Annotated in this window: 36 protein-coding genes (1 of these 36 cut by a window edge); 31 read left to right on the top strand and 5 right to left on the bottom strand. The window is 67.9% G+C overall.

From position 1 onward, the window contains the following. From lysA to rho, 5 genes are all read left to right on the top strand, one after another. Positions 1–1,200, top strand: the 3' portion of a protein-coding gene (gene lysA / locus GOAMR_RS13745) for a diaminopimelate decarboxylase (protein WP_005188751.1). 225 nt of this gene lie to the left of the window's left edge; only the last 1,200 of its 1,425 coding nucleotides appear in the window; its start codon lies off the left edge, out of view; it ends in the stop codon at positions 1,198–1,200. Next, positions 1,197–2,510, top strand: a complete 1,314-nt coding sequence (locus tag GOAMR_RS13750) for a homoserine dehydrogenase (protein ID WP_005188753.1) — start codon at positions 1,197–1,199, stop codon at positions 2,508–2,510. The genes lysA and GOAMR_RS13750 overlap by 4 nt, the downstream gene beginning before the upstream one ends. Further along, positions 2,503–3,588 (top strand): threonine synthase, encoded by a 1,086-nt coding sequence (gene thrC / locus GOAMR_RS13755; protein WP_005188754.1) that lies wholly within the window; start codon positions 2,503–2,505, stop codon positions 3,586–3,588. Before GOAMR_RS13750 ends, thrC begins: the two co-directional genes overlap by 8 nt. Next, complete coding sequence (gene thrB / locus GOAMR_RS13760) at positions 3,569–4,594, top strand: homoserine kinase (protein WP_040515261.1); 1,026 nt, start codon at positions 3,569–3,571, stop codon at positions 4,592–4,594. Before thrC ends, thrB begins: the two co-directional genes overlap by 20 nt. A gap of 362 nt (positions 4,595–4,956) precedes the next feature. After that, entirely contained in the window at positions 4,957–6,864 is a 1,908-nt protein-coding gene (rho, locus tag GOAMR_RS13765) for a transcription termination factor Rho (protein WP_005188757.1), read from the top strand. 90 nt (positions 6,865–6,954) lie between these two features. On the opposite strand, the gene GOAMR_RS13770 is transcribed toward rho, so the two are convergent. Genes GOAMR_RS13770 through GOAMR_RS13780 form a run of 3 tightly spaced genes read right to left on the bottom strand, consistent with a single transcriptional unit; the run spans position 6,955 to position 15,323 of the window. Further along, the gene (locus GOAMR_RS13770) at positions 6,955–8,016 is read right to left on the bottom strand and encodes a ChuX/HutX family heme-like substrate-binding protein (protein ID WP_005188759.1); all 1,062 of its coding nucleotides are present in this window, start codon (positions 8,014–8,016) and stop codon (positions 6,955–6,957) included. A gap of 37 nt (positions 8,017–8,053) precedes the next feature. Beyond that, positions 8,054–9,994: a sulfite reductase subunit alpha gene (locus GOAMR_RS13775; protein WP_005188761.1), complete on the bottom strand. Its 1,941-nt coding sequence runs from the start codon at positions 9,992–9,994 to the stop codon at positions 8,054–8,056. A 1-nt stretch (position 9,995) separates the two neighbouring features. After that, on the bottom strand, positions 9,996–15,323 hold the full coding sequence (locus tag GOAMR_RS13780; protein WP_005188762.1) for a glutamate synthase-related protein: 5,328 nt from the start codon (positions 15,321–15,323) through the stop codon (positions 9,996–9,998). A gap of 323 nt (positions 15,324–15,646) precedes the next feature. Between GOAMR_RS13780 and rpmE the strand changes: the two genes are divergently transcribed. From rpmE to GOAMR_RS13855, 15 genes are all read left to right on the top strand, one after another. After that, positions 15,647–15,874, top strand: a complete 228-nt coding sequence (gene rpmE / locus GOAMR_RS13785; protein WP_005188763.1) for a 50S ribosomal protein L31 — start codon at positions 15,647–15,649, stop codon at positions 15,872–15,874. Between the two features lie 94 nt (positions 15,875–15,968). Further along, positions 15,969–17,045: a peptide chain release factor 1 gene (prfA, locus tag GOAMR_RS13790; RefSeq protein WP_005188764.1), complete on the top strand. Its 1,077-nt coding sequence runs from the start codon at positions 15,969–15,971 to the stop codon at positions 17,043–17,045. Continuing rightward, the gene (gene prmC / locus GOAMR_RS13795) at positions 17,042–17,953 is read left to right on the top strand and encodes a peptide chain release factor N(5)-glutamine methyltransferase (RefSeq protein WP_005188765.1); all 912 of its coding nucleotides are present in this window, start codon (positions 17,042–17,044) and stop codon (positions 17,951–17,953) included. Before prfA ends, prmC begins: the two co-directional genes overlap by 4 nt. 58 nt (positions 17,954–18,011) lie before the next feature. Beyond that, positions 18,012–18,671, top strand: a complete 660-nt coding sequence (locus GOAMR_RS13800; RefSeq protein ID WP_005188766.1) for an L-threonylcarbamoyladenylate synthase — start codon at positions 18,012–18,014, stop codon at positions 18,669–18,671. A gap of 42 nt (positions 18,672–18,713) precedes the next feature. Continuing rightward, positions 18,714–19,904: a glycosyltransferase family 4 protein gene (locus GOAMR_RS13805; RefSeq protein ID WP_040515308.1), complete on the top strand. Its 1,191-nt coding sequence runs from the start codon at positions 18,714–18,716 to the stop codon at positions 19,902–19,904. Positions 19,905–20,206: 302 nt separating this feature from the next. Further along, a complete protein-coding gene (locus tag GOAMR_RS13810) occupies positions 20,207–20,620 on the top strand; it encodes a hypothetical protein (protein WP_005188768.1) in 414 nt (137 codons plus the stop codon). Beyond that, positions 20,617–21,375 (top strand): F0F1 ATP synthase subunit A, encoded by a 759-nt coding sequence (atpB, locus tag GOAMR_RS13815; RefSeq protein WP_005188771.1) that lies wholly within the window; start codon positions 20,617–20,619, stop codon positions 21,373–21,375. Before GOAMR_RS13810 ends, atpB begins: the two co-directional genes overlap by 4 nt. An 84-nt stretch (positions 21,376–21,459) precedes the next feature. Then, on the top strand, positions 21,460–21,711 hold the full coding sequence (locus GOAMR_RS13820; RefSeq protein WP_005188774.1) for a F0F1 ATP synthase subunit C: 252 nt from the start codon (positions 21,460–21,462) through the stop codon (positions 21,709–21,711). 30 nt (positions 21,712–21,741) lie between these two features. After that, entirely contained in the window at positions 21,742–22,242 is a 501-nt protein-coding gene (locus tag GOAMR_RS13825; protein WP_005188777.1) for a F0F1 ATP synthase subunit B, read from the top strand. Between the two features lie 2 nt (positions 22,243–22,244). Further along, on the top strand, positions 22,245–23,588 hold the full coding sequence (locus GOAMR_RS13830; protein ID WP_005188779.1) for a F0F1 ATP synthase subunit B/delta: 1,344 nt from the start codon (positions 22,245–22,247) through the stop codon (positions 23,586–23,588). Positions 23,589–23,651: 63 nt separating this feature from the next. Beyond that, entirely contained in the window at positions 23,652–25,280 is a 1,629-nt protein-coding gene (gene atpA, locus GOAMR_RS13835; protein WP_005188782.1) for a F0F1 ATP synthase subunit alpha, read from the top strand. A 43-nt stretch (positions 25,281–25,323) separates the two neighbouring features. Next, a complete protein-coding gene (locus GOAMR_RS13840) occupies positions 25,324–26,241 on the top strand; it encodes a F0F1 ATP synthase subunit gamma (protein ID WP_005188784.1) in 918 nt (305 codons plus the stop codon). Positions 26,242–26,302: 61 nt separating this feature from the next. After that, positions 26,303–27,751, top strand: a complete 1,449-nt coding sequence (gene atpD, locus GOAMR_RS13845; protein ID WP_005188786.1) for a F0F1 ATP synthase subunit beta — start codon at positions 26,303–26,305, stop codon at positions 27,749–27,751. A gap of 9 nt (positions 27,752–27,760) precedes the next feature. After that, the gene (locus GOAMR_RS13850; RefSeq protein ID WP_005188788.1) at positions 27,761–28,141 is read left to right on the top strand and encodes a F0F1 ATP synthase subunit epsilon; all 381 of its coding nucleotides are present in this window, start codon (positions 27,761–27,763) and stop codon (positions 28,139–28,141) included. A gap of 221 nt (positions 28,142–28,362) precedes the next feature. Beyond that, positions 28,363–28,803 (top strand): DUF2550 domain-containing protein, encoded by a 441-nt coding sequence (locus GOAMR_RS13855; protein WP_005188790.1) that lies wholly within the window; start codon positions 28,363–28,365, stop codon positions 28,801–28,803. A 12-nt stretch (positions 28,804–28,815) separates the two neighbouring features. On the opposite strand, the gene GOAMR_RS13860 is transcribed toward GOAMR_RS13855, so the two are convergent. Continuing rightward, the gene (locus tag GOAMR_RS13860; RefSeq protein ID WP_005188791.1) at positions 28,816–29,424 is read right to left on the bottom strand and encodes a cob(I)yrinic acid a,c-diamide adenosyltransferase; all 609 of its coding nucleotides are present in this window, start codon (positions 29,422–29,424) and stop codon (positions 28,816–28,818) included. 58 nt (positions 29,425–29,482) lie between these two features. Between GOAMR_RS13860 and murA the strand changes: the two genes are divergently transcribed. From murA to GOAMR_RS13915, 11 genes are all read left to right on the top strand, one after another. Beyond that, the gene (gene murA / locus GOAMR_RS13865; protein WP_040515310.1) at positions 29,483–30,739 is read left to right on the top strand and encodes a UDP-N-acetylglucosamine 1-carboxyvinyltransferase; all 1,257 of its coding nucleotides are present in this window, start codon (positions 29,483–29,485) and stop codon (positions 30,737–30,739) included. 135 nt (positions 30,740–30,874) lie between these two features. Next, positions 30,875–31,621, top strand: coding sequence for an energy-coupling factor ABC transporter permease (locus GOAMR_RS13870; RefSeq protein WP_005188796.1), 747 nt, complete (start codon positions 30,875–30,877; stop codon positions 31,619–31,621). After that, positions 31,618–32,046: a PDGLE domain-containing protein gene (locus GOAMR_RS13875; RefSeq protein WP_005188798.1), complete on the top strand. Its 429-nt coding sequence runs from the start codon at positions 31,618–31,620 to the stop codon at positions 32,044–32,046. Before GOAMR_RS13870 ends, GOAMR_RS13875 begins: the two co-directional genes overlap by 4 nt. 16 nt (positions 32,047–32,062) lie before the next feature. Next, positions 32,063–32,839, top strand: coding sequence for a cobalt ECF transporter T component CbiQ (gene cbiQ / locus GOAMR_RS13880; protein ID WP_005188801.1), 777 nt, complete (start codon positions 32,063–32,065; stop codon positions 32,837–32,839). 9 nt (positions 32,840–32,848) lie between these two features. Further along, a complete protein-coding gene (locus GOAMR_RS13885) occupies positions 32,849–33,679 on the top strand; it encodes an energy-coupling factor ABC transporter ATP-binding protein (protein ID WP_005188805.1) in 831 nt (276 codons plus the stop codon). Positions 33,680–33,847: 168 nt separating this feature from the next. Continuing rightward, on the top strand, positions 33,848–35,140 hold the full coding sequence (mdo, locus tag GOAMR_RS13890; RefSeq protein WP_005188808.1) for an NDMA-dependent methanol dehydrogenase: 1,293 nt from the start codon (positions 33,848–33,850) through the stop codon (positions 35,138–35,140). Positions 35,141–35,288: 148 nt separating this feature from the next. After that, complete coding sequence (locus tag GOAMR_RS13895) at positions 35,289–36,530, top strand: AAA family ATPase (RefSeq protein WP_005188810.1); 1,242 nt, start codon at positions 35,289–35,291, stop codon at positions 36,528–36,530. A 9-nt stretch (positions 36,531–36,539) separates the two neighbouring features. Further along, positions 36,540–38,063 carry a VWA domain-containing protein gene (locus GOAMR_RS13900; RefSeq protein ID WP_005188812.1) on the top strand — a complete coding sequence of 508 codons (1,524 nt, stop codon included), beginning with the start codon at positions 36,540–36,542 and terminating at the stop codon, positions 38,061–38,063. Between the two features lie 72 nt (positions 38,064–38,135). Beyond that, positions 38,136–39,359 carry an iron-containing alcohol dehydrogenase gene (locus GOAMR_RS13905; RefSeq protein ID WP_005188815.1) on the top strand — a complete coding sequence of 408 codons (1,224 nt, stop codon included), beginning with the start codon at positions 38,136–38,138 and terminating at the stop codon, positions 39,357–39,359. Positions 39,360–39,415: 56 nt separating this feature from the next. Then, positions 39,416–40,792, top strand: coding sequence for a MadS family sensor histidine kinase (locus tag GOAMR_RS13910; RefSeq protein WP_005188817.1), 1,377 nt, complete (start codon positions 39,416–39,418; stop codon positions 40,790–40,792). Between the two features lie 107 nt (positions 40,793–40,899). After that, a complete protein-coding gene (locus GOAMR_RS13915) occupies positions 40,900–41,520 on the top strand; it encodes a MadR family response regulator transcription factor (RefSeq protein WP_050942731.1) in 621 nt (206 codons plus the stop codon). Between the two features lie 35 nt (positions 41,521–41,555). Here the strand turns inward: GOAMR_RS13915 and mftM are convergent, their stop codons facing one another. Then, positions 41,556–42,392, bottom strand: coding sequence for a mycofactocin oligosaccharide methyltransferase MftM (gene mftM / locus GOAMR_RS13920; protein ID WP_005188822.1), 837 nt, complete (start codon positions 42,390–42,392; stop codon positions 41,556–41,558). Positions 42,393–42,924 lie beyond the last annotated feature (532 nt).

The raw sequence follows: 42,924 nt of genomic DNA on the forward strand, positions 1-42,924 counted from the left end.
TTCCGATCCCGCTGCGCCGACATGATCGGCGCGTTCGGGCAGTACGGCCGCGTGCACTACGCGTCGAAGGCGTTCCTGAGCACCGAGATCGCGCGCTGGGTGAACGAGGAGGGCCTGTGCCTGGACGTGTGCTCGGGCGGCGAACTGGCCGTCGCGCTGCACGCCGGGTTCCCTGCCGAACGAATCGCGTTGCACGGCAACAACAAGAGCTCCGCCGAACTCGCCGCTGCGCTCGACGCCGGTGTCGGCCACATCGTGCTCGACTCACTGACCGAGATCGACCGGCTCGACGCACTCGCGGGTGAGCGCGGCGCCGTCGCCGACGTTCTCGTGCGGATCACCGTCGGCGTGGAGGCGCACACCCACGAATTCATCGCCACCGCCCACGAGGACCAGAAGTTCGGGTTCGCGCTGTCCGGTGGCGTGGCGATGGACGCGGTGCGCCGGGTGTTCGCCACCGACAACCTGCGGCTGGTGGGTCTGCACAGCCACATCGGTTCGCAGATCTTCGACATGGACGGTTTCGAGCTGGCCGCGCACCGTGTGCTCGGGCTGCTCAAGGAGATCGTCTCCGAGTTCGGCGTCGACAAGACCGCCCAGCTGGAGATCATCGATCTCGGTGGGGGCCTGGGGATCTCGTACCTCGAAGAGGATGATCCGCTGCCGGTCAAGGACGTCGCCGACACCCTGGCCGACATCGTCCGGCGCGAGTCGGCCGCCGTGGGACTGCCGATGCCCACCCTGGCCGTCGAGCCGGGCCGGGCTATCGCCGGGCCCGGCACCGTCACCGTGTACGAGGTCGGGACCATCAAGGATGTCGAACTCGAGCGGGGCGCGATCCGGCGTTACGTCTCCGTCGACGGTGGGATGAGTGACAATATCCGCACCGTGCTGTACCAGGCCGAGTACGACGTACGATTGGTCTCGCGTGTATCGTCGGCGCCCGCGGTGGTGAGCCGCGTGGTGGGCAAACACTGCGAGAGCGGCGACGTCGTCATCAAGGACTGCTGGCTGCCGGGTGACCTGCGGCCGGGCGACCTGCTGGCCGTGGCGGCGACGGGGGCATACTGCTACTCGATGTCGAGCCGGTACAACATGGTGATGCGCCCGCCGGTGGTTGCCGTCGCCGACGGCGCATCGCGACTGCTGATCCGTCGGGAGACGATCGAAGACTTCTTGCGACTGGAGGTGTCCAAGTGACCGAAGCCGTTCAGAACCGGCCGGCCATCGGTGTGGCCGTGCTCGGCATGGGCAATGTCGGTGCCGAGGTCGTGCGCATCCTGGAGGAGAACGCCGACGACCTGCGTGCCCGCGTCGGTGCGCCGCTGGAGATCCGTGGCGTCGCGGTGCGTGACCTGTCCAAGCCCCGCAAGATCGATTCGGCGCTGCTCACCACCGACGCCGCCGCCCTGGTCGCCCGCGACGACGTCGACATCGTCGTCGAGCTCGTCGGCGGTATCGATCCGGCACGCGAACTGATCCGTACCGCGCTGACCGGCGGAAAGTCCGTGGTCTCGGCCAATAAGGCGCTGCTGGCCGACTACACGGGCGAACTGGCCGGCGCCGCCGCCGACGCCAAGGTCGACCTGTACTTCGAGGCAGCGGTGGCCGGTGCGATCCCGGTGATCCGGCCGCTGATGCAGTCGCTGGCCGGTGACAAGGTGGAGCGGGTCGCCGGAATCGTCAACGGCACCACCAACTTCATCCTCTCGGCGATGGACGAGACCGGTGCCGGCTACGACGAGACCCTCGCGGAGGCCGGACGCCTCGGTTACGCGGAGGCCGATCCCACCGCCGATGTCGGCGGCTACGATGCGGCGGCCAAGGCCGCGATCCTGGCCTCGATCGCGTTCCACACCCGGGTCACGGCCGCCGACGTGTACCGCGAAGGCATCACGGAGGTCACCGCCGACGATCTGGCCGCGGCCAAGAAGTTCGACTGCACGGTGAAGCTCCTCGCCATCTGCGAGCGTGTCGTCGGCGACGGCGGCGAGCGGGTCTCCGCCCGCGTCTACCCGGCGCTGGTCCCGCTGTCCCATCCGCTGGCCTCGGTCAACGGCGCGTTCAATGCCGTCGTGGTGGAGGCCGAGAACGCGGGCCGGCTGATGTTCTACGGCCAGGGTGCCGGTGGCGCACCCACCGCCTCGGCCGTGATGGGCGATCTGGTGATGGCGGCACGTAACAAGGTGCACGGCGGTCGCGGGCCGCTGGAATCCACCTATGCCGAACTTCCGGTCGCCTCCATCGACGACGTGCCGACCCGGTACTACGTGTCGATGCGGGTCGCCGACCGGCCAGGGGTCCTCGCCCAGGTGGCGGGAGAATTCTCCAAGCGTGCGGTGAGCATCGCCGCCGTGCGGCAGGAAGGCGCGGGCGACGACGCCCGGCTGATCGTCGTGACCCATCGCGCACCCGACCGCGCACAGTCGGAAACCGTTGCGGCACTGGAAGACATGGATGCGGTGATCAAGGTATCCAGCGTCCTCCGAATGGAAGGAACCGATGACTGACGTGAGCCCTACCCCCGTTCACCGCGCCTGGCCCGGCCTCGTTGAGGCCTACCGCTCGCGGATGCCCGTCGAAGCCGACTGGAAGATCGTGACGTTGCTGGAGGGCGGCACCCCACTGGTATCCGCGCCGCACCTGTCCGAGCTCACCGGCTGCGAGGTGTACCTCAAGGTGGAGGGCCTGAACCCGACCGGCTCCTTCAAGGACCGTGGGATGACGATGGCCGTCACCACCGCCGTCAACAACGGCAAGCGTGCGGTGCTGTGCGCATCCACGGGCAACACGTCGGCGTCGGCGGCCGCCTACGCGACCCGTGCGGGCATCACCTGCGCCGTGCTGATCCCCGAGGGCAAGATCGCCATGGGCAAACTCGCTCAGGCTGTTATGCACGGCGCCAAGATCATTCAGGTGCAGGGCAACTTCGACGACTGCCTCGAACTGGCCCGTAAGGTCACCGCGGACTTCCCGGAGATCGAACTGGTGAACTCGGTCAACCCGGCCCGGATCGAGGGCCAGAAGACCGCCGCGTTCGAGATCGTCGACGTGCTGGGCCGCGCGCCCGATGTGCACGCGCTGCCCGTGGGCAACGCCGGCAACATCACCGCGTACTGGAAGGGCTACCGCGAGTACCACGCCGACGGCATCAGCGACAGCCTGCCGCGGATGCTGGGCGTGCAGGCCGCGGGCGCCGCTCCGCTGGTCAACGGCGCCCCGGTGAAGAACCCGGAAACCATCGCCACCGCGATCCGCATCGGCTCGCCGGCGAGCTGGAATCAGGCTGTGGCCGCCAAGGACGAGTCGAACGGACAGTTCCGGGCCGCGACCGACGAGAAATTGCTGGAGGCCTACCGGCTGGTCGCGGGCAACGAGGGCGTCTTCGTGGAGCCCGCGTCGGCGGCCAGTGTCGCCGGGCTGCTCGCCGCCCACGCCGACGGCTGGATTGAGCCGGGCAGCACCGTCGTGTGCACGGTGACCGGAAACGGTCTCAAGGACCCGGATACGGCGCTGTCCGGAATGCCAGAGGTGAACGCCATCCCGGTCGATCCGGTCGCGGTTGCGGATGCCCTCGGTGTCGGCTGATCTGGAGATGGCCGGCGACGTCATGCCGGAGGCGCCCTCGTCCGTCGGGGGTGCCGATACCGTTCTGCCCGAGGGGCTTTCGGTGCGCGTGCGGGTCCCTGCGTCCAGTGCCAACCTGGGGCCGGGCTTCGACTGCCTCGGGATCGCGCTGGGTGTGTATGACGAGCTGACCGTCGAGACGACGGCGTCGGGCATCCAGATCGACGCCGTCGGTGAGGGTGCGGCCGACATTCCGCGCGACGAGCGGCATCTGGTGGCGCGGGCGGTGCGCCGCGGCCTGGAATACGGCGGCGCGAGCGCGCGCGGCCTCGCCCTGCGGTGCGTCAACGCGATCCCGCATTCGCGGGGTCTGGGATCGTCTGCGGCAGCGGCCGTGTCCGGTTTCGCCGCCGCGTCCGGCCTGCTCGCCGCCGCCGGGGTGCGCGCACCGTTCACAGACGCCGAACTCGTGCAGCTCGCCGGCGAGTTCGAGGGTCACCCCGACAACGCGGCCGCGAGCGTGCTCGGCGGAGCGGTCGTGACCTGGACCGACAGCCCGCTGGAGGCGAATCCCGACGGCGTGGTGGCCACCGGCGACGTCTACCTCGCCCGTCGGCTCGAGGTCCACCCCGACATCCGGGCCACGGTGTTCGTGCCCGAGACGGAGTCATCGACCTCGCACACCCGGGGATTGTTGCCCGATTCCGTCCCGCGTACCGACGCGGTCTTCAACTTGTCGCGTTCGGCACTCACGGTGGTGGCGCTGACCACAGCCCCGGAATGCCTGGTCGACGCGACCGTCGACCGGCTGCACCAGCCGTACCGGGCCCCGTCGATGCCGCAGACCGCCGAACTCGTCGCGGCCCTGCGGAAACGGGGCTACGCCGCGATGGTGTCGGGAGCCGGCCCGTCGGTGCTGATTCTCGGTGCGCTCCCGGTGACCGACGATGTGGTGGCGCTGGCACACGGTATCGGATTCGCCACCTGGCCCGTCGATGTTGCGCAGGGCGTCGAGATCTCCTGGTGAGAAGCACCTCCGAACTGGTGTGATGTCCGTCGGTTGTGTTTTCGCGCGTGTTGCCCGTAGTATCCGGAAACGGCCAGCGTATTATGGGCTTCGGCCGCGCAGAGTTTTCTGCCACGCTTCTCTTCCGCAATCCGGCACATCTCTTCCCGGACACCTCACCGGGGTGCGGCCGATGTGAACAGCCGCCCGGGCACGAGCCGAGTGTCACCCGCTGCGGAGCATGAAGAAGCGGGATTCTCGTGGCGCATGCCCCAAAATAGCTTCCCTGCCGACGTCCACCCGGACGTACACCTCCCGCTGAGCGAGGGGGCAGCCTAGACCCCGATCTCACGAATCGAGATCAGGGGAACGAAAGGACATCCGTGACCGATACGGACGTGATCACCGCACCGAAGAGCAGGGCACGTGCCGGACTTTCCGGTATGGTCCTCACCGAATTGCGTGCTCTGGCCGGTGAGCTGGGCATCAAAGGCACCTCGGGCATGCGTAAAGGCGATCTCATCGCCGCGATCAAGGAACGCCAGGGCGGCGAACGTCCAAGCGGCACCGACCAGCTCACCCTGACCCCCGACGAGCCCAAGAGCGCGGACGCGGCCAAGGCCGTGAAGACCAAGGCGCCCCGGACCACCCGGGCGACCCGCGCCGCCAAGGCCCCGGCGGAGCCGCAGGACGCGCCGAGCGCGCCCGAGATGGAGCCTGCCGCACAGCCCGCCGACAGCGGTGCCGCGCAGGCACGCAGTGCCGAACCGGCCCAGAAGGAATCAGGCAAGAACGAGTCCGGCAAGAACGAGTCCGGTAGGGGCGAGTCGCCCCGGGCCGAGGGCGGCGACCAGCAGGACAGCCCCCAGGGCGAGGGCCGCGGCCGCAACCGGAACCGCAATCAACAGGGCCAGAACACCAACCAGCGCGGCGAGAACCAGCGCGGGGAGAACCAGCGCGGGGAGAACCAGCGCGGGGAGAACCAGCAGGGCAAGAACCAGCAGGGCGGTGGCCAGAACGGCCCGCGCGACGACGACGAGGACGGCGGTGGCCGCGGCCGGCGTGGCCGCCGGTTCCGTGAGCGCCGCCGCGGACGCGACCGCGACTCATCCACCGCGGGTGAGCCGCAGATCTCCGAGGACGACGTCCTGCAGCCCGTCGCGGGCATTCTCGATGTCCTCGACAACTACGCCTTCGTACGCACCTCCGGCTATCTGGCCGGGCAGAACGACGTCTACGTGTCGATGAATCTGGTGCGCCGCTACGGATTGCGCCGCGGCGACGCGGTGACCGGCGCGGTGAAGGTACTCAAGGACGGCGAACAGCCCAACCAGCGGCAGAAGTTCAATCCGCTGGCCCGACTGGACACCGTCAACGGCGGCGATCCCGAAGCCGCCCGCAAGCGCCCCGAGTTCAACAAGCTCACCCCGCTGTACCCGAATCAGCGGCTGCGCCTGGAAACCACGCCCGAGCGTCTCGACACCCGCGTCATCGACCTGATCATGCCCATCGGCAAGGGTCAGCGTGCGCTGATCGTGTCGCCGCCCAAGGCTGGTAAGACCACGATCCTGCAGGACATCGCCAACGCGATCACCACCAACAACCCCGAATGCCACCTGATGGTGGTGCTGGTGGACGAGCGTCCCGAAGAGGTCACAGACATGCAGCGTTCGGTGAAGGGTGAGGTCATCGCCTCCACCTTCGACCGGCCGCCGTCAGACCACACCTCGGTGGCCGAACTGGCCATCGAGCGGGCCAAGCGCCTCGTGGAGCAGGGCAAGGACGTCGTCGTGCTGCTTGACTCGATCACCCGTCTCGGCCGCGCCTACAACAACGCCTCGCCGGCGTCCGGACGCATCCTGTCCGGTGGTGTCGACTCGACGGCCCTGTACCCGCCCAAGCGGTTCCTCGGTGCGGCCCGCAACATCGAGAACGGCGGTTCGCTCACGATCATCGCGTCGGCGCTGGTGGAGACCGGATCGACCGGTGACACGGTCATCTTCGAGGAGTTCAAGGGCACTGGCAACGCCGAGCTCAAGCTCGACCGTAAGATCTCCGAACGCCGGGTGTTCCCCGCGGTCGACGTGAACCTGTCGAGCACCCGCAAGGATGAGCTGCTGCTCTCGCCCGAGGAGTTCTCGATCGTGCACAAGCTGCGCCGCGTGCTCAGTGGTCTCGACTCGCAGCAGGCTATCGACCTGCTGATCTCGCAGCTCAAGAAGACCAAGACCAACATCGAGTTCCTGATGCAGGTCCAGACGAACGCCCCCGGCGCCATGAAGGACGACTGAGCGACACACGACTGGGCGAGCACGACGGTCTGAACGACGACAACACCCCCGGCCATTCGGTCGGGGGTGTGTCGTACGGGTGGCAGGTGCTCAGGCGGCGAGGTCGCTGATGAGCTGGTCCCATGCCTCTGAGGCGATGGTGGCGACCGGTCCGGTCTGGGTGGCCACAAGGCTGCAGCGGCCGTGCCGGTCGTACAGTTCGATGGCCCCGGTGCGCCCGCACGCGCCCTGCGTCCAGGTGATCCAGCAGTGCTCGACCAGGTTGAAATTGATCATCACGCGGGCGGTGCCCGACGCGATCACCATGGTGCCGTTGTGTTCCCGGCATCCGTCCAGGGCGGCGTGGCGCATCTGCAGACAGCCCGCGGCGACCGCGCACAGGGTCACCGGCATGCCCAGCAGGGCGGCGTGTTCGAGCGCCGGGATCACCCGCTCGACGTCGACGCGGACCGCCGAACCCAGGGAGGGGGAGGACACGGCGGCGTCCGGCCCGGCCAGGCGCGTGAGTCGCCCGGCACCACCGTCATCGAGCAGCGCGTCGAACAGCGCGATCTGGTCGTCGTCGGGTGCCGAGGACGGCGCCGAGCCGGTGGCCCGGACCTCAGGCGGTCCGGCATCGGAGGGGGCGGCGTCGGTGCCGGCCTGCGGCGCGACGAGCGAGAGCGCCTCGAACGCGAGCCGGTCCGAATGCTCGGTCAGATACGTCGCGTGCGCGGTGTTCCCGTCGGCGTCGAAGATCCGCAGCGTCGGCGGAACGTGTGCCGCGGGCTCGGTGACCAGCGCTTTACCGAGGCGTGCGGGGTTGATGCGGAGCGAGATGTGCGCGTCGTCGGACCGCAGCGGCCCACCCATCTCACCCGGCGTGCTGTGCACACCGACGTCGTTCATGATGACCGGGCCGGCCACGGTCACGCCGACCACGCGATCGAGCAGCGACAGGTTCGCGGCCAGCTCGCAGACCGGGGTGTCGAGCACGGATCCGGCGAAACCGGGCGTGGCCAGCAGCGCATCCAGATCACTCGTGGCCTGCCGCGCCCGGCCCGGACAGTAACAGCCCGATGCGTTCGCGCATCCGTGCCCGGTGGCACCGCCGACCGTATGGTCGGCGTCGGCACCTGAATCATCGGGGGTCCTGTCCGGGGAATCTGGCATCGTTGCCGGTTCCTTCCCGCTCGCGCCGGGCGAGCCGCTAGTACACGTCGCGCAGGTAGCGCTTGTCGGATTTGAGCTTGCTGATGTAAGCCTCGGCGCCGTTGGCCGAGAGCCCGCCGTGCTGCGCGACGATCTCGTGCAGCGCCTCGTCGACGTCGTGTGCCATCCGGGTGGCGTCGCCGCACACGTAGATGTGCGCGCCGGACTCGAGCCAGGAGAAGAACTCGGCGCCCTTCTCGAGCATCCGGTTCTGGACGTACACCTTGTGCTCCTGATCCCGGGAGAACGCCAGGTCGAGGTGGGTGAGCACGCCGTCGGTGACGAACTGCCCGAACTCGTCGGCGTAGATGAAGTCGGAGGCGCGGTGCTGATCGCCGAAGAACAGCCAGTTGTCGCCGGTCGCGCCACGGTGGACCCGTTCGTGCAGGAACGCGCGGAACGGTGCGACCCCGGTGCCGGGGCCGATCATGATGACCTTGGCGTCGTCGGCGGGCAGCCGGAACGACTTGTTGGGGGTGATGTATACGCCCACCTGCTCACCCACGGGACGACGGTCGGCGAGGTAGGTGGAGCAGACGCCGCCACGGTCACGGTCCCCCGTGCGGTAGCGGACGGCGGCCATCGTGATGTGCACCGAACCCTCGTGGACCCGGGGGCTCGAGGAGATCGAGTAGACGCGGGCCGCGAGCGGCTTCAGCTCGGCGATCAGCTCCTCGGGGGTGATCGTCAGATCCGGGTCGACGTTGAGGACGTCGAGCACGTCGCGGCCGTACAGCCAGGCGTCGAGGGCCTCGTGATCGCCGGTGTCGACGAGATGGCCGATCTCCGGGTCGTGAGTGCGTTTGGCGATGTAGTCGACGAGGTACTTGGTGGGCACCCCGATCTCATAGTGGTAGGTGAGCGCGTCCCGCAGTGAGTGTTCGGTCTTGCGGTCCTTGATCACCTCGTCGCCGGTGGCGCCGATGCGCTTGAGGATCAGGTCCACCACCGACGGGTCGTTGACGGCGGCGATGCTGATGCCGTCGCCCGGCTCGTACGCGATGCCGCTGTCACCGAGGGAGATCTCGATGTGGCGCACCTCCTTGGCGGAGGTAGCCCCCGACAGCACCGAGTTGGTGACGATGGTGGCCGGATACGGGTTCTTGCGGCCCCAGTCGGACTTGCTCGTGGACTTGGCCGGGGCCGCCTCGGGTGCCGGCGGTTCCGCGACGGGTGTGTCGGCTATTGCGGGGGCGGGTTCTTCCGCGACCGGCTCAGCGGCGACCTGTTCCGCGACAACCGCAGCTGTGGCAACCGCGGGTTCTGCCCCGGCGGCGGCGAGTGCGGGGAGCGCGTCGACGATCCATTCGTCGGCGGGTCCCTGATAGTCCACGTCGCAGTCGACGCGGTCGATGACGCGGGTGGCGCCCAGTTCGGCGAGGCGGGCGTCGAAGTTCTTGCCCGCCTGGCAGAAGCCGTCGTAAATGGAGTCGCCCAGTGCAACGACACCGAAGAACGCACCGTCGAGGCGGGGTGCGTCGGGGCCTGCGACCTCCTGCCAGAAGTCCTCGGCATCGTCGGGCATCTCACCCTCGCCGTAGGTGGAGCACACGATGACCAGGTGTTTCGCCGCGGCCAGGGTGTCCAGGTCCATGTCGCCCATGTCCTTGGTCTCGGCGGCGAAGCCATGCTCGGCGGCGGCCGTCTCGACCTGCTCGGCGACGTACTCGGCGTTGCCGGTCTGCGTGCCGTAGACGATCAGCAGCGGGCGCGGACCCGCGTCGGCCGCCGCGGGCCCGGCGGCGGCCTCCGGCTGCGGGGCGGCGCCGCCACCAACAGCAGGGGCGGCGACGGCGGCGGTGGCAGCGGCCGCGACAGCCGCCGGTGCGGGCTCCGAAGGCAGCCCGATCCGGGTGTTCAATCCGGCGAGAAACCCTGCCAGCCAGGCCTTTTGTTCGCCCGTGAAGGGTACGTCCGAGGGAATGTGGGGCAGTTGCATGTCATCCGACCTTTGATTTGGCAGTGCGATTTGCGTCACTGTGATATATACCGGCCGCAATGGTAGCCGTGACATCCGGTACTGCTCTTGAGGCGAACAGCTCATCGAATCCGGGCAGTCCGCCAAGCTTCTCGCGGTTCACCGCGTCCTGGTGCAGCACCCAGCCGTAGGTCGCCGGCGCGTCGATCGACCGGACGTTGCGCAGCCACAAGGCGTTCTTGTAATCGGTGACCCGTTTGTTGCCGATCAGGGCGGCGAGCTGCTCGTCGGTATAGCCGGTGAGGATGTCGCGGGCGTACTTCTTGACCCGGCCGGTGAGTTCGAAGTCCTCGGTCAGCACCAGATTGCGTGCGGCCTTGGCGATCGCGGCCTCGCCGGCGTCGGTCTTGCGTAGTCGGCGGGTGGCCACCTCGCGGGCGAGTTCGAACACGATGAACGCACCGAGAACCCGGAACATCTGTTCGTCGTCGGTGTGCCCGAACTCGGGGGTCAGTCCGTCGGCGACGGGCGCCTTGTGCCGGATCGAGATCTTCAGCTTGCGGACCTGGTCGCCGGCGATCGCGGTGGACAGTTCGTCGAGCAACTCACGCTGCGACAGCGTGGCCATGATGGTCGTGCTGTCCTGGTGCTGCAGCAGCGCCCTGGGCATGGCGTAGCTGACGTAGTGGCGTTCGGTCTCCCAATTCTGGATCAGCCGGGTGGCCAGCGCCGATCCGGTCGCCTCCGCGTGCATGTGCAGCAGGGTGCGGGCGGCGTGCTGGTGAAACGGGGCGTACCGATCGCCCACACCGGTGATGGCGCCCACGATCACCGAATCGGAACTGATCCGCGATTCCAGAGCACACGCCGGGTCGTATTGATAGAGGAACCCGCCGCTCATCCCGTTGGCCAGGCCCTTGCCGTACCCGCCGAGGTTGAACACCGCGCCATTGGTCATGTACTCGCAGCCGTACTCGCCGAGACCCTCGACGACGGCCGTGGCACCGGAGTTGCGCACCGCGAACCGGTCGCCCGCCTCACCCTCGACGAACAACCGGCCGCCGGTGGCGCCGAACAACGCGAAATTGCCGACCAGGACGTTGCCGCCGGCCGCGGGCGAGCCGCCGCCGGGGGAGCGCACGATCACCGTGCCGCCCGACATCGACTTGCCGACGCCGTCGTTGCAGGTGCCCGTGTGGACCATCCGCATGCCGTCGGTGCAGAACGCCGCGTACGAGAGCCCAGCCGATCCGGTGGTGGGCACCGTGACGGCGTCGGCGTCGAGGTACCGGCGTCCGCGATCGTCGGTGTACACCGGGCGCAGCGTCGCGGCGGCCGCGTCGTCGATCTCATAGTTGAGGACCCGTTCGAGGTCGATGGCCAACTGCGCGCCGACGCTCTTGTTGCGATTGCCCAGGTGCACAGGCTGGGTGGTCACCGCCGTCGCCCCGCCCTCGAGGAGGGTGTCCCGCACCTGCTCGAGGAGCCGGTCGTCGACGGCGTAGTCGCGTTCGAGGTACACCGGATCGTCGATGTGCGGGTGATCGACGACCGCCAGCAGCGCGTCGGAGCGCAGGGTGCCGACCAGTGCCGGATGGTCGAGCACCGACAGCAGATCGGCACGGCCACGTACGGCCCGCAGATCCGGCAGGCCGAGCGAGGCCAGGATCTCCCGCACCTCATGCGCCACGTTGAGCAGGTACTGCGCCATCGCCCGCGGGTCGCCCTCGAACACCTCGGGGTTGGTGGTCAGGCCGGCCGGGCATTGGACATTGCAGGCCTTGGCGATGACGCAGCCCACCATCATCAGCGCCGCGGTCCCGAACTCGAAACTGTCGGCGCCGAGCAGCGCGGAGGTCACCACGTCGTGACCGGTCTGATGGGCACCAGAGGTGCGTAGGACGACCTTGTCTCGCAATCCGTTGGCGCACAGCGCCTGATGCACCTCGGCGAGCCCGATCTCGGCGGCCCGGCCCGCGTAGCGCAGGCTCGTCACCGACGCCGCGCCGGTGCCGCCGGTGTTGCCGGCCACGTTGATCACGTCGGCGCCCGCCTTGGCTACGCCGACGGCGATAGTGCCGATGCCCTCGGACGAGACCAGTTTGACGATGACCCGCACCCGTGCGGCCTTGCAGTCGTGGATCAGCTGCGCGAGATCCTCGATCGAATAGGTGTCGTGATGCGGCGGCGGCGAGACAAGTTCGACGCCGGGTGTGCCGCCGCGGGCCGCGGCGATCTCCACGGTCACCTTCGCCGCGGGTAACTGCCCGCCCTCGCCGGGCTTGGCGCCCTGGCCGATCTTGATCTCGAGCTCCTCGAGCATCGGGTCGGCCAGATATCCCGACCAGATCCCGAACCGGCCCGAGGCGAACTGTTTGATCCGCGAGGCACGGATGGTGCCGTACCGGGACAGGTGTTCGCCGCCCTCACCGCTGTTCGACAGGCCGCCCACCATGTTGGTGCCGTGCGCGACGGCCTCGTGCGCTGGTGCCACCAGCGCGCCGTGGCTCATCGCCCCCGAGGCGAACGTGGCGGTGATCTCGTGTGCGGGGGACACCTCGGACAAGGCGATCGCGGGGCCGGCAGGGCGGGCGGACAGGATGTCACGCAGCGCGCTGGGCCGTTCCTGGCGGGCCTGCGCGATATCCGCGGCGAACTCCCGGTAGGCCGGGGTGATCGCGAAACCGTCGATGGTCTCGTCGGAGAGCCGGTCGAAGCCGCTGCCGTCGTACACCGAGGCGTCGAGGCCGAACGCGGAATCGAGCGCGGTCAGGGTGAGCAGGGGCAGCGACCCCGAGGCGTCTTTGGCCGCTGCCGCCGCCGAGACCTTCTCCGCCGCCGCGTAGCTCAGCTTCTCGGAGGTGAGGCCCTCGTAGCGTTTCACCGCTCTGGTGCCGAATGAGTGCCCCGCTCCGCCTGCTCGCTCCTTGAACAGACCCAGCAGCGGCAGATCCTTGTCCGAGGCAGGCACCTCGGCCGGGTCGGTGGCCCGGCGATGCGCGTCGAGCAGAACCTCCGCGACGGCGTTGAGGCCCACACCGCCGACCGGTGACGGCGAGCCGGGGAACCAGCGGCGCAGGTCCGCGTCGGCGGTGTCGAGGAAGTTCGGTTCGAAGAATTCGCCGCCGATGTAGCTCTCGACGGTGCACAGGCCGACCCTGCCCATCGTCTTCATCAGGGACTTCTCGGCTGCCTTGGCCCAGTTCTTGAACGCACCCTCGGGGTCGGGGCGTGTCGCCGCGCGTCGGGCCACCGAATGCGGGTGCACGGCAGAGGCGCCGAATCCGAGCAGGGTGGCCAGGTGATGCGACGACTCGACCTGACCGCTGTCGACGACCAGGGAGATCCGCAGGCGCAGACCCTCCTCGATGAGCCGCTGGTTGATGGCCGAGACGACGAAGGTCATCGGCAGCGCGGCGTGGTCCGCGTCGATACCGCGGTCGGTGATGATCGCGATACCGCCGCGACGCTTGGCGAAGGCCACGATCTCCTCACCGAGATGGTCGATGGCGGTGACGATGCGCCCCCCGCCGACGTTCGCGCTGCCGGGACCGACCGGGTAGAGCGCGGGGAACGTGCTCACCGGTGTTTCGGTCTGCGCACCCAGTACCGCGAGGTGGGTGGCCGTCACGACGGGTGAGCGCAGGATGATCTGTCGCGTGCGGATGAGCGAGTCGTGGCGGTGGTCGCGACCGGACACCTCGGGCCGGATACCGAGCGCCACCCGCAGCGTCATGCCGTCCGCCTCCCGGATGCTGTCCAGCGGCGGGTTGGTGACCTGCGCGAATCGCTGCGAGAAGAACCGGGTGATGCTGGGTTCGATGTTGCTCAGCGCGTTGATCGCGTTGCCGAATCCCATCGCGGACACCAGTTCGGCACCCTTGTCGAGCATCGGATCCATGAAGTAGCGGAAGCTCTCCTGGTCCAGGTAGTACGCGCGATAGTGCTGATGGTCGGTGAGCGCCGGGGCGTCCCCGGTGCCCGCACCGGGACGGGCCACGACCTGCTGATCGGACTCGAACCCGATCGGCCCGAACGCCTGCAGATCGTCGAGGTCGACCTTGGCCGCGGCCAGCAGCGCCGGATAGTCGGCCGCGGCGGCGAGCTTCTCGTAGGCGTCCTCGGTGGTGTAGGTGCGATGTTCGCGGTGGTCGTAGAAGATCATCCCGCCGGCGGACACCCGGCCGCGGGAGATCACCGAGTCCGGATGCACGTCGATCTGGCCGGCCTCGGAGAACGCGCACAGGTATTTGTTGGTCTCCAGCGTCCGCAGGGGGCGCAGGCCGAGCCGGTCGAGCCGGGCCCCGATGATCGATCCGTTGCCGAAGACGACGGCGGCCGGGCCGTCGTTCTTCTCCTCGTACAGTGAGAAGTACTCGAACATCGCGCGCACCCGCAGCGAGAGCGAGGCGTCGTTCTCCCAGGCCGGCGGCATCATCGACACGATGGCGGTGACCAGGTCGAGTCCGTCCTCGGTGACCCGGGTGGCCACGGTCTGGTCGAGCCGCGAACTGTCGGACTGCCCGGGCGGGCGCACGATGGTGCGGCGCTGGGCCGCCGCGGCCGTCACCTGCGCGATGCGGTTCTTCTTGTCGGTGTTGAGCTCGCCGTTGTGGGCGAGGAACCGGAATGGCTGGGCCATCGTCGGATGCGGATCGGTGTTGGTGGAGAACCGGGTGTGGAAGAACAGCGTGTGCACCGCGTGATCGGGGTCGGTCAGGTCGGCGAAGTAGCCGACCACCTCGGGAGAGGAGAGCCGGCCTTTGAGCACCTGGGTGCGCGCCGACAGCGACAGCGGATACAGGCCGGCCAGCGCGGGCTCCGTGTAGCCGACCGCCTCGATGTGCAGCAGCGCCTGCTGTACCAGCAGGTCGAGCCGGGCCGGACTCGGCGTGGGCTCGGGCGCCCCGAACACCCACTGCCGGATGGGCAGCTGATGGGCGACGGCCGCCGGCCGCAGCACCGAGTTGTTCACCGGCACATCGCGAACGGCGAGTACGGAGAACCCGCGCTCGGCCATCGTGGACTCGATCAGGTGCTCGGCGCGAGTTTCCTCCCCGGCGGGGAGGAAGAAGTTGCCGACGCAGAACCGGCCGAGGGACAGGTCCTCGACCCCGGTGATCTTGCGGAAGAACGCCTGTGACAGGTCCATCGACACGCCGCCGCCGTCGCCCACGCCCTCGGCCGACATGCCGCCGCGGTGGGGGACCGAGCACAGCGCCTCGGATGCCTTGACGATGACCTCGTGGCTTTGCACGCCGTCCTTGCGGGTGATGAACCCGACGCCGCAACTACTCTTGTCGTCGCTGGGGTCCCACAGCAGGGCCTGCGTGCGCGGTTCGCGCTTCATACGTCTCCTGTATCGAGCCGGCTGGATGCTTGATACGCCCCTGCGACGTTGAAGTGGCGTCCGATCACTATAGCTAAGCCAATCCTAATTTAACTAAGCCATACCTTATTAGTGCTGGAGTGACTGGTAGTCGGGCCGGGGAATAGTGACGCCCCGGGGTTGCGTTACCGGTGCTGTGCCGACTGTGCCCGGCGGACCCGGTTGTCACCGATTTCATTCGGGATGGCCTGTCGTGGCATAGTGGCAAGGTTGAGTCCGGTACCGGTTCACACCGTCGAACATCGGCGGTGACCCGGCGACCACCATCGAAGGGACACCAGGAAATGAAGAAGGGTATTCACCCGGATTACGTCGCCACCACCGTCGTGTGTGGCTGCGGCAACACGTTCGAGACCCGGAGCACCGCCTCGAGCGGCCGGATCACCGTCGAAGTCTGCTCGCAGTGCCACCCGTTCTACACGGGCAAGCAGAAGATCCTCGACACCGGCGGTCGCGTCGCGCGCTTCGAGAAGCGCTACGGCAAGCGGAACAAGAGCGCAGCCTCCAGCTAGCTTCAGCGACGGCGCCCGCCTGGGAGTTTCCCGGGCCGGGCGCCGTTCTGCTTTGTTCAAACCGAGTGATCCACCGATTTCCAGTGAGGCGAATGTGAGCAGCACCAGCCCGTCCGCGATCGATGATGTCGTCGCCGAGCACGAGGGTCTGGAGCGCCAGCTGGCCGACCCCGCGCTGCACAACGACCCGGCCGCCGCGCGCCGCGTCGGCAAACGGTTCGCCGAGCTGGCGCCCGTGATGGCCACCTACCGCAAACTGCAGGCCGCCCGCGACGATCTGGAAGCCGCCCGCGAGCTCGCGGCCGACGACGCCGCCTTCGCCGAGGAGATCCCGGGCCTGGAAACGACGGTCGCCGAACTCGACGCGACGCTGACCGATCTGCTCGCCCCGCGCGACCCGCACGACGCCGACGACGTGGTCATGGAGATCAAATCCGGTGCGGGAGGGGAGGAGTCGGCGCTGTTCGCCTCCGACCTGGCGCGCATGTACCTCAAGTACTGCGAGAAGCGCGGCTGGAAGGCGCAGGTCCTCGGCGTCACCGAATCGGATCTCGGCGGCTACAAAGAGGCCACGATCTCGATCAAGGCGCGCGAATCGGTGCGCGACGGCGTGTGGTCGTGGCTGAAGTTCGAGGGCGGCGTGCACCGGGTGCAGCGGGTGCCGGTGACCGAGTCGCAGGGCCGGATCCACACCTCCGCCGCCGGTGTGCTCATCTACCCCGAGCCCGACGAGGTCGAGGAGGTCGCGATCGACGAGTCGGACCTGCGCATCGACGTCTACCGGTCCTCGGGCAAGGGCGGTCAGGGCGTCAACACCACCGACTCGGCCGTGCGCATCACCCACCTGCCCACCGGAATCGTCGTCACCTGCCAGAACGAGCGCTCGCAGCTGCAGAACAAGGCCCGCGCCATGCAGGTGCTCGCCGCGCGCCTGCAGGCCGCGGCCGAGGAGGAGGCCGAGGCGGCGGCGGCGCAGGGACGCGCCGCGCAGATCCGCACCGTCGACCGTTCCGAGCGGATCCGCACCTACAACTTCCCCGAGAACCGCATCACCGACCATCGCATCGGCTACAAGGCCAACAACCTCGACACGGTGCTGGCCGGCGACATGGACGCGCTGCTCGACGCGCTCGTCGCCGCCGACCGGCAGGCCCGGCTCGCCGCCGAATGACGGCTTTTCGCGTCACCGACGAGATCGCAGGCGCGACAAGGCGACTCGCCGATGCCGGAATCGAGGCGCCGCGGGCCGACGCGGAATGGCTGCTGTGCCACGTGCTCGGCATCGACCGCGGCAGACTCCTCGTCGCCGACGACCTGACCGTCGACGCCGCGGCCCGGTACCGGGACCTGGTGGACCGGCGCGCACAGCGGATCCCGCTGCAACATCTGACCGGTTCGGCGGCGTTCGGCCCGCTGGAGTTGTCCGTCGGCCCGGGCGTCTTCGTGCCCCGGCCGGAGACCGAATGGCTGCTCGAATGGGCGGTGTCCGAACTGCCGGGGGTGTGCGCGCCCGTCGTCGTCGATCTGTGCAGCGGCAGCGGCGCGCTCGCCATCGGCATCGCCGCACTTGTGCCGACGGCCCGTGTCTTCGCTGTCGAGAAGTCGCCTGAGGCGGGGGAGTGGTTGCGCCGCAATATCATCCACTGCGCGGTCGCCGACCGCTGTGTGGCCGTGCGCGCCGACGTGACCGATCGTCATGGCGCTCTCGACGCGCTGACGGAGGCGGGGTGGGAGGGTCCGGCGGATCTGGTCGTGAGTAACCCGCCGTACGTCCCCGAAGGTACCGACACGTCCGTGGAGGTCGGGTGGGATCCGCACGCGGCGGTGTTCGGCGGCGACGACGGTATGTCGGTGATCACACCGATGCTTCCCCTGATCGGGGCGCTGCTCCGGCCCGGGGGCGTGGCCGGGATCGAACACGACGAGACCACGGCGCCGGCGGTGCTCGCCGCAGCCCAGATGTCAGGTCTGTTCACCGAGGTCACCGGGCACGACGACCTGACCGGCAGGCCGCGCTTCGTGACGATGCGCCGCGCCGACGCGGGAGCGGGCGAACCTCGTGCAAGGATGGCAGAGTGAGTTTTTCGGCGCCCACCTCCGGCGGTGGGCCACACCCGGAAGTGAGTGAGGATCGTCAGTGAGCACCGTGTATGACTGCAACGAAGCCGACTCCCGGGGAGCCGGTATCCGTGCGGCGGTCGGTGCCGCGAAGGCGGGGCGGCTCGTGGTGCTGCCCACCGACACGCTCTACGGGATCGGCTGCGACGCATTCGACTCCGAGGCAGTGGCGTCTCTGCTGGCCGCAAAGGGACGTGGCCGCGATATGCCGGTGCCGGTGCTCGTCGGCTCCTGGCACACCATCGACGGGCTCGTCCTGTCGGTGTCGGCCGACATGCGGGCTCTCGTCGAGTCGTTCTGGCCTGGCGGCCTGAGCATCGTCGTCGAGCAGGCGCCGTCGTTGTCGTGGGATCTCGGCGACGCCGACGGCACCGTGATGGTGCGAATGCCCCTGCATCCGGTGGCGATCGAGTTGCTGCGCGAGGTGGGTCCGATGGCGGTCTCGAGCGCCAACGCGTCGGGACAGCCGCCGGCGACCACCGTCGCGGAGGCGCGCGCGCAACTCGGCGACGAGGTGTCGGTCTATCTCGACGGGGGCCCGGCGGCGCTGGCGCAGCCGTCGACCATCATCGACCTGACCGGTATGACGCCCCGGATCCTGCGCGAGGGCGCGGTGTCCACCGCCGACATCGCCGCGGTGCTCGACATCGATCCGGCAGTGCTGACCGGAGAGCGGTGAGCGGCCGGCGCCGCACGAGTTGTCGCGATGCACCCTGACCTGATGCAGCCGGATCTCCTGCTCGCCGCCGACTCGGGCGGGGGAGCGGGCGTCCCGTTCAGGGAGCTGCTGCTGATCGGTCTGACCGCGGCCGCCGTCACCTATCTTGTCACCTCGCTGGTCCGAACCGGGGCGATCAGGGCCGGCGCCGTCGCGGTGCCCCGGACCCGTGACGTCCACGTCATCCCGACGCCCCGGCTCGGCGGTGTCGGGATGTTCGCCGGTGTCCTGGCCGCCATCATGCTGGCCGCCAATCTGCCCGCCCTGACCCGCGGTTTCGCCTACACCAACGACATGAGCGCGGTGCTGGCCGCCGGCACGGTCATCGTCCTGGTCGGGGTCATCGACGACCGGTGGGGCCTGGACGCTCTCACCAAGTTCCTCGGCCAGGTCACCGCGGCGGGGGTGCTGGTGGTGATGGGGGTGAGCTGGTACCTGGTGCCGGTGCCGTTCGGCGATATCGACACCATCGTCCTCGATCCGTTCCAGGCCGGGCTGCTGACCGTGTTCATCACGGTCGCCACGATCAACGCGGTCAACTTCGTCGACGGCCTCGACGGCCTGGCCGCGGGTCTGGGGGCGATCTCGGCGCTGGCGATCTGCCTGTTCTCCCTGGGCCTGCTCCGCGACCAGGGCGGCGACGTCAGCTACTACCCGCCGGCCCTGATCGCGGCGGCGCTGGCCGGCGCGTGTCTGGGTTTCCTGCCGCACAACTTCTCACCCGCGCGGATCTTCATGGGTGACTCGGGCGCGATGCTCATCGGGCTGCTGCTGGCAGCCGCCGCGACCAGCGCGTCGGGGCGCATCGCGATCTACTCCTACGGCCCGGCCGACGTGTTCACCCTGCTCAGCCCGTTGATCCTGGTGGCGGCGGTGGTGTTCATCCCGATGCTGGACATGCTGATGGCGGTCGTCCGCCGTACCCGCGCGGGCGTCGGCTTTTACACGCCCGACAAGATGCACCTGCACCACCGGCTGCTCGAACTCGGGCACTCGCAGCGCAGGGTCGCCCTGATCATCTACCTCTGGGTGGGTGTGCTGGCATTTTCGGTCGCCGCCAGCACCATCTTCCCGGTCAGATATGTCGCCCCGGGGTTCGCGGCGGGGCTCATCCTGGCCGTCACTGCGACGATGGCGCCCGGACTGCAGCGCCGCTACGCGGAATGGCGTACGGGCGCCCGACACCGGGTGTGAGGTCGCAGGTCTGAGGTCGCGCGTCTGACGTCATCGGGGCTCCCGCCGGGGGCCAGGGTAAGGTAAGAGTAAAGCAGCGTGTACTATCTACCGTAGTAGAGCAGTTCTGCTCACGACGACTCGCCGGGAATCGGATACATACCCCCCGGTGACGTCGGTTTCCCTGTGTTGATAAGGTCACAGAGCACCCGCGGGTCACCCGGCTTCACACCGGCTGTCCGGAACCCCGCGCGGTACCCTGTGCCCGCTTTGGATGGGCTGAGTCCACCCGGAACGGGCTCAAAGGAGTTGAGGAGAGGCGCATGACGACATCTGCACCCGAATCAGCCCCCGTCTATCCGCAGGCACCCACGGGCCTGCGCCGCCCGGGAATCATCGCGGTCGTCGTCACGGCGATCGTGATCGGCGTGACGATCTGGCTCGGACACCCCTTGGTCGGGGTGTTCTTTCTTGTGGGCGTGGTGGGCATCTTCATCAACGCGGTCGCCGTGCGCAACGTCGTCGGCGCGATCGCGGCAGAGGCCAACCCGCACAAGAAGTCTTTGGCCCTCAATTCCGCGGCCCGGCTCGGCGCCATCACGGTGCTGGCGCTGGCGGCGGCCTTCCTGGTCCGGCCCGATGGGCTGGGCGTTATGTTCGGACTCGCGGTTGGACAGGTGATCCTGGTACTCAACTCGGTGATCCCGGTGATGAAAGGACTGCGTAAGCAGCTATGAGCGAAACCTCCACTTTGGCGGCTTCCATCGAAGTTGGTCACCACCGCGAGGCCGAGTGGCTCGGGATGACCTTCAACGTCGACACCATCATCGCCTCGGCGCTCGCCGCGGTGATCGTGATCGGCCTGGCCTTCTTCGTCAAGGCCAAGATGACCTCGGGCAAACCGAACACCGTGCAGATCTACTTCGAGACGATCACGGTGCAGATGCGTCAGCAGATCGAGCAGGGCATCGGCATGAAGATCGCCGGCTTCGTCCTGCCGCTGGCGGTCACGCTGTTCACCTACATCCTCATCGCCAACTGGATCGGCGTCATCCCGTGGCAGTACGGCGAGAAGGTCGACGGCGAGAACGTCGCCAAGGAAGTGCTGATGACGCCGTCCGGCGACGTCAACTTCGTCTACGCGATGGCCCTGTTCGTGTTCGTCTGGTACCACGCCGCCGGTGTCAAGCGCCGCGGCATCATCGGCCACCCGGTGAAGCTGATCAAGGGACACGCGATCGGCCTGGCCCCGATCAACATCATCGAAGAGATCGCCAAGCCCGTCTCGCTCTCCCTCCGTCTTTTCGGCAACATGTTCGCCGGCGGCACGATGCTCGCGGTCATCGCCATGTTCCCCGCCTACATCCTGTGGGCCCCCAACGCGCTGTGGAAGTCGTTCGACCTCTTCGTCGGCCTCATCCAGGCGTTCATCTTCTCGCTGCTGACTGTTCTCTACTTCAGTCAGGCGATGGAGACCGAAGACCATCACTGACGAAACCCCTGACCGGCGCCGCCGGGCAGGCCTATAGACCTGGCGAGTGATATCGCCAGTTTCCACCCGAAAGGAAAGTTCAGAATGGATCCAACAATTGGTATGGGCGCCCTGATCGGCGGCGGTCTCATCATGGCCGGCGGTGCGATCGGTGCCGGTATCGGTGACGGTCTGGCCGGTGCTCAGCTGATCGCGGGTATCGCTCGTCAGCCCGAGGCTCAGGGTCGTCTGTTCACCCCGTTCTTCATCACCGTCGGTCTGGTCGAGGCTGCGTACTTCATCAACCTCGCGTTCATGGCGCTGTTCGTCTTCGCCACCCCGATCTCCGCCGAGTGACATCAGGTTCAATAGAAAGAATCAATCACCATGTATCTCGCCTCAGGATCCGAGGGTGAGGGAACCAGCAACTTCCTGATCCCCAACGGCACGTTTTTCGTGTGCCTGTTGATCTTCGTAGTCGTGTTTCTGGTCATCAAGTTCTACGTGGTACCGCCGATCGTCCAGGTCCTCGACGAACGCGATGCCCGGGTTGCGAAGACTGCCGAGGACAACAAGGCAGCTGCGGCGAGCTACGAGGCTGCCACCACCGAGTACGAGGCCGCGCTCAAAGACGCTCGTGGTGTGGCAACCGGTATCCGGGACGAGGCACGGGCACAAGGTAACGACGAACTGGCAGAGGCGAAGCGGCGCGCGACCGAGAAGGCCGACGCCGCTCTCGCCAAAACCACGGCGTCTCTGCGCACCGAGGCCGACGCGGCCGCGGCCACCGCGCAGCAGGACGTCGAGCGTCTGTCCGAGACACTCGCCGGGCGCGTGCTCGGCGTCGACGTCCGGACTGGCAAGGCAATTCAGGAGACGGTGAGCTAACAGTGGGAATCTTCATCGGACAGCTCGTCGGCTTCGCCGTCGTCGCTTTCCTTATCTGGAAGTTCGTCGTGCCGCTCCTCGGCAAGATGGTGAAGAACACGCAGGACACCATCGGCCAGCAGATCGTCGACAGCGAGGCGGCCGAGGCCAAGGCCAAGGAAGCGGCAATCGCCCACGACAAGGCGGTCGAGAACGCCAAGGTCGAGGGTGAGAAGCTGCGGAAGAACGCCGTCTCCGACGCCGAGGACATCGTCACCGACCTGCGGGGCCACGCCGACCGTGAGGTCCGCCGGATCTCGGAGGGCAGCGCCAACCAGGGCGAACTCGTCCGGTCCACCATGGTGCGCAAGCTGCGCACCGACCTTGGCCTGAGTGCTGTCGGCCAGGCGGGCGAACTGGTCCGCGGGCACCTCGCCGACCCGGCCGCCAAGGAGCAGAGCGTCGATCGCGTCATCAGTGAGCTCGAGGCGATGTCTGCGGCCACGCCGGCCTCGCACACGCGTGCCGAGCTGATCGGTCTGCACTCGCTGCGGGCCACCAGCCGCGACGGCGCACAGGCCGTGGCCGAGACCTTCGAGGCCGACGCCGCGGGCAAGGACTCCGCAGATCTCATCGCGGCCTCCGAGGATCTCACCCAGATCATCGCGCTTCTCGACAAGAACCCGGTTCTGCGCAAGAAGCTCACCGAGGATGACGAGTTCCCGCAGGGCAAGACCGCCCTGGTCAACTCGCTGTTCGCGGGCAAGGCATCGCCGGTGGCAGTCGACATCGTCGCCGCCGCCGCCCGGCAGCGCTGGTCGACCACCGCCGACTTCGGCACCGCGCTGCGGCGCCAGAACTCGCTCGTCGTGCTCGCCGCGGCCGAGCGCGACGGCTCCATCGAAAGCGTCGAGGACGAACTCTTCCGGGTCTCGCGACTCCTCGACGGCAATCCGCAGCTCGCTTCGCTGCTGTCGGATCACACCCACGGCGCCGATAACCGGATCGGGCTGCTGGACAAGCTGATCGGTGGCAAGGTCGGCGCACATACGCAGACCCTGCTCTCCCACACGGTGCGGTTGCTGCACGGTCAGCCCGTGGAGCTGGCCGTCGGACATCTCGCCGAACTGGCCGCCGCGCGTCGCGGTGAGTCGGTCGCCCACGTCGTGTCGGCAGCGCCGCTGACCGACGCGCAGATTCAGCGCCTCGCCGGCGTTCTGGGCAACATCTACGGCCGCTCCATCTCGGTGCAGACGGAGGTCGACCCGGAGATCCTCGGCGGCCTGCGTATCGCCGTCGGCGACGAGGTCATCGAGGCCGACATCGCCACACGGCTGGCCAAAGCGGCCCAGACCCTGCCGCGCTGACGCGCGAGCTCACCACATCACCAGCACAGACCTGAACCGATTCAAGGAAAGACGAGAACACCCATGGCGGAGTTGACGATCTCACCAGAGGAGATCAAGGGAGCGATCGAGCAGTACGTCTCGTCGTTCGAGGCAGAGGCGTCCCGCGACGAAGTGGGCATCATCACCCACACCGCTGACGGTATCGCCCAGGTCAGTGGCCTGCCCGGTGCGATGGCCAACGAACTGCTCAAGTTCGAGGGCGGCATCCTCGGCGTCGCCCTCAACCTCGACGAGGACGAGATCGGCGCCGTCATCCTCGGTGACTTCCAGTCGCTCGAAGAGGGCCAGCAGGTCAGCCGCACCGGTGAGGTTCTGTCGGTTCCGGTCGGTGACAAGTTCCTCGGCCGCGTCATCGACCCGCTCGGCGCCCCGATCGACGGCCTCGGCGACATCGAGTCCGAGGGCGAGCGCGTCCTCGAACTCCAGGCCGCCACCGTGCTGCAGCGCCAGCCCGTCGAGGAGTCGCTGGCCACCGGCATCAAGGCCATCGACGCCATGACCGCCATCGGACGGGGCCAGCGTCAGCTGGTCATCGGCGACCGCAAGACCGGCAAGACCGCGGTCTGCATCGACGCGATCCTCAACCAGAAGGCGAACTGGGACAGCGGCGACCCGAACAAGCAGGTCCGCTGCATCTACGTCGCGATCGGCCAGAAGGGTTCGACCATCGCCGGCGTCAAGACCGCCCTCGAAGAGGCCGGCGCGATGGAGTACACCACCATCGTCGCCGCTCCCGCCTCCGACTCGGCCGGCTTCAAGTGGCTCGCACCGTACACCGGTTCTGCCATCGGCCAGCACTGGATGTACGAGGGCAAGCACGTCCTGATCGTGTTCGACGACCTCACCAAGCAGGCCGAGGCCTACCGCGCGATCTCGCTGCTGCTGCGCCGCCCGCCGGGCCGCGAGGCATACCCCGGTGACGTCTTCTACCTGCACTCGCGTCTGCTGGAACGTGCCGCCAAGCTGTCCGACGACATGGGCGGCGGCTCGATGACCGCTCTGCCGATCATCGAGACCAAGGCCAACGACGTGTCGGCGTTCATCCCGACCAACGTCATCTCGATCACCGACGGTCAGGTCTTCCTCGAATCGGACCTGTTCAACAAGGGCGTCCGCCCCGCCATCAACGTCGGTACCTCGGTGTCGCGCGTCGGTGGTGCCGCTCAGACCAAGGGCCTGAAGAAGGTCTCCGGTTCGCTGCGTCTGGAACTGGCCCAGTTCCGTGAGCTCGAGGCGTTCTCCGCCTTCGCCTCCGACCTCGACGACGCCTCCAAGGCTCAGCTCGAGCGCGGTGCCCGCTGGGTCGAGATGCTCAAGCAGGACCAGTACAGCCCGTTCTCGGTGGAGGACCAGATCGTGTCGATCTACCTCTGCGGTGAGGGCCACTACGACTCGGTGCCGGTCAACGACGTGCGCAACTTCGAGTCGCAGCTGCTCTCGCACCTGCACCACAACGCCAAGGGCGTCTACGCCTCCATCGAGGGTGGCCAGGTGCTCAGCGCCGATCAGGCCGAGGCCCTCGTCTCCGAGGTCGACGCGTTCAAGAAGGGCTACCTGACCCACGACGGCAAGCGTGTTGTCAACGACACCGCCGTCGGTGCGATGGACGCCGAGGACGTGGAGCGCGAAGCCATCAAGGTGAAGAAGTAGTCCGTGGACAACCGATTCTTTCGTCAGAAAGGGGTGAGGGTTCATGGCCAGCATCCGTGAGCTGCGCTCACGCATCCGGTCGGTGCAGTCGACCAAGAAGATCACCAAGGCGCAGGAGCTGATCGCGACCTCGCAGATCACCAAGGCACAGGCCCGGGTGGCGGCGGCCAAGCCGTACTCGGCCGAGATGACCGCGGTGCTCGCGGAGCTGGCCGGCAGTGCCGGTTCGCTCGATCACCCGCTGCTGGTGGAACGGGAAGCCCCCAAGCGTGCCGCAGTGCTGGTGGTCACCAGCGACCGCGGTATGTGCGGCGGCTACAACTCCAACGCGCTGCGTTCGGCGCGTGAGCTCATCGCCCTCCTCCAGGAGGAGGGCAAGGAGCCCGTGCTGTTCGTCACCGGGCAAAAAGGTATCGGTTACTTCACGTTCCGCGGCCAGTCACTCGCCGGGTCGTGGAGCGGCTTCTCGCAGAAGCCGACGTTCAGCGATGCCGCCGAGGCGGCCGATCTGCTCGTCGACCTGTTCATGGCCGGTTCGGGTGAGACCGTCGAGCTTCCGGAAGGCGGTTCGCTGGAGGGTGTCGACGAGATCCACATGGTCTACACCCGGTTCGTCACGATGCTGACGCAGACGCCTGAGGTCCGCCGGGTCGCTCCGCTCGTGGTCGCCGAGGCCGAGGAGTCCGATCCGTCGACGCCGGATCGCAACTACAGCTTCGAGCCCGGCGCAGACGCTCTGCTCGATTCGCTGCTGCCCAAGTACGTGGCGACGCGGATCCACGCGGCGTTGCTCGACTCGTCCGCATCGGAGTCGGCGGCGCGCCGCACCGCCATGAAGGCGGCAACCGACAACGCGGAGGAACTGTCGAAGTCGTTGTCCCGTGAGGCCAACCAGCTGCGTCAGGCCCAGATCACCCAGGAACTCAGCGAGATCGTCGGCGGCACCGCCGCACTGACCTGAGTGCGCCGGCGCGAGCGCGCCCAACCGAAACGTTTACCCAAGAGGAAGTGACCCAACCACAATGACCGCAGCTGTTTCGACACCAACGGAAGGGAAGGCGGGCTCGACCCAGGGCCGCGTCGTCCGCATCATCGGCCCCGTGGTCGACGTCGAGTTCCCCCGGGGCTCGATCCCTGAACTGTTCAACGCTCTCAACGCAGAGGTCACGCTGGCGGCCGTCGCCAAGACGCTGACCCTTGAGGTAGCCCAGCACCTCGGCGACAACCTGGTGCGTACCATCTCGATGCAGCCCACCGATGGCCTGGTCCGTGGCGCTGCGGTCTCCGACACCGGCTTCCCGATCCGGGTGCCCGTCGGTGACGTGGTCAAGGGTCACGTGTTCAACGCGCTCGGCGACTGCCTCGACAGCCCGGGCCTGGGTCGCGACGGCGAGCAGTGGGGCATCCACCGCAAGCCCCCGGCCTTCTCCGAGCTCGAGGGTAAGACCGAGATCCTGGAGACCGGCATCAAGGTCATCGACCTGCTGACCCCGTACGTGAAGGGCGGCAAGATCGGTCTGTTCGGTGGTGCCGGCGTCGGCAAGACCGTTCTGATCCAGGAGATGATCACCCGTATCGCTCGCGAGTTCTCGGGCACCTCGGTGTTCGCGGGCGTCGGTGAGCGTACCCGTGAGGGCACCGACCTCCACCTCGAAATGGAGGAGATGGGCGTTCTCGGTGATACCGCCCTCGTCTTCGGCCAGATGGACGAGCCGCCGGGCACCCGTATGCGCGTCGCCCTGTCGGCGCTGACCATGGCGGAGTACTTCCGCGATGTGAAGCACCAGGACGTGCTGCTGTTCATCGACAACATCTTCCGCTTCACGCAGGCGGGCTCGGAGGTCTCGACCCTCCTCGGCCGTATGCCTTCCGCGGTGGGTTACCAGCCGACGCTGGCCGACGAGATGGGTGAGCTCCAGGAGCGCATCACCTCGACCAAGGGCCGGTCGATCACCTCGCTGCAGGCCATCTACGTGCCCGCCGACGACTACACCGACCCGGCGCCGGCCACCACGTTCGCCCACCTCGACGCGACCACCGAGCTCTCGCGCCCGATCTCGCAGCTGGGTATCTACCCCGCCGTGGATCCGCTGACCTCGACCTCGCGAATCCTGGAGGCCTCGATCGTCGGTGACGAGCACTTCCGCGTCGCCAACGAGGTCAAGCGCATCCTGCAGAAGTACAAGGAGCTGCAGGACATCATCGCCATCCTCGGTATGGACGAACTGTCCGAAGAGGACAAGGTGACGGTGCAGCGTGCCCGTCGTCTGCAGAAGTTCCTCGGCCAGAACTTCCTGGTCGCCGAGAAGTTCACCGGCCAGGTCGGTTCGGTCGTGCCGCTCGCCGACACCATCGAGGCGTTCGATCGTGTCTGCAAGGGCGAGTTCGATCACCTGCCGGAGCAGGCGTTCAACAGCTGTGGTGGCCTCGACGACGTGGAAGCCGCCGCTGCCAAGATCGCCGGAAAGTAGCACATCACCATGGCAGACAAGTCCTTCCACGTGGAGGTCGTCTCCCCGGACCAGGAGCTGTACTCGGGTCAGGCGACCTTCGTGATCGCCCAGACCACGGTGGGTGAGCTCGGTGTCCTGGCGGGACACGAGCCTCTTCTCGGTGAGCTTGTGCCTGGCGGTTTCGTCGTCATCGTCGAGGAGAACGGCGACCGCAAGGCCGCTGCCGTCGAGGGTGGGTTCCTCTCGGTGACCGGTGAGCGGGTGACCATTCTCGCCGATACCGCGGAGTGGGCCGACGACGTCGACGTGGCCGCTCAGCGGTCGGCGCTCGAGTCGGCGGAGCCGGGCAGCGCGGAGTTCAACCACGCGCACGCCCTGCTGACGGCCGCGGAGAGCCTGCACAAGTAGACACGGCAGTAACGAAGCGATCGGCCATCCGAGATATCCCTCTCGGGTGGCCGATTTCTTATTTCCGGTGACGTGATCCGCCGGGACCGGGAAAGCACGCCCCTCGTTTTGTCACACCAGGTCCGGGGTGGCATTCTGTACAGCAAGCAAGGCCGGTCAGCGCCGATGACAGCCCATCATCGGTACCCGATCCCGGCCGCACACCTGGAGGTGCCGTCCCGGTGGATTTCGCCATCGTCGTGCTGATCGTGATGCTGCTCCTCGCAGCCGGAATGGCGATGGTCCTTGCGTACCGGATCACCAAACTGCGCAGCGTCGGAACCCCGTGCCTGCTACGCCCGATTCCGGCGGCCGCCGACGAGGGCTGGCGCCACGGAGTGCTGCAGTACAACGAGAACAGTGTCTCGTTCTATCGTTTGAGCACCCTGCGCCTGGGCGCCACTTTGACGCTGCTGCGGCAGACCACCGAGATCTGTGGCCGCAGGCGCCCGATCGGCACGGAGGCCGACATCCTCGAAGGGCTTGTCGTGCTCGAACTCGAACCCGGCGCCGACGGCCACGGGGGCGCCTTCGAACTGGCCATGAGTCAGGGGGCGGTCACCGCGTTCCAGTCGTGGATCGAAGCGAGGCAATCGGCTCGTTCGGAGCGCCGGCGCGCCTGAGTCGCGGCCGCATTACGCGCCCGGCCGGGGCCGTTCCCTGTCACCACCGGGAACCCATTTCACATCACCGTTGCCGTGTGGGGGAACAGCCGCCACGCGGGCGAGGATGAACAGCAGATCCGAGAGCCGGTTGAGGTACTTGGCCGGCAGCACACTGGTGGCCTCGGGGTCCGCGTCGACGGCCGCCCACGCGGAGCGTTCGGCCCTGCGCACGACTGTCCTGGCCTGATGCAGCAGCGCCGCCAGCGGTGAGCCGCCCGGCAGGATGAACGAATCCAGGTTGGGCAGGGGTTCGCCATAGGAATCGCACCACTGTTCCAGGGCGTCGATGTAGGACTGTTCGATGCGCAGCGGCGGGTACTCGGGGGCTTCGACCACCGGGGTGGCCAGGTCGGCGCCGGCGTCGAAGAGGTCGTTCTGGACGGTCCGCAGCACGGTGACGATGTCGGCGGGGATGTCGCCGGCCAGAGCGAGCGCCACGCCGAGCGTCGCGTTGGCCTCGTCGCAGTCCGCGTAGGCCACCACCCGGGGATCGGTCTTGGCGACCCGCGAGAAGTCGCTGAGACCGGTGGTCCCGTCGTCGCCGGTGCGGGTGTAGATGCGGGTCAGATGTACGGCCATGACTGCCAATCTATCCTGGCGTTCGGTCCGGTCCGGTGCTGACGGTTAAGGTGTGAGCGTGGCAGATCGGTTCTTGGTGAGCGGCGGTGCGCGGCTGGCGGGTGACGTGGTTGTGGGCGGCGCGAAGAACAGCGTCCTCAAATTGATGGCGGCGGCCCTTCTGGCCGAGGGCACCACCACGTTGACGAACAGTCCGGACATCGCGGACGTGCCCCTGATGGCCGACGTGCTGCGCGGCCTGGGCGCCGCGGTCTCGATCGACGGCGACACGGTGGTCATCGATTCGCCCGCCGAACCCAAGTATCACGCCGACTTCGACGCGGTGAAGCAGTTCCGGGCCTCGGTGTGTGTCCTGGGGCCGCTGATGGCGCGCTGCCGTCGTGCGGTGGTCGCGTTGCCCGGCGGTGATGCGATCGGTTCGCGGCCGCTGGACATGCATCAGGCCGGTCTGCGGGCGCTGGGCGCGCACAGTTCCATCGAGCACGGCTGCGTGGTGGCCTCGGCCGACACCTTGGTCGGGGCGGGCGTGGCGCTGGAGTTCCCGTCGGTGGGGGCCACCGAGAACATCCTGATGGCCGCGGTCCTGGCCGAGGGCATCACCACCATCGACAACGCCGCACGGGAACCCGAGATCATCGACCTGTGCGAGATGCTCGTGCAGATGGGCGCGAAGATCGAGGGCGCGGGTGCGTCGACGCTGACCGTCGAAGGGGTCGGCCGGCTGCATCCCACGACCCATCGGGTGGTGGGCGACCGGATCGTCGGTGCCACCTGGGGTATCGCCGCAGCGATGACCCGTGGTGATGTGACCGTGCACGGCGTCGCACCGGCGCATCTGCAGCTCGTCCTCAACAAACTTCGCGACACCGGCGCCGTGGTGGAGACCTTCGACGAGGGTTTCCGGGTGCGGGCCGACGCCCGGCCCAAGGCCGTGAACGTGTCGACCTTGCCGTTCCCGGGCTTTCCCACCGACCTGCAGCCGATGGCGATCGGGTTGGCGGCGGTGGCCGACGGGATGTCGCTGATCACCGAGAACGTGTTCGAGGCCCGGTTCCGGTTCGTCGAGGAGATGGTCCGGCTCGGTGCCGATGCGCGCACCGACGGTCACCACGCGGTGATCCGCGGCGTCGAGCAGCTCTCCAGCGCCCCGGTGTGGTGCTCGGACATCCGGGCCGGAGCCGGTCTCGTGCTGGGAGGCCTCGTGGCCGACGGCGTCACCGACGTCCATGACGTCGAACACATCGACCGCGGCTATCCCAGGTTCGAGGAGATCCTGCGCAGCCTCGGCGGTGAGATCGAGCGCGTTTCCGGCTAGCGGACAGCCCGGCGTGATGCCGGGCAGGTACCGGCGGCATTCGGGTGGGATGCCACCTGTCCTGATGGATAGTCTGTGCGCACAGACATATGAATGTGTGGACAGGTATCCGCGTGGAGATTAGCGTTCTCCTCTATGACGTCCACCACAACCACCACGGTCGCGATGCATATGAGTGACGGCATCGTGAACGCACCGGTGTCCTTCGCCTTCGCCGTCGTCGCGGTCGTGGCACTCGCGGCCTGCTGCTGGCGGGCCCGTGCCGATCTCGACGAGCGGGCCGTGCCGATGGCCGGACTGGTCGCTGCCTTCATCTTCGCGGTCCAGATGATCAACTTCCCGATCCTGCCCGGCGTCAGCGGGCACCTGCTCGGCGGTGCGCTGGCCGCGATCCTGGTAGGTCCCTACGTCGGGGCGTTGTGCATCGCGATCGTGCTGGTGGTGCAGTCGCTGCTGTTCGCCGACGGCGGGGTGTCGGCGCTGGGCACCAACATCACCAACATGGCGATCATCGCCACGTTCGTTGGCTACACGATTGCGATCGCCGGCCGGAGATTCCTGTCCGGGCGGTCGGGTGGACGTGGCCTGACGGTGGTCGCCTTCGTCTCGGCGCTCGTCGGGACGGTGTGCGCGGCAACCGGGTTCGTCATCGAGTACGCGATCGGTGGTGTGGGCGACTCGTCGCTGGCGACTGTCGCCGGCTACATGTGGGGCACCCACGCACTGATCGGGATCGGCGAGGGCCTCATCACCGCTGTGACGGTGACGGCGGTCGCAAACGCCCGGCCGGACCTGGTCTACCTGCTGCGTCCTACCCGTACCGCAGCCGCTTCTGCGAGCACGCGGGAGCCGGCGGCCGGAACCGAAGGAGTGCGGGCATGAGTATCACCGACAACACAGCGCACCGGAGCACCGCCACCGCGGCGGCACCGGGGAATCCCGCGACGGGCGGCTCGTGGGTCCGGCGTCACCGTTTCCTGCTGGCGTTCGGACTGGTCGCCCTGGTGATCGCGGGTGTCCTGTCCTACGCGGCCAGTTCCTCGCCGGACGGTCTGGACTCGGCAACACAGCGCGGCTGCGAGACCGTCGAGGTCAACGGTGCCGAGCAATTGCGCGGCAACTGCATCGCCCAGCACGCCGGCGACCACGCGATGGCCTCCTCACCGCTGGCCGACTACAGCGTGTCCGGGCTGGGTGACAATTCGGGCGGTGTCGCCGGCGTCATCGGGGTCGTCGTCACGGTGCTGGTGGCGGGCGGCTTGTTCTGGCTGCTGGCCCGCGGCCGGCGCAGCGGCGCGGGCAACTGACCGGGCGGGATCGCTGATGGGCGCCGGGCATGCACATCCGTTGTATCGGCAGGGCGACTCGCGTGTGCACCGCGCGCCGGCCGAGGCCAAGCTGGTGTGCCTGGTGGGCTTCGTCTTCGCCGTGGTGGCCACGCCGCGGGAGCTGTTCTGGCCCTACCTGGTGTTCGCGGCCATCCTCGTCACCGTCTGGGTGATCGCGCGGATTCCGCTGCGCTGGATCGCGCCGCGGATGCTCATCGAGGCGCCGTTCGTGGTGCTGGCCGTGCTGCTGCCGTTCGCCGAGGGCGGCGAGCGCACCGACGTGCTGGGCCTGTCACTGTCGGTGTCGGGGCTGTATGCCGCCTGGGGCATCCTCATCAAGGGCACGCTCGGTGTCGCCGCCTCCTTGACGTTCGCTGCCACCACCCGTGCCGACGAACTGCCGATCGCGCTGTCGCGGTTGGGACTTCCGGGGATGATCACCCAGATCCTGGTGATGATGCTGCGGTACATCGATCTGCTGTCGGTGCAGGTGGGCCGCCAGCGCATCGCCCGGATGGCACGTGGTGACGATCCGCGTTTCGCCCATCAGGCGGCGGCCATCGCCAAGGGAGTCGGGTCGTTGTTCATGCGGTCGTACGAGCGGGGCGAACGCGTCCACCTGGCGATGGCGTCGCGGGGGTTCACCGGCAGGGTCCCCGAGATTCCCGCGCTCATCACCAGCGCGAAGGCGACCGGCACGCAATGGCTGATCGTGACGGCCCCGGCGCTCACCGCCGCGGCCGTGTCGTTGATCGCGTGGGAACTGTGGTGAGGAGAGTCGATGATCTGGACTAAGCGGACGCGCACCGGTGCGACGGAGAAACAGGCGGCGCCGGCCGGGGTGCCGGGCGCACCGGCCATCGCGGTGCAAGAGCTGGGATTCGTCTATCCGGACGGACACGTCGCACTCGACGGCATCGACCTGACGGTGCGGGATGGGGAGCGGGTGGCCCTCCTCGGGCCGAACGGGGCGGGCAAGACCACCCTGATGCTGCACCTGAACGGGGTGCTCCGCGCGGGCTGCGGTGAGGTCGCGATCTCCGGGATCCCCATGGCCGACGACTCCGTACGGGATATCCGGCGGCGCGTCGGTCTGGTGTTCCAGGACCCCGACGACCAGTTGTTCATGCCGACCCTCGCCGAGGACGTCGCGTTCGGGCCCGCCAACTTCGGCGTCGAGGGCGACGAGCTGACGGCCAGGGTGACGCGGGCGCTCGAGGCGGTGTCGATGACGGCCCACGCCCACCGCAGCGCCACCCACCTGTCCGGAGGTCAGCGCCGACGCGGTGCGCTCGCGACCGTATTGGCCTGCCGCCCCGACATTCTGGTGCTCGACGAACCGTCGGCCAATCTCGATCCGCTGGCCCGCCGGGAGCTGGCCGAGACCCTGCTCGGACTGAGCACGACGATGCTCGTGGTCACCCACGACCTGCCGTACGCGGCCCAGTTGTGCGAGCGCGCCGTGGTGATCGACGCCGGGCGGATCGTCGCCGACGGTCCGATCCTGGACATTCTTTCCGATGAGGCGCTGCTGGCCCGGCACCGGCTGGAGTTGCCCTGGGGTATCGACGCCGAGAGTCTGCGTCGCGCACGCGCCGCGGGCGTGGGTTAGCCGCGAGCTAACTGACCATGCGGGCAGGTGTGTACCTGGCCGGTGAAGGCGCATGCAGATGTGAAGGGACGGTTTGTGTTTGAGTCTCTGGGAGTGCGGGTGTGATCCGCGTAACGTCGCTGGTGTCACCCCGTAGTCCCCTACTGCGCACTGCGCGAGGAGGTAGTCATGCAGGTAGATGAACTGCTGAAGCCGTTCCCCATCAAAGAGTTCCACCCCTTCCCGCGGGCCATGATGGGCCCGGGCGCCCACGAGATGATCGGCCCCGAGGCACTGAAGCTGGGCTTCAAGAAGACCCTCATCATGACCACCGGCCTGCGCGGCACGGACATCGTTCACAAGATCGCCGAGTCGTGCAAGTACCACGGCCTTGAGGTCGTGGTGTTCGACCAGGTCGAGTCCAACCCCAAGGACTACAACGTCATGGACGCTGTCGCCCTGTACAACTCGGAGAAGTGCGACTCGTTCATCTCCATCGGCGGCGGCTCGGCCCACGACGCCTGCAAGGGCGCCCGCATCTCCGTCGCCCACGACGGCCGCAGCATCAACGAGTTCGAGGGTTTCAACAAGAGCGAGAACCCGAAGAACCCGCCGCACATCGCCGTATCCACCACCGCCGGAACGGGTTCGGAGACCTCGTGGGCGTACGTCATCACCGACACCACCACCGACCCCGACAAGCCGCACAAGTACGTCGCCTTCGACGATGCCTCGGTGACCTCCCTCGCGATCGACGACCCGGTGCTGTACTACGAATGCCCGGTCGCCTTCACCGCGCAGTGCGGTTTCGACGTGCTGGCCCACGCCTCGGAGCCGTACGTGTCGCGGCTGAACTTCCAGCCGTCGCTGGGCAACGCGCTGCACGCCATCCGGCTCACCAACCGGCATCTGCGTGAGGCCACCTGGAACCCCACCGAGTTGGCCGGCCGCGAGGGCATGATGTACGCGCAGTACATCGCCGCGCAGGCGTTCAACTCGGGCGGCCTGGGCATCATCCACTCGATCAGCCACGCAGTGTCGGCGTTCTACGACACCCACCACGGCCTGAACAACGCGATCGCGCTGCCGCGGGTGTGGGCGTTCAACATGCCGGTCATGTATGAGCGCTTCGCCGACATCGCCGAGGTGATGGGCATCGACACCCATGGTCTGACCAAGGTGCAGGCCGCCGACCAGGCGCTCAACGCCGCGATCCGGCTGCTGCGCGATGTGGGCATCACCGAGAAGTTCACCGACATCACCCAGGACACCCACATCAAGAACCGCCTGGGCACCGGCCCGACCGCGTTCTACGCCAATCGCAAGGAGATCGACGGCGGCCCGGCCACCATCGACGCCATCACCAACCACGTGCTCGGCGACGCCTGCACGCCGGGCAACCCGAAGGAATGCACCTTCGAGACCGTCCGCCCGGTCGTCGATCACTGCTTCAACGGCGACCTGGACGAGCTGCTCACCTAAGACACCTCATCCCCTTCAGGTCCACGGGGTCCTCTCGTCACATTCGCCCGTGACGAGGTGAGCGGGTGGCGGACAATCGGTACACGTCCGCCGCCCGCCTTCCCCATATCCAGCACCGACACCGAGAGTCACAGAACCGGAGCACCACATGTCCGAGACGACCACAGCCGCGCCCGCGGCGACCACCGACGAGACCAGCGCCGCACCGGAACAGTTCGCCGACGTCGCCGACGTCATCGCGCAGTTCGCACAGGCGGGCTACCTGGCCGATCAGCGACTCGGCACGACCGTGTTCCTGCAGGGCAGGTTGGGTAAGCCGCTGCTGCTGGAGGGGCCGGCGGGGGTCGGTAAGACGGAGCTGGCCAAGACGCTGGCGGCCGTCACCGGACGCGAGTTGCTCCGCCTGCAGTGCTATGAGGGCCAGGACGAAACCACTGCCCTGTACGAGTGGGACTACGGCAAACAGTTGCTGTACACCCAGGTGCTGCGTGAGAAAATTTCGCAGGTGGTCGCCGACGTCGACACGCTGTCGGAGGCGGTGGACCGCATCGGCGCGGAGGAGAGCGTGTTCTTCTCCGAACGCTTCCTCGCACCCCGGCCGCTGCTGGAGGCGGTGCGCTCGGAGAAGCCGGTGGTGCTGCTCATCGACGAGGTCGACCGCGCCGATGAGGCTCTGGAGGCGGTGCTGCTGGAGTTGCTCGCCGAGTTCCAGGTGTCGGTTCCTGAGATCGGCACCTTCGTGGCCAAGCACGCGCCGCTGGTGATCCTCACCTCCAATAACACCCGTGATCTCTCGGCCGCCCTCAAACGCCGGTGCCTGCACCTGTCGCTGGACTACCCGGCCGCCGACCGTGAGCTGGAGATCATCAAGTCCAAGAACACCGGACTCTCGGATGCGCTGGCCGCCAAACTCGTTCAGATCGTGCGTGGTCTGCGCGACCTTGATCTGCGTAAGGCCCCGAGCATTTCGGAGGCCATCGACTGGGCACGCACCCTGGCTGTGCTCGGCGCGGACGAACTCGACGCCGAGATCCTCTCGCAGACAGCGAATGTGGTGGTCAAGTACGACCGAGACCTGGCGCGCGCGGTGGACGCGTTGCCGCGGCTGGTCGACCCGAACGCCGAGGTGCCGACCCACCTGCACTCCCACGACCACGGGCACTCCCACGATCACGGACATTCGCACGATCACGGACATTCGCACGACCACGACCACAACGATTCCGGCCGGGAGAAGCGGGCGTCGAAGGACGAGCCCGGCCGTCATGGCGACGACTACTACGGCGCGCCCGGCAACAGCAGCGACATCGGCAAGCGCACCGTCAGCGCGGGGCAGGGCAGCCGCTCCTTCGCCTCCCGTGGCGGCGGCGCCCGCAAGCGGCCGTTCTAGGAGCGGGGGATGGAAGGCGCGATTCACCGCTTCGTCCGGCTGCTGCGGCTGCACGGAATCCGGATCGGCGTGTCCGAGGCCATGGACGCGATGGCCGCCACGGCCGCCCCGGAGATCCTCGGCGACCGGGAGCTGCTCCGCTCCGCGCTCGAGGTGTGCCTGGTCAAGGACCGGCGCGACGAGGAGACATTCCACGACGTGTTCGACCGCTTCTTCCGGTTACGGCCGGTACTGGAAAGCGATGACGGACATGGTCATTCGCACACCCATGACGACCTGTCCGACACCGGCGACCTCAACGAGTACAGCCTTTCGGACGAGATCTCCCAGACACCGCAGCAGGGCCACAGCCACGGCCCGCCGTCGAACCTGAAGGACTACTTCGACCCGGAGGACCTGGCCGAGCAGTACAACCTGCACCAGGAGGCCAACAGGCTCGACATGGCCTCACTCACCGACGAGATCGTGCTGTCGGCCGACGAGGTCCCCAACTCCGAGGCCGCCGCCCGTGTCCAGCTCACCGTGTCCCGGCTGGCCAACCCGGGCAAGCCCGGCGAACTGGTGGCCGACGACCGGACCCGGCTCGACGTCGAGCTGTCGGTGGCGCAGGAGATGGCGCTGCTGAACTGGCTCGACGACGAGTCCGAGGACGTCTCCCAGCCCGATGTCGAGGAGATCGCCGCGCTGCGGCGCATCCTCGCCGGCCTGCTCGACGGCCTGCCGGAGAAGCTGCGCGATCACCTCGAGCAGCTCATGGCCAGCGACCACGAGATCGAGGAACGCGAGGTCAAGGCCGAGGTCCGTGACTTCATCCACGAACATGAACGCGCGAGCCTGGAGGATTCGATCCGCCGGCTGATCCGCAGCCTGCACGGGGCGCCGCGGTCACGGCGCAAGGTGGCCGCCCGCGGCTCGGTCGACGCCGCCCGCACGATGCGCGCCAACCTGCGCTACGACGGGGTGCCGTTCCGGCCGATCACCGTCGCCAAGGTCGAGGACCGGCCGAGTCTGCTGATCCTGGCGGACGTGTCGCTGTCGGTGCGGGCGGCGGCCCGGTTCACCCTGCAACTGGTGCACGGTCTGCAGTCGATGGTCTCGCACGTGCGCTCGTTCGCCTTCGTATCGGACCTCGTGGAGATCACCGACCTGTTCGCCGAACATCCGATCGAGGACGCGCTGTCGCTGGTGGTCAGCGGCCTGTCCAACGGCGGTGTGCTCGACACCTCGGCCGACTCCGACTACGGCTCGGCGCTGGGCGCATTCCTGGAGGAGTACGGCGGCGCGGTCAACCGGCGCACCACCGTGATCGTCCTCGGCGACGGCCGCGGCAATGGCGCAGACCCGAATTTCTCTGCGATGGAGGAGATTTCGCGCCGCGCCCGGGAGGTCATCTGGATCACGCCGGAGCCGTCCTATTCGTGGAAGCTCGGCTCGTGCGACCTGCCCGGCTACGCCGCGTACTGCGACCGGGTGCACATCATCCACGACCTGGCGGCGCTGGAGCAGGTGTCGGTGGATGCGATCAAGGTGTGATGGCGCAAGTCCACCTGCGCCTTTCCGCTTTGCAACGTCGCTGCATGACCCGTCGACGTAGTCTGGCTCACAGTGTCAGTGGATGAGGTTATCGAGCGGGTACCGCAGTCGCGGGCCGGGTTCACGGGTGGACCGGCGGCCCGCGATGTGGTGCGCGTGGCAAAGTTTCACACCCCCGAGGTGATCATCGGGCGTGGCTCCCTCGCCGAGATCCCGCGGGCGGCCGAGGGCCTCGGACTGAGTCGGCTCCTGATCGTGTCCGATCGCGGAATTATCGGTACCCCATGGTTTTCCGAACTGAGCGACCGGCTCAACTCGGCGGGCATCCACACGTCGTCGTTCACCGGGATCAGCCCCAACCCCCGCGCCGGTGAGGTGGTGGCCGGGCTCGAACGCTACGGCATGGCCCGCTGCGACGGCATCGTCGCGCTCGGCGGCGGATCGGTGATCGACGCGGCCAAGGGCGTCGCGATCCTGGCCGCCAACGGCGGGCACATCCTCGAGTACGAGGGCATCGACAAGGCGCGCAATCCGCTGCCGCCGCTGCTGGCCGCTCCCACCACCGCCGGCAGCGGCTCGGACGTGTCGCAGTTCTGCATCATCAACGACTCCGACCGCATGACCAAGGTGACGATCATCGGGCGTGGCCTGGTGCCCGACGTCTCGGTGATCGACCCGAGGGTGTTCGGCACCATGCCGCCGGAGGTGGCCGCGCAGTCCGGGATGGATGCGGTCTCGCACTGCGTCGAGGCATACGCTTCGCTGGCGCACACCCGGCTCACCGACGGCGCCGCGCTGGCCGCCATCGGCACGGCCTGGCGCAGCCTCGAACGGCTGGTCAACTCGCCGGGCGATCCCGACGCCGGGATGGATATGGCATACGCGGCGCTGCAGGCCGGAATGGCGTTCACCAACGCGATACTCGGGGCGACGCACGCGCTCAGCCACCCGGTCGGCGGCATGTGCGACGCCCCGCACGGGGCGATCAACGCGATCATCCTGCCGCACGTGATCCGCTTCAACGCGCAGACCGACCCGTCGCCCTACGTCGACCTGGCCCGGGCGATAGGTCTGCCCGAGTCCCCGACACCGCACGTGGCGGCGGAACGCTTCGCCGACGAGATGTCGCGGCTGACCCGTCGCGTCGGCCTTCCGGCCTCGCTGTCGGCGTTCGGGGTGCGGGCCGACGACATCGGGTCGCTGGTGGGCAACGCACTTGCCGACGCCTGCATGCGGACCAACCCGCGTACACCCACCGCGGCCGACGTCGCCGCCATGTATCGCGAGGCGCTGTAGCGATGGCCACCGTGACCAGGAGACAACCGCCCGAACCCTCGGGGTCTGACGGTCGGGTGCCAGACGATACCGAATGGCTGAACTCGCTGATCGGACTGCATTCGGTCAAGGGCGGCCACTACGCCCAATACCGGGGCGTCGAGCAGCGGCTGACCAGGGTCGTGGGTGCGCTCGACCGCATCTCACGGGCCCTGGTCGACACCGCGGAGGGGCCGGAGAATCTGGTGCTTTCGGTGGCCCGGGCGGTCAGCGAACACCTCGACGCCCAGTGGGTGGTCTTCGCCCTGTGCGATGGCGAGCTCGAACGCACCGGACCCCGGCACCTGATGATGTCGGCCGACGGCACCGTGTACGCCTTCGAGGGGGTGGCCAGCGCCCGGGTACCGAGCAACCTGCCCGACGACGTCCTCAACCGGCTCAACGACATCCTGCGCAGGCAGACCGACCGGCTCGAACGTCCCGTCGTCGACGAACACCACCTGCATCTGCCGCTGCAACTCGACGGCCGTGTCGTCGGTGGTCTGTCGGCATGGACCCGACAGGGCAATCCCGTCGACTCCGCCGACCTGGTGGTGATGCGGATCCTGGCCCGCCAGGCGGTGGTCGCGCTCCTCAACGCCGCGTTGCTGGAGGAGAGCAGACACCAGCTGGCCCGTGCGGAGGACGCGTACCGGCGAGTCAGTGAGCAGGCCGCGGTGCTGGCGGCGCGCAACGAGGATCTCGAACGCACCCAGCGCGAACTGTCGGCGGCGATGCGACAACGCCTGGTCACCGAAGAACGCGAGCGCATCGCCCGTGAGCTGCACGATTCGGTGACCCAGTCGGTGCTGTCGGCGGGTATGCAGATCGAGGTGTGCCGGGTCGAGTCGGATCCGGGCACCGCGGCCCGGCTGGAGGTTGCCGGGCGGCTCACGCGTCACGCGGTCGAGCAGTTGCGGTCGGTGATCTACGCGCTCAACCAGGCGCCGTCGGTGGGTGGGCTGAGCCTGGCCGAGATCCTGGACGAGCTGTGCTCGATGCACATGCCGGCCGACCTGCGGACCGAGGTAAAGGTGACGGGCCGGACCCGTGACCTGCCCGACGATGCCCAGCACGCCATCCTGCGGATCGCGGGGGAGGCGCTGTTCAACACCGCGGTGCACGCCGGGGCGACCCGCGCCAAAGTGGTGCTGACCTACGGTGAACGGGATGTGGCGCTGTCGGTCGACGACGACGGATCCGGCGATCCTGGTCACCTGCGGCGAGTGCTGCAGGCCGCCATGCTGGGCGACCTGGCCGGCAGGCATCGCGGGCTGGCGAATATGACGGCGCGGGCCGACGATCTGGGCGGCACGCTGCGGATCAGGCGTTCCCGCATGGGCGGAATCCGGATTGCTGTCGAATTGCCTGCCGAACCCGCCCGGCCGGCCCGTTCGCAGGAGGCGAGGCGATGACAATTTTTGGTGCGCAACACGGTGTTCCGCGGCGGACGGTTCCCCAGCCGGGCCGATCTGTCCAAGCGGGACGGCCCGTGCAGTCGGGACACACCGGTATTCGCACGATGCTGGTGGACGACCACGCGTTGCTGCGTGAGGGAATCCGGTCGCTGCTCGACCGGGAGCAGGCGATCTCGGTGGTCGGCGAGGCCGACTCGTTCGACGCCGCACTCGCCGAGATCGCCCGGTGCGAGCCGGACGTGGTGGTCGTCGACCTCAAGCTCAGCGCGGGCACCGAGTACGAGGGATTGCGCCTGGTCACCGAGCTGACCTCGCGCTACCCGAAGGTCGCCACGCTGGTGCTCACCACCTTCCTCGACGACGACCTGGTGGTGCGCGCGGTGAAGGCGGGCGCGCGCGGTTACGTGGTGAAGGACGTCGACACCACCGAACTGGTCCGTGCGATCCAGGCGGTGTGGGGCGGCGGCAGCGCGTTCGACGCGCGCAGCGCCGCGATCGTGCTGCGCACGGTATCGGGGGAGGCAGACGCTCCCGACGCCCTCACCGAACGCGAACGCGAAGTGTTGCGTCTGCTGGCAGATGGCATGTCCAACAAGGGAATCGGACAGAAGCTATTCATCTCCGAGTCGACCGTCAAGTTCCATATCCGCAACATCATCCGCAAGCTCGGGGTGTCCAAGCGCACCGACGCCGTCTACATCGCGAGCAAGCGCGGACTGATCTGAGCGGACGTGCCCCGGCGTCTGGACACGCGGGTCGCCTACTGACGTGGCGTGAGAACTAGCCACCCGCCGTGATCGGTGAAGATGTCGGCGCCGCCGTGATCGACCTTGCCGGCCCATCGCCGCAGGTCAACCTCGGTGAGCTGGAGCAGGTGCCCGAAGTGCTCGGTCGGCTCCTCCTCGAACGGCACCGCGATCACCACCCGCTGCCGGGCCACCCGCAGCGCCTCGTTGATCGCGGTCGTCGTGTCCTCGTCATCGAGGTGTTCGAGCAGGTGGATCAGGGTGACGGTGTCGACGTGGTTGTCGGGGTAGGGCAGTGCGCGCGCATCCGCGACTGCCGCGTCAACGGGGAGTTCAAGGCTTGCCGACGCCCTGGTGAGCAGGTCGATCGCGCCGGGTGAGATGTCGCAGGCGCGCACCGAGTGCCCGTCCCGGGCACAGGCGAGGGCGAAGAAGCCGAAGCAGCAGCCCACCTCGAGGACGTCGTCGCCGACGATCAGCGACCTGGCCCGCAGATGGACCGGGCTGAAAGGTGAACTGCCGTCGGCCAATTCGTCGACCGAGTTGGAGTAGTACGCACGCCAGGCTGCGTCGTCGCCGTCAGCGGAGGAGCGGATCATCTGCACCGCGGCGTCCTCGAACTGGTCCTGACCGTGCAGGACGCCGAGTTCGACCAGCTCCGACAGCGAGGACACCATCACCGAATCGGCGATGGTGTCCTCGGTAAAGGGGTGCGCGATCTCCACTCTGCCGGCGTCGCGGCGCCACAGGAGTTGCGCACTCGCCGAGAAACCCTGTTCGGCACCGGTCTTCGCCCTGACCAGCACTACTTGGCTGTCCGGCGCGGCCGTACCTGCGTTCACCATGGTCATCGGTCCAGCGTAGGTCGTGTGCGCACTCGCGGGTACTGGCCGAAAAGGCACTGTCCGACCGTGCCAAGCGTTCCGGAATTGCGGGGAATGACGCAGATCACATCCAAGCAATTCGGCCGGATTTCGGGATCAGTGCCACTCGCGCCGTCGATTGCAACCGCTCTACCTGCGTGAATGTAATACGACACCTGGAGTGACCTGGCGATTTGTACTGGCCGACATGATCGCGTAACTTTCTTCGAGTCAGAGCGACACGGGGCCGCCCCGGGGAGCCGGACCGGGACGAAAGTCCAGGTCAGGAGCCCACAGGGAAGACGGAACGAGTTCGCGACGACCACCTTAGATGTTTTCCGCGGTGTGCAGTGATGTGCACCGGGGTTCGGGGTGGGCCGAGCAGGTTCGGCCGGCGGGATCCGGGTGACCGGGTTTGCGGCCGGGGATCGGGTTTGCTAGGCTGGTGGAGTTGCCCCGGAGAGGGTGGCAAATTCCAAAACTGAGCTTGTGCTCGCTGAAGTTCGCCGGCTGTGTTGCT

Origin of the sequence: Gordonia amarae NBRC 15530 (assembly GCF_000241345.1) — a bacterium.
GTDB lineage: Bacteria > Actinomycetota > Actinomycetes > Mycobacteriales > Mycobacteriaceae > Gordonia > Gordonia amarae.

Excerpts from the sequence above, each read along its gene's own strand:
- GOAMR_RS13825 (WP_005188777.1), top strand. The coding sequence starts at position 21,742 with ATGTATCTCGCCTCAGGATCCGAGGGTGAGGGAACCAGCAACTTCCTG.
- GOAMR_RS13770 (WP_005188759.1), bottom strand. The coding sequence starts at position 8,016 with ATGCCAGATTCCCCGGACAGGACCCCCGATGATTCAGGTGCCGACGCC.
- GOAMR_RS13895 (WP_005188810.1), top strand. The coding sequence starts at position 35,289 with ATGTCCGAGACGACCACAGCCGCGCCCGCGGCGACCACCGACGAGACC.
- GOAMR_RS13840 (WP_005188784.1), top strand. The coding sequence starts at position 25,324 with ATGGCCAGCATCCGTGAGCTGCGCTCACGCATCCGGTCGGTGCAGTCG.
- mftM (WP_005188822.1), bottom strand. The coding sequence starts at position 42,392 with ATGACCATGGTGAACGCAGGTACGGCCGCGCCGGACAGCCAAGTAGTG.
- cbiQ (WP_005188801.1), top strand. The coding sequence starts at position 32,063 with ATGGGCGCCGGGCATGCACATCCGTTGTATCGGCAGGGCGACTCGCGT.
- GOAMR_RS13860 (WP_005188791.1), bottom strand. The coding sequence starts at position 29,424 with ATGGCCGTACATCTGACCCGCATCTACACCCGCACCGGCGACGACGGG.
- atpA (WP_005188782.1), top strand. The coding sequence starts at position 23,652 with ATGGCGGAGTTGACGATCTCACCAGAGGAGATCAAGGGAGCGATCGAG.
- GOAMR_RS13900 (WP_005188812.1), top strand. The coding sequence starts at position 36,540 with ATGGAAGGCGCGATTCACCGCTTCGTCCGGCTGCTGCGGCTGCACGGA.
- GOAMR_RS13875 (WP_005188798.1), top strand. The coding sequence starts at position 31,618 with ATGAGTATCACCGACAACACAGCGCACCGGAGCACCGCCACCGCGGCG.
- GOAMR_RS13775 (WP_005188761.1), bottom strand. The coding sequence starts at position 9,994 with ATGCAACTGCCCCACATTCCCTCGGACGTACCCTTCACGGGCGAACAA.
- atpD (WP_005188786.1), top strand. The coding sequence starts at position 26,303 with ATGACCGCAGCTGTTTCGACACCAACGGAAGGGAAGGCGGGCTCGACC.
- atpB (WP_005188771.1), top strand. The coding sequence starts at position 20,617 with ATGAGCGAAACCTCCACTTTGGCGGCTTCCATCGAAGTTGGTCACCAC.
- prmC (WP_005188765.1), top strand. The coding sequence starts at position 17,042 with ATGACGGCTTTTCGCGTCACCGACGAGATCGCAGGCGCGACAAGGCGA.
- rpmE (WP_005188763.1), top strand. The coding sequence starts at position 15,647 with ATGAAGAAGGGTATTCACCCGGATTACGTCGCCACCACCGTCGTGTGT.
- GOAMR_RS13915 (WP_050942731.1), top strand. The coding sequence starts at position 40,900 with ATGCTGGTGGACGACCACGCGTTGCTGCGTGAGGGAATCCGGTCGCTG.
- GOAMR_RS13850 (WP_005188788.1), top strand. The coding sequence starts at position 27,761 with ATGGCAGACAAGTCCTTCCACGTGGAGGTCGTCTCCCCGGACCAGGAG.
- GOAMR_RS13810 (WP_005188768.1), top strand. The coding sequence starts at position 20,207 with ATGACGACATCTGCACCCGAATCAGCCCCCGTCTATCCGCAGGCACCC.
- GOAMR_RS13820 (WP_005188774.1), top strand. The coding sequence starts at position 21,460 with ATGGATCCAACAATTGGTATGGGCGCCCTGATCGGCGGCGGTCTCATC.
- thrC (WP_005188754.1), top strand. The coding sequence starts at position 2,503 with ATGACTGACGTGAGCCCTACCCCCGTTCACCGCGCCTGGCCCGGCCTC.
- GOAMR_RS13805 (WP_040515308.1), top strand. The coding sequence starts at position 18,714 with ATGCAGCCGGATCTCCTGCTCGCCGCCGACTCGGGCGGGGGAGCGGGC.
- thrB (WP_040515261.1), top strand. The coding sequence starts at position 3,569 with ATGCCCTCGGTGTCGGCTGATCTGGAGATGGCCGGCGACGTCATGCCG.
- mdo (WP_005188808.1), top strand. The coding sequence starts at position 33,848 with ATGCAGGTAGATGAACTGCTGAAGCCGTTCCCCATCAAAGAGTTCCAC.
- GOAMR_RS13885 (WP_005188805.1), top strand. The coding sequence starts at position 32,849 with ATGATCTGGACTAAGCGGACGCGCACCGGTGCGACGGAGAAACAGGCG.
- GOAMR_RS13870 (WP_005188796.1), top strand. The coding sequence starts at position 30,875 with ATGACGTCCACCACAACCACCACGGTCGCGATGCATATGAGTGACGGC.
- GOAMR_RS13780 (WP_005188762.1), bottom strand. The coding sequence starts at position 15,323 with ATGAAGCGCGAACCGCGCACGCAGGCCCTGCTGTGGGACCCCAGCGAC.